52 protein-coding genes, 1 tRNA gene and 1 pseudogene (2 of these 54 only partly in view) are annotated in these 55,011 nt (G+C 65.7%); 36 read left to right on the top strand and 18 right to left on the bottom strand.

Annotation, left to right across the window (positions count from 1 at the left end):
• Positions 1 to 15, bottom strand: partial view of a guanylate kinase gene (gmk, locus tag ABT392_RS05235; RefSeq protein WP_395386415.1) — the 5' portion only. Its footprint begins 606 nt before the window's first position; only the first 15 of its 621 coding nucleotides appear in the window; it begins with the start codon at positions 13 to 15; its stop codon lies beyond the left edge, outside the window.
• A 35-nt stretch (positions 16 to 50) separates the two neighbouring features.
• Positions 51 to 962: a YicC/YloC family endoribonuclease gene (locus ABT392_RS05240; protein WP_334277279.1), complete on the bottom strand. Its 912-nt coding sequence runs from the start codon at positions 960 to 962 to the stop codon at positions 51 to 53.
• Positions 963 to 993: 31 nt separating this feature from the next.
• Between ABT392_RS05240 and ABT392_RS05245 the strand changes: the two genes are divergently transcribed.
• The 5 genes and pseudogenes from ABT392_RS05245 (at position 994) to hemW (ending at position 5,486) form a co-directional block, all read left to right on the top strand.
• A complete protein-coding gene (locus ABT392_RS05245; RefSeq protein WP_282825949.1) occupies positions 994 to 1,962 on the top strand; it encodes a serine/threonine protein kinase in 969 nt (322 codons plus the stop codon).
• Positions 1,959 to 2,888: a PP2C family protein-serine/threonine phosphatase gene (locus ABT392_RS05250; protein WP_334277278.1), complete on the top strand. Its 930-nt coding sequence runs from the start codon at positions 1,959 to 1,961 to the stop codon at positions 2,886 to 2,888. Before ABT392_RS05245 ends, ABT392_RS05250 begins: the two co-directional genes overlap by 4 nt.
• Positions 2,889 to 2,917: 29 nt before the next feature.
• Positions 2,918 to 3,655: a ribonuclease PH gene (rph, locus tag ABT392_RS05255; protein ID WP_334277277.1), complete on the top strand. Its 738-nt coding sequence runs from the start codon at positions 2,918 to 2,920 to the stop codon at positions 3,653 to 3,655.
• Between the two features lie 4 nt (positions 3,656 to 3,659).
• Positions 3,660 to 4,265, top strand: coding sequence for an RdgB/HAM1 family non-canonical purine NTP pyrophosphatase (gene rdgB, locus ABT392_RS05260; RefSeq protein ID WP_334277276.1), 606 nt, complete (start codon positions 3,660 to 3,662; stop codon positions 4,263 to 4,265).
• Between the two features lie 14 nt (positions 4,266 to 4,279).
• Positions 4,280 to 5,486: pseudogene (gene hemW, locus ABT392_RS05265) on the top strand (radical SAM family heme chaperone HemW).
• Here hemW and ABT392_RS05270 read toward each other — a convergent pair.
• Positions 5,449 to 6,378 carry a LysR substrate-binding domain-containing protein gene (locus tag ABT392_RS05270; protein WP_395386413.1) on the bottom strand — a complete coding sequence of 310 codons (930 nt, stop codon included), beginning with the start codon at positions 6,376 to 6,378 and terminating at the stop codon, positions 5,449 to 5,451. The pseudogene hemW and the gene ABT392_RS05270 overlap by 38 nt on opposite strands.
• A gap of 301 nt (positions 6,379 to 6,679) precedes the next feature.
• Here ABT392_RS05270 and ABT392_RS05275 point away from each other — a divergent pair, with 301 nt between their 5' ends.
• A complete protein-coding gene (locus tag ABT392_RS05275) occupies positions 6,680 to 7,072 on the top strand; it encodes a nuclear transport factor 2 family protein (protein WP_395386412.1) in 393 nt (130 codons plus the stop codon).
• A 10-nt stretch (positions 7,073 to 7,082) separates the two neighbouring features.
• Here the strand turns inward: ABT392_RS05275 and ABT392_RS05280 are convergent, their stop codons facing one another.
• From ABT392_RS05280 to ABT392_RS05290, 3 genes are read right to left on the bottom strand one after another with little or no spacing between them, the layout of a single operon-like run.
• Positions 7,083 to 8,183 carry a protein-glutamate methylesterase/protein-glutamine glutaminase gene (locus ABT392_RS05280; RefSeq protein ID WP_395386411.1) on the bottom strand — a complete coding sequence of 367 codons (1,101 nt, stop codon included), beginning with the start codon at positions 8,181 to 8,183 and terminating at the stop codon, positions 7,083 to 7,085.
• 29 nt (positions 8,184 to 8,212) lie between these two features.
• On the bottom strand, positions 8,213 to 8,884 hold the full coding sequence (cheD, locus tag ABT392_RS05285) for a chemoreceptor glutamine deamidase CheD (protein ID WP_395386410.1): 672 nt from the start codon (positions 8,882 to 8,884) through the stop codon (positions 8,213 to 8,215).
• Between the two features lie 46 nt (positions 8,885 to 8,930).
• Positions 8,931 to 9,785 (bottom strand): CheR family methyltransferase, encoded by an 855-nt coding sequence (locus ABT392_RS05290; RefSeq protein ID WP_334277271.1) that lies wholly within the window; start codon positions 9,783 to 9,785, stop codon positions 8,931 to 8,933.
• Between the two features lie 202 nt (positions 9,786 to 9,987).
• Between ABT392_RS05290 and ABT392_RS05295 the strand changes: the two genes are divergently transcribed.
• The 3 genes from ABT392_RS05295 to ABT392_RS05305 are packed head-to-tail and all read left to right on the top strand — an operon-like array spanning position 9,988 to position 11,922.
• Positions 9,988 to 10,713 carry a GGDEF domain-containing protein gene (locus ABT392_RS05295; protein ID WP_334277270.1) on the top strand — a complete coding sequence of 242 codons (726 nt, stop codon included), beginning with the start codon at positions 9,988 to 9,990 and terminating at the stop codon, positions 10,711 to 10,713.
• A gap of 2 nt (positions 10,714 to 10,715) precedes the next feature.
• Positions 10,716 to 11,513, top strand: coding sequence for a MinD/ParA family protein (locus tag ABT392_RS05300; RefSeq protein ID WP_334277269.1), 798 nt, complete (start codon positions 10,716 to 10,718; stop codon positions 11,511 to 11,513).
• Positions 11,514 to 11,523: 10 nt separating this feature from the next.
• Entirely contained in the window at positions 11,524 to 11,922 is a 399-nt protein-coding gene (locus ABT392_RS05305; RefSeq protein ID WP_334277268.1) for a group II truncated hemoglobin, read from the top strand.
• Between the two features lie 44 nt (positions 11,923 to 11,966).
• On the opposite strand, the gene ABT392_RS05310 is transcribed toward ABT392_RS05305, so the two are convergent.
• The 3 genes from ABT392_RS05310 to radC all read right to left on the bottom strand — a co-directional run bounded on the left by ABT392_RS05310 (position 11,967) and on the right by radC (position 14,107).
• Complete coding sequence (locus tag ABT392_RS05310) at positions 11,967 to 12,614, bottom strand: hypothetical protein (protein WP_395386409.1); 648 nt, start codon at positions 12,612 to 12,614, stop codon at positions 11,967 to 11,969.
• Positions 12,615 to 12,800: 186 nt separating this feature from the next.
• Positions 12,801 to 13,436 carry a Smr/MutS family protein gene (locus ABT392_RS05315; RefSeq protein ID WP_334277266.1) on the bottom strand — a complete coding sequence of 212 codons (636 nt, stop codon included), beginning with the start codon at positions 13,434 to 13,436 and terminating at the stop codon, positions 12,801 to 12,803.
• A complete protein-coding gene (gene radC, locus ABT392_RS05320; RefSeq protein ID WP_334277265.1) occupies positions 13,433 to 14,107 on the bottom strand; it encodes a RadC family protein in 675 nt (224 codons plus the stop codon). Before radC ends, ABT392_RS05315 begins: the two co-directional genes overlap by 4 nt.
• 83 nt (positions 14,108 to 14,190) lie before the next feature.
• On the opposite strand from radC, the gene ABT392_RS05325 reads away from it, so the two are divergent.
• The 5 genes from ABT392_RS05325 to ABT392_RS05345 all read left to right on the top strand — a co-directional run bounded on the left by ABT392_RS05325 (position 14,191) and on the right by ABT392_RS05345 (position 17,771).
• On the top strand, positions 14,191 to 14,634 hold the full coding sequence (locus ABT392_RS05325) for an FKBP-type peptidyl-prolyl cis-trans isomerase (protein ID WP_334277264.1): 444 nt from the start codon (positions 14,191 to 14,193) through the stop codon (positions 14,632 to 14,634).
• On the top strand, positions 14,634 to 15,611 hold the full coding sequence (ispH, locus tag ABT392_RS05330) for a 4-hydroxy-3-methylbut-2-enyl diphosphate reductase (protein WP_395386408.1): 978 nt from the start codon (positions 14,634 to 14,636) through the stop codon (positions 15,609 to 15,611). The genes ABT392_RS05325 and ispH overlap by 1 nt, the downstream gene beginning before the upstream one ends.
• Before the next feature lie 91 nt (positions 15,612 to 15,702).
• The gene (gene serS / locus ABT392_RS05335) at positions 15,703 to 16,998 is read left to right on the top strand and encodes a serine--tRNA ligase (protein ID WP_395386407.1); all 1,296 of its coding nucleotides are present in this window, start codon (positions 15,703 to 15,705) and stop codon (positions 16,996 to 16,998) included.
• Positions 16,999 to 17,069: 71 nt separating this feature from the next.
• Positions 17,070 to 17,157, top strand: a tRNA-Ser gene (locus tag ABT392_RS05340).
• Between the two features lie 371 nt (positions 17,158 to 17,528).
• A complete protein-coding gene (locus ABT392_RS05345; RefSeq protein ID WP_334277261.1) occupies positions 17,529 to 17,771 on the top strand; it encodes a hypothetical protein in 243 nt (80 codons plus the stop codon).
• Here ABT392_RS05345 and ABT392_RS05350 read toward each other — a convergent pair whose 3' ends face one another.
• Complete coding sequence (locus tag ABT392_RS05350; protein WP_395386406.1) at positions 17,772 to 18,221, bottom strand: DsrE family protein; 450 nt, start codon at positions 18,219 to 18,221, stop codon at positions 17,772 to 17,774.
• 122 nt (positions 18,222 to 18,343) lie between these two features.
• On the opposite strand from ABT392_RS05350, the gene ABT392_RS05355 reads away from it, so the two are divergent.
• Positions 18,344 to 19,435, top strand: coding sequence for a sensor histidine kinase (locus ABT392_RS05355; RefSeq protein ID WP_334277259.1), 1,092 nt, complete (start codon positions 18,344 to 18,346; stop codon positions 19,433 to 19,435).
• On the top strand, positions 19,432 to 20,247 hold the full coding sequence (locus ABT392_RS05360; RefSeq protein ID WP_395386405.1) for a LytR/AlgR family response regulator transcription factor: 816 nt from the start codon (positions 19,432 to 19,434) through the stop codon (positions 20,245 to 20,247). Before ABT392_RS05355 ends, ABT392_RS05360 begins: the two co-directional genes overlap by 4 nt.
• 9 nt (positions 20,248 to 20,256) lie before the next feature.
• Here the strand turns inward: ABT392_RS05360 and ABT392_RS05365 are convergent, their stop codons facing one another.
• The 5 genes from ABT392_RS05365 to kynB all read right to left on the bottom strand — a co-directional run bounded on the left by ABT392_RS05365 (position 20,257) and on the right by kynB (position 25,318).
• A complete protein-coding gene (locus ABT392_RS05365; protein ID WP_334277257.1) occupies positions 20,257 to 20,478 on the bottom strand; it encodes a hypothetical protein in 222 nt (73 codons plus the stop codon).
• 121 nt (positions 20,479 to 20,599) lie between these two features.
• Positions 20,600 to 22,411 (bottom strand): aminopeptidase P family protein, encoded by a 1,812-nt coding sequence (locus ABT392_RS05370; RefSeq protein ID WP_395386404.1) that lies wholly within the window; start codon positions 22,409 to 22,411, stop codon positions 20,600 to 20,602.
• A gap of 125 nt (positions 22,412 to 22,536) precedes the next feature.
• On the bottom strand, positions 22,537 to 23,388 hold the full coding sequence (kynA, locus tag ABT392_RS05375) for a tryptophan 2,3-dioxygenase (RefSeq protein WP_395386403.1): 852 nt from the start codon (positions 23,386 to 23,388) through the stop codon (positions 22,537 to 22,539).
• Positions 23,385 to 24,686, bottom strand: a complete 1,302-nt coding sequence (kynU, locus tag ABT392_RS05380; RefSeq protein WP_395386857.1) for a kynureninase — start codon at positions 24,684 to 24,686, stop codon at positions 23,385 to 23,387. The genes kynA and kynU overlap by 4 nt, the downstream gene beginning before the upstream one ends.
• An 8-nt stretch (positions 24,687 to 24,694) precedes the next feature.
• The gene (gene kynB, locus ABT392_RS05385; protein ID WP_395386402.1) at positions 24,695 to 25,318 is read right to left on the bottom strand and encodes an arylformamidase; all 624 of its coding nucleotides are present in this window, start codon (positions 25,316 to 25,318) and stop codon (positions 24,695 to 24,697) included.
• A gap of 194 nt (positions 25,319 to 25,512) precedes the next feature.
• On the opposite strand from kynB, the gene ABT392_RS05390 reads away from it, so the two are divergent.
• The 16 genes from ABT392_RS05390 (at position 25,513) to ABT392_RS05465 (ending at position 42,196) form a co-directional block, all read left to right on the top strand.
• On the top strand, positions 25,513 to 27,930 hold the full coding sequence (locus ABT392_RS05390) for a bifunctional salicylyl-CoA 5-hydroxylase/oxidoreductase (RefSeq protein WP_395386401.1): 2,418 nt from the start codon (positions 25,513 to 25,515) through the stop codon (positions 27,928 to 27,930).
• Positions 27,927 to 28,670, top strand: a complete 744-nt coding sequence (locus ABT392_RS05395) for an SDR family NAD(P)-dependent oxidoreductase (RefSeq protein ID WP_395386400.1) — start codon at positions 27,927 to 27,929, stop codon at positions 28,668 to 28,670. The genes ABT392_RS05390 and ABT392_RS05395 overlap by 4 nt, the downstream gene beginning before the upstream one ends.
• Positions 28,670 to 29,200 carry a MarR family winged helix-turn-helix transcriptional regulator gene (locus ABT392_RS05400; protein ID WP_395386399.1) on the top strand — a complete coding sequence of 177 codons (531 nt, stop codon included), beginning with the start codon at positions 28,670 to 28,672 and terminating at the stop codon, positions 29,198 to 29,200. Before ABT392_RS05395 ends, ABT392_RS05400 begins: the two co-directional genes overlap by 1 nt.
• Positions 29,197 to 30,048 carry an enoyl-CoA hydratase family protein gene (locus ABT392_RS05405; RefSeq protein WP_395386398.1) on the top strand — a complete coding sequence of 284 codons (852 nt, stop codon included), beginning with the start codon at positions 29,197 to 29,199 and terminating at the stop codon, positions 30,046 to 30,048. The genes ABT392_RS05400 and ABT392_RS05405 overlap by 4 nt, the downstream gene beginning before the upstream one ends.
• Position 30,049: 1 nt before the next feature.
• Entirely contained in the window at positions 30,050 to 31,195 is a 1,146-nt protein-coding gene (locus ABT392_RS05410; RefSeq protein WP_464970925.1) for an acyl-CoA dehydrogenase family protein, read from the top strand.
• Positions 31,192 to 32,802 carry an AMP-binding protein gene (locus ABT392_RS05415; RefSeq protein ID WP_395386396.1) on the top strand — a complete coding sequence of 537 codons (1,611 nt, stop codon included), beginning with the start codon at positions 31,192 to 31,194 and terminating at the stop codon, positions 32,800 to 32,802. Before ABT392_RS05410 ends, ABT392_RS05415 begins: the two co-directional genes overlap by 4 nt.
• 5 nt (positions 32,803 to 32,807) lie before the next feature.
• Positions 32,808 to 34,019, top strand: a complete 1,212-nt coding sequence (locus ABT392_RS05420) for an ABC transporter substrate-binding protein (protein ID WP_395386395.1) — start codon at positions 32,808 to 32,810, stop codon at positions 34,017 to 34,019.
• Positions 34,020 to 34,943 (top strand): branched-chain amino acid ABC transporter permease, encoded by a 924-nt coding sequence (locus tag ABT392_RS05425; protein WP_334277245.1) that lies wholly within the window; start codon positions 34,020 to 34,022, stop codon positions 34,941 to 34,943.
• Positions 34,940 to 35,899 (top strand): branched-chain amino acid ABC transporter permease, encoded by a 960-nt coding sequence (locus ABT392_RS05430; protein WP_395386394.1) that lies wholly within the window; start codon positions 34,940 to 34,942, stop codon positions 35,897 to 35,899. The genes ABT392_RS05425 and ABT392_RS05430 overlap by 4 nt, the downstream gene beginning before the upstream one ends.
• Positions 35,892 to 36,641, top strand: a complete 750-nt coding sequence (locus ABT392_RS05435; RefSeq protein ID WP_395386393.1) for an ABC transporter ATP-binding protein — start codon at positions 35,892 to 35,894, stop codon at positions 36,639 to 36,641. The genes ABT392_RS05430 and ABT392_RS05435 overlap by 8 nt, the downstream gene beginning before the upstream one ends.
• The gene (locus ABT392_RS05440) at positions 36,638 to 37,348 is read left to right on the top strand and encodes an ABC transporter ATP-binding protein (RefSeq protein ID WP_334277242.1); all 711 of its coding nucleotides are present in this window, start codon (positions 36,638 to 36,640) and stop codon (positions 37,346 to 37,348) included. The genes ABT392_RS05435 and ABT392_RS05440 overlap by 4 nt, the downstream gene beginning before the upstream one ends.
• A 1-nt stretch (position 37,349) precedes the next feature.
• Entirely contained in the window at positions 37,350 to 37,784 is a 435-nt protein-coding gene (locus tag ABT392_RS05445; RefSeq protein ID WP_395386392.1) for an acyl-CoA thioesterase, read from the top strand.
• Positions 37,781 to 38,191 carry a RidA family protein gene (locus tag ABT392_RS05450; RefSeq protein WP_395386391.1) on the top strand — a complete coding sequence of 137 codons (411 nt, stop codon included), beginning with the start codon at positions 37,781 to 37,783 and terminating at the stop codon, positions 38,189 to 38,191. Before ABT392_RS05445 ends, ABT392_RS05450 begins: the two co-directional genes overlap by 4 nt.
• Before the next feature lie 34 nt (positions 38,192 to 38,225).
• Complete coding sequence (locus ABT392_RS05455) at positions 38,226 to 39,404, top strand: acyl-CoA dehydrogenase (protein WP_395386390.1); 1,179 nt, start codon at positions 38,226 to 38,228, stop codon at positions 39,402 to 39,404.
• A gap of 11 nt (positions 39,405 to 39,415) precedes the next feature.
• Positions 39,416 to 40,282, top strand: coding sequence for a Rossmann-like and DUF2520 domain-containing protein (locus tag ABT392_RS05460; RefSeq protein WP_334277238.1), 867 nt, complete (start codon positions 39,416 to 39,418; stop codon positions 40,280 to 40,282).
• 138 nt (positions 40,283 to 40,420) lie between these two features.
• Positions 40,421 to 42,196: a DUF418 domain-containing protein gene (locus tag ABT392_RS05465; protein ID WP_464970926.1), complete on the top strand. Its 1,776-nt coding sequence runs from the start codon at positions 40,421 to 40,423 to the stop codon at positions 42,194 to 42,196.
• Between the two features lie 9 nt (positions 42,197 to 42,205).
• Here the strand turns inward: ABT392_RS05465 and ABT392_RS05470 are convergent, their stop codons facing one another.
• A complete protein-coding gene (locus ABT392_RS05470) occupies positions 42,206 to 44,611 on the bottom strand; it encodes a penicillin acylase family protein (RefSeq protein ID WP_395386388.1) in 2,406 nt (801 codons plus the stop codon).
• On the opposite strand from ABT392_RS05470, the gene ABT392_RS05475 reads away from it, so the two are divergent.
• Positions 44,610 to 45,374 carry a DUF6250 domain-containing protein gene (locus ABT392_RS05475; protein WP_464970927.1) on the top strand — a complete coding sequence of 255 codons (765 nt, stop codon included), beginning with the start codon at positions 44,610 to 44,612 and terminating at the stop codon, positions 45,372 to 45,374. The genes ABT392_RS05470 and ABT392_RS05475 overlap by 2 nt on opposite strands.
• A gap of 98 nt (positions 45,375 to 45,472) precedes the next feature.
• Positions 45,473 to 48,445, top strand: a complete 2,973-nt coding sequence (locus tag ABT392_RS05480; protein ID WP_395386386.1) for a two-component regulator propeller domain-containing protein — start codon at positions 45,473 to 45,475, stop codon at positions 48,443 to 48,445.
• Between the two features lie 6 nt (positions 48,446 to 48,451).
• Here the strand turns inward: ABT392_RS05480 and ABT392_RS05485 are convergent, their stop codons facing one another.
• Together ABT392_RS05485 and ABT392_RS05490 are read right to left on the bottom strand one after the other, a co-directional pair.
• On the bottom strand, positions 48,452 to 49,228 hold the full coding sequence (locus tag ABT392_RS05485; RefSeq protein WP_464970928.1) for a substrate-binding periplasmic protein: 777 nt from the start codon (positions 49,226 to 49,228) through the stop codon (positions 48,452 to 48,454).
• Between the two features lie 23 nt (positions 49,229 to 49,251).
• Complete coding sequence (locus ABT392_RS05490) at positions 49,252 to 51,165, bottom strand: glucokinase (protein ID WP_334277231.1); 1,914 nt, start codon at positions 51,163 to 51,165, stop codon at positions 49,252 to 49,254.
• 328 nt (positions 51,166 to 51,493) lie between these two features.
• On the opposite strand from ABT392_RS05490, the gene glk reads away from it, so the two are divergent.
• The gene (glk, locus tag ABT392_RS05495; RefSeq protein ID WP_464970929.1) at positions 51,494 to 52,471 is read left to right on the top strand and encodes a glucokinase; all 978 of its coding nucleotides are present in this window, start codon (positions 51,494 to 51,496) and stop codon (positions 52,469 to 52,471) included.
• A gap of 276 nt (positions 52,472 to 52,747) precedes the next feature.
• A protein-coding gene (locus ABT392_RS05500; RefSeq protein ID WP_334277228.1) for a TonB-dependent receptor crosses the window boundary here: on the top strand, positions 52,748 to 55,011 show its 5' portion. 610 nt of this gene lie beyond the right edge of the window; the window shows 2,264 of its 2,874 coding nt (coding positions 1-2,264); it begins with the start codon at positions 52,748 to 52,750; its stop codon lies off the right edge, out of view.

Consider the following 55,011-nt stretch of genomic DNA (forward strand, 5'->3'; position numbering starts at 1 on the left):
GCCGGGGTATTCCATGGATCTGTGTGCTCCCTTGCTGCCGTTCTGTCTGTTTATTCGATGTTCTGCACTTGCTCGCGCAACTGCTCGATGGCGACCTTCATCTCCACCGAGATATTGGTCAGCTCGATGGCTGCCGACTTGGAGGCAAAGGTGTTGGCCTCGCGCAGCAGTTCCTGGATCAGGAAGTCCAGGCGCTTGCCCAGCTCGCCGCCCTTCTTGAGCAGGCGGGTGATCTCGTCCAGGTGGGCGCGCAAACGGGCCAGCTCTTCCGCCACGTCGATGCGGATCGCATAGGCGGTGGCTTCGTTCAGTGCCCGCTCGCGGGATGCATCTTCGGAAACCGATTGGGCCGAGCCGGTGCCGGCCAGTGCTTCCGCCCAGCGCTCAAGAAAGCGCTGTTGCTGGCGCTGCACGACTTCGGGAACCAGCGGCTCGGCCTGGGAGGCCAGTTCCCGCAGCCGGGCCACGCGCTCCAGGAGCACGGCCACCAGCTTCTCACCCTCGCGTTCACGCGCTTCCAGCAGACCGGCCACGCAACGGCGGGCGGCTTCCAGCGTCGGTTCGTCCAGCTTTTCGCTCGTGCCGCCGCTCTTGCACCAGTGCAGGGCTTCCTGGACGCTCAGCGAGCGGGCCTCCGGCAACCAGGTCTGCACCGTGGACTGCAGCTGAGCCAGGCGGTTCAATTGCTCGGGCTGCGGCTGGGGCCAGGCCGTGTCGGCCTCGCGTTGCGTATTGATACGAAGCTCGACCTTGCCTCGCTTGATGCTGGCCGAGACGAGCTCGCGCAAGGCCGGTTCCAGGCCTCGCAGCTCCTCGGGCATGCGCATGCTGAGGTCGAGAAAACGCCCATTGACCGAACGCAGTTCGACGGTCACGCTGGCGGATGAATTGGCCCCAGTTTCAGGGTGTGCGGAGGGTTGCGAGCTGGCGCTGGCGTAACCCGTCATGCTGTAGACTGGCATCTAGCATTCGGTAAGCAAAGCAAACGCGATTATGTCAAAGCCGAAACCGGCACCCTTGCCGGCAGGAACGGTGGTCGGGGGCTACCAGATCATCAAGCGATTGGCCGCGGGTGGTTTTGGTGTCGTCTACCTTGCCGAAGATCCCGAGCACCACCTGGTTGCTCTCAAGGAATACCTTCCTTCTTCGCTGGCCGAGCGCTCGCCAGGCGAGCTGACGCCGCGCGTCAAGCCTGAGAAGCAGCCGCTGTACCGCCTGGGCCTCAAGAGCTTCTTCGAAGAAGGCCGTTCGCTGGCGCAGATCTCGCACCCGAGCGTCGTCTCGGTATTGAACTTCCTGCGCGAGAACGAAACCGTCTACATGGTGATGAACTACCTGCAGGGCGACACGCTGCAGGACTTCATCGTCACCGCCCGCGACATGAAGCGCGACAAGGTGTTCCGCGAGTCCACCATCCGCAGCCTGTTCGACGAGATCCTGCGCGGCTTGCGCATCGTCCACCAGCACAAGATGCTTCACCTGGACATCAAGCCGGCCAATATCTTCATCACGAATGACAACAAGGCGGTCTTGCTCGACTTCGGCGCGGCGCGCGAGGTGCTGAGCAAGGAGGGCAACTTCATCCGCCCGATGTACACGCCTGGCTTCGCCGCGCCCGAGATGTACCGCCGCGACGGCGCGCTGGGCCCCTGGACCGACATCTACGCCATCGGCGCCTGCATCTACGCCTGTATGCAGGGCTATCCGCCCAACGACGCGCCGCAGCGCATCGAAAAGGACCGCCTGAGTCTCAGCCTCTCGCGCCTGCGCAATGTCTATTCCGACAACCTGATCGAAGTCACCGAATGGTGCATGTCGCTCGACCCGCTGTCGCGCCCGCAGTCGGTCTTCGCGCTGCAGAAAGAGCTGGGCCGCGAAACCGAGCGCCGCTACACCAAGCTGAGTTTCAGCGAACGCCTCAAGCTGCAACTGGAGAACCTCAAGTCCGGAGCCAAGGCGTGAGGTTCAGCGTCTACCAGGTCAGCAGACGCGGAGGGCGAGAGAAGAACGAAGACCGCATGGGCTACTGCTACACCCGAGATGCCGGGCTGTTTGCATTGGCCGATGGCATGGGCGGGCATCCGGAGGGCGAGGTGGCCTCGCAGCTCACGTTGCAGACCATGGCCTTGCAATTCCAGCGCGATGCCAAGCCCGGTTTGTCGGACCCGGCGGGCTATTTATCGGACTCCGTGCTGAATGCCCATCACCAGCTCCTGCGCTACTCGGCCGACAAGGGCCTGCCAGACACACCGCGTTCCACCGTGGTGGCCGCGGTGATCCAACGCAACAAGTGCTACTGGGCGCATTGCGGCGATTCGCGGCTGTACCTCGTGCGCGGCGGCAAGTTGGTGGCGCGCACGCGAGATCACTCCTACAGCGAGCTGCAAGACGCGCTGGGCCGCGCCACGCCGGCCGGCGAGCGCTTCAACCGCAACGTGCTCTTCACCTGCCTGGGCAGCCCGGGCAAGCCCATGGTCGACCTGCATGGCCCGATGGTGCTTGAGCCGGGCGATCGGCTTCTGCTGTGCTCGGATGGCCTCTGGGGTACGGTGTCCGACGAAATCATCACGGAGCAACTGGCTTCGCGGCAGATCACCGACTCGGTGCCCGACCTCGTGGAGCTGGCGCTGCGAAATGGCGGGCCGCGCTGCGACAATGTCACCGTGCTGGCGGTTGAGTGGGAAGGCACCGATGAAGGCGAAGACAGCCTCCAGGACGGCGAATCGCATTCCACCCAGGCGCTCGGCGACGACGATTTTGCCTCCACCATCCAGTCGGCCAACAACGCCGAGCGGCCCAATGAACTGGACGATGCCGAGATCGACCGCTCCGTGCGCGAGATCCAGGACGCGATCCAGCAACGCGCAGCCAAGCAGAAGAAAAGCTGAAGCCCGCGCTTCTCCCCGAAGGATTTCTCATGACCGAAGTTTCCAAGCCGCTGCGCTCTGAGGGCCGCGCGGCCAATTCGCTGCGCCCCGTGCGCATCACGCGCCACTACACGCGCTATGCCGAGGGTTCGGTGCTGGTCGAGTTCGGCCACACCAAGGTGCTGTGCACCGCCTCGGTGGAAGAAAAGGTGCCACCGCACAAGCGCGGCTCGGGTGAGGGCTGGGTGACGGCCGAATACGGCATGCTGCCCCGCGCCACGCACACCCGCGGCGACCGCGAAGCCGCCCGCGGCAAGCAGAGCGGCCGCACACAGGAGATCCAGCGCCTGATCGGCCGTTCGCTGCGCTGCGTGTTCGACCTCGGCGCCCTGGGTGAGCGCACCATCGCCATCGACTGCGACGTGATCCAGGCTGACGGAGGAACCCGCACGGCGGCCATCACCGGCGCCTTCGTGGCGGCGCAGGATGCCGTGAACTGGCTGATCGGCCAGGGCAAGATCAGCGCTTCGCCGATCCGCGACGGCCTGGCCGCCATCTCGGTGGGCATCGTCAATGGCACGCCGATGCTGGACCTCGAATACACCGAAGACTCGGCCTGCGATACCGACATGAATGTCGTCATGACCGCCAGCGGCGGCTTCGTCGAACTGCAGGGCACCGCCGAAGGCGTGGCCTTCACGCGCGCTGAGATGAATTCGCTGCTGGACCTGGCCGACAAGGGCATCCGCGAACTGCTCGCGGCCCAGCAGGCCGCCTTGAAGGCTTGAAGCCATGAAGCTGGTTCTCGCCTCCAACAATGCCAAGAAGCTGGCCGAGCTGCAGGCCTTGTTTGCGCCTCTGGGCGTCGAGCTTCTGACGCAGGGCTCGCTGGGCATCCCCGAGGCCGAGGAGCCGTTTCATACCTTCGTCGAGAACGCGCTGACCAAGGCTCGACATGCGGCTCGTGAAAGTGGCCTGCCTGCGTTGGCTGACGACTCCGGCCTGGCGGTCGAATCGCTGGGCGGTGCGCCCGGTGTTCTGTCGGCGCGCTATGCCACGCTTTTCGGTCGCATCAAGAGTGATGCCGAGAACAACGCCGTGCTGCTGGAGAAGCTGGCGGGTGTTGAAGATCGCGGCGCGCGCTTCGTCTGTGCCCTGGTGGCCGTTCGCTCGGCCGACGATCCGGAACCCTTGGTCGCCATGGGTCGCTGGCAGGGTCAGATCTTGCCTGCACTGGCAGGCGAGGGCGGGTTTGGCTACGACCCCTTGATGTTCATTCCGTCGCTGGGGCGCAGCGTGGCCGAGCTCACCAGTGCCGAGAAGAACGCCCTGAGCCATCGCGCCTTGGCGGCTGCGGACCTGGCGGCGCAGATGCGCGCTGTCTGGCATCTTGGCTGAATTGAAGTTGCGCCATGGCTGAGATCATCAAGCTGATGCGCCCCGGGCAATTGACGCTGCCCGCCTTGCCGCCGCTCAGCGTTTATGTGCACCTGCCGTGGTGCCTCAAGAAGTGCCCGTATTGCGACTTCAACTCTCATGAGTGGAAGCAGGGCGGCGAGCTGCCGGCCGATGTGGCCCGCGAGTACCTGGCTGCACTGCGCGCCGACCTGGAAGTTTCGCTGCCGCTGATCTGGGGCCGGCCGGTGGTCAGCATCTTCATCGGCGGCGGTACGCCCAGCCTGTTCGCGCCTGCGCAGATCGGTGAGCTGATCTCGGACCTGCGGGCTCGTCTGCCGCTGGAGCCGGGCTGCGAGATCACGCTCGAAGCCAACCCGGGTACCTTCGAGCTCGAGCGCTTCAAGGGCTTTCGTGAGGCTGGCGTCACGCGCCTGTCGATCGGCGTGCAGAGCTTTGACGACGACAAGCTCAAGCGCCTCGGTCGCGTGCACAACGCCGAGCAGGCCAAGGCCGCGATTGCCGAGGCAGCGGGCGCTTTCGAGACCTTCAACATCGACCTGATGTATGCGCTGCCCGGCCAGACGCTGGATGAGCTGAGCATCGAGCTGGATCAAGCGCTGAGCTTCAAGCCGCCGCATCTCTCGGTCTATCACCTGACCATCGAGCCGAACACGCGCTTCGCGGTCGACACGCCCGAGGACCTGCCCGACCCGGACCTGGCCAGCGAGATGCTGGACCTGATCACCGAGCGCACTGGCGCCTTGGGGCTCTCGCGCTACGAGGTTTCGGCCTACGCGCGTGATGGCCATCGCTGCCAGCACAACCTCAACTACTGGCAGTTTGGCGACTATCTCGGCATCGGCGCCGGCGCGCACAGCAAGCTCTCGTTCCCGCACCGCGTCCTGCGCCAGGTGCGCTGGCGTGAGCCGGCAACCTACATGCAGAAGGCAGCGCAAGGCCAGGCGATGTTCGAACGAGAACGAAGTGGTAGCCAGCGAGCTGCCTTTCGAGTTCATGCTCAATGCCTTGCGCCTCGCTGAAGGCGTGCCACTGGTGAGCTATCTCGAGCGCACCGGCCTGCCGATGACGAGCATTGCCGCAGCGCTGGAGCAGGCGCGGGCGAAAGGCCTGCTGGTCAATGACGTGTCGCGACTGGCCGCCACGCCACTGGGTTTCGATTTCCTCAGCGATCTGCAGTCGCTGTTTCTGGCTGGCCGCTGAGCGCGGCACTGGACAGCGCAATCTCCGACTTCAGCCAGTCGCAGAAGGCTCGTAGCGCCGGGTCTTCCTTCAAGCCAGGCGGGTAGACCAGGTGGTAGCCGCGCTGCTCGCCGTCCAGCCAGCAATGATGGGCGAGCCGGACCAGCCGACCATCCAGCAGTGCGTCAGCCGCCAGCAGTTCCCGGCATAGCGCGATGCCCATGCCTTGCTCCGCCGCCTGCAAGAGCAGGCCCGCGTCGTTGAAGCTCGCCATGGGCACGAGATTGCGCTGCGGCTTGCCGGCGGCCTCGAACCAGCTCGTCCACATGCCCGCGTCGCCCAGCAGCGATTCGCAAGCCAGGCTTTCGAGCGGCTTGCCGATCAGCCGGTGGGCCAGTGCCGGCGCGGCGACGGGCAGGAAGGTCGATTCGAACAAGGGCTCGTTGATCAGGCCGGTCCAGGGGCCGCGACCCTGGCGCAAGGCCAGGTGATAGCCGTCGCGCTCCAGGTCGACCACGGCTTGTGAAGCATTCAGTTCCAGCGCCACTTCCGGGTGCCGCGCATGCCAGCGGCCCAGCCGCGGCATCAGCCAGCGCTGGGCGAATGACGGCAGCACGGTGACGCGCAGGCTGCGTTGCGTCTGGCCGTGCAAGGCCTGGGCAGCCTGCAGGGCCTGTTCCAGCTCGCCATAGGCGCGCTCGACACCGGCCCGCAGCGTGTGGCCCGCTGCATTCAGGACGATGCGCCGGCCCTGGCGCTCGAACAGGGCAAAGCCGAGCTGGGTCTCCAGCGCGCGGATCTGCTGACTGACCGCGCTGTGCGTCAGGTTCAGGCGCTCTGCCGCAGCGCGCAGGTTCTCTGTGCCGGCCGCCGCGCGAAAGGCGGCCAGGTATTGCAGGGGAAGCCGACTCATGAATGCCTCGATTGGAAAGTATTTCTAACCAAGTAGGCAAGGATAAATCGTTTGTGGCGCAAGTGTTGGATCAATACGATGACCAGTATTGCGAGGAGAAGACCATGAACCACTGCCCCGGCTGCAAGCCCGAAGCCCCAACGACGGCGCTGACGCCCGCCCTGATCATCGCCCTGGTGGCGCTGGTGTCGGCCCTGGTTCTGGCCAGCTCGGCCCATGCCTTCATCGACAGCAATGCGGACCTGCTGCTGCAGAACCCGGTCATCGGCAATTCACAACAAGCTCAGACGAGCGCCCAGCCATGCCAAACGCCCCCTACGCCCCCGACGCCATCCTCGAACGCAGCCCTGAACAAGTCGTCCAGGCCCAGCTCGACGCTTACCGTGCCCGCGACCTGCAAGCCTGGCTTGCCACCTACGCCGAAGACGCCAGCCAGTACGAGCACCCGGGACGGCTGCTGGCGCGTGGCCATGCAGCCATGGGTGAAAGACTCGCTGTCCGCTTTACCGATCCTTGTCTGCAGGTTCGGCTGATCTCGCGCCGTGTGATCGGCAACTCGGTGATCGACCACGAGGAGATCCGTCGTCATTACGACAACGGCCTGGGCCGGGCCGAGATGCTGGCGATCTATGAGGTGCGCGACGGCCTGATCCAGGGCGCCACCTTTGTGTTCGGCGAGCCGCGCTATGACTGAAGATGCGTGATCAGACGCGATTCAAGGACATGCCCGAGGTGCTGCGCAGCCGCTCGATCAGCTTCGGCGCGATCTGCTGCAGCGGCAGCACTTCGTCGGCCGCGCCGGCCGCGATGGCCTCGCGCGGCATGCCGAACACCACGCAGGTGTTCTCGTCCTGGCAGTAGTTGTAGGAGCCGGCGTCCTTCATCACCTTCATGGCCTTGGCGCCGTCAGCGCCCATGCCGGTGAGCATGATGCCCAGCGCATTCGGGCCCACCACGCGGGCGGCGGAATGGAACAGCACCTCGACCGAAGGCTTGTGCCGGTTCACCGGCTCGCCGTCCTGCACGCGGGCGATGTAGTTGGCACCGGAGCGCTCAACGCTCAGATGGAAACCGCCCGGCGCGATGTAGCCGTGGCCGGGCAGGATGCGTTCGCCGTCGCTCGCTTCCTTCACGCGGATCTTGCACAGTCCGTCCAGGCGCGCCGCATAGCTCTTGGTGAAGCCGGGCGGCATGTGCTGGGTGATGACCACGGCCGGGCAGTCGGCAGGCAGGTTCACCAGCACGTCTTTCGTGGCTTCGGTGCCGCCGGTGGAGGCGCCGATGAAGATGATTTTCTCGGTCGACATGCGGCCGATGCTGGAAACAGTCACCGGCTTGGCCGGCGCTGCCGGCGCACCTGGCGCGGCGGCGGCCGCCGGCGCCGGTGCGACATGGCGGCGGATGTGCGCCTTGGAGGCGATGCGGATCTTGTCGGTGATGTCGTCGGCCAGCAGGCGGATGCCGTCTGCCACGCCGATCTTCGGTTTGGCCACGAAGTCGATGGCGCCCAGCTCCAGCGCCTTGAGCGTCACTTCGGCGCCGCGCTCGGTCAGCGTGGACACCATCACCACGGGCATCGGCCGCAGACGCATCAGGCGCGACAGGAAATCGAGCCCGTCCATCTTGGGCATCTCGACGTCCAGCGTGATCACGTCCGGGTTGAGATTGCGGATCATCTCGCGGGCCAGCAGCGGGTCGGCGGCGGCGCCGATGCAGACCATGTCCGGCTGGCGGTTGATGATCTCGGTCAGGATGCTGCGCACCAGCGCGGAATCGTCGACGACGACGACGGTGGTCTTGGCCATTTCTATTCTCTCTTTGCCGCGGATGCGGCCTAAAACAAGTCGACGGATCCCCCGGTGGCCACGACCGGCTGGGCTTTCTGGGCGGCGGCCCGGTCTTGCTGGACCAGGGCGTCGGTATTGGTGGGTGCCAGGCGCTTCACCATGGCCTTGCCGCTGTGCGGCAGGAAGCAGACCTTGCGCGGGTACACGTCCATCACGTCTTTCGAGACGATGGGGATGCGCTCAAGCTTCAGGAAGTCGATGACGAAGTTGGTGTTGCGCTCGCCGACATTGATGGTGTTCATGCCGGCAATGACGGCGCCGCCACCGAAGATCTTGGCTTCCATGCGGCTCTTGGAGGCGCCGCGCTTCATCATTTCGTTGATCAGCAGTTCCATGGCGAAGGAGCCATAGCGGCCCGAATCGCCCGTGCCCTCGGGCAGCATGAAGTGGTTCATGCCACCGATCTGCGCATGCCGGTCCCAGAGGCAGGCGGCGATGCAGGAGCCCAGCGTCGTCATCACGAGGATGTCCTCGTTGTCGACGAAGTATTCGCCCGGGAGGATCTTCACTGCCGCGTTCTTGAAGTGCGCGTCGTAGAAGAAGAACGAGGCCTCACCCTGCTTGCGCGACTGCGCCTTGAGCTGGGCTACGCGGGCGGCGCCGGCGCTGCTGGTGATCATGCCGGATGCGGCACCGGCGGAGGGCTGTGTGGTGCTCATCGGTGGGTTTCGGCTGGTTCGTGCTTGATTATTGAGCAGGCCGGCGTCAGACGCGCTCGTAAATGGTCTTGCCGCGCAGGCGGAACAGGTCCTTGGACTCGGTGAAGTTCTCCGAATGGCCGACGAACAGCAGGCCGCCCGGCTTCATCACACGGTGAATGCGCTCCAGCACCTTGCGCTGGGTGGGGCCGTCGAAATAGATCATCACGTTGCGGCAGAACACGATGTGAAAGGGGTCACCGAGCTGCCACTGCGTGTCCATCAGGTTCAGGGGGCGAAAGTCGATCCAGCGCGCCAGCTCGGGCTTGATGCGGATCTTGCCTTCGTTGGCGCCGGTGCCCTTGAGGAAGAAATTGCGCAGCCGCACGTGGTTGAGCCCGCGCGAATCGGCGCCATAGACGCCGCGGCGTGCTGTGTTCAGGACGTTGGTGTCGATGTCGCTGCAGATGATCTGCATCGGCGCGCTGGCCCCGAGTGCCTCGTGGCAGGTCATGGCGATGGAGTAGGGCTCTTCCCCCGTGGAGGCGGCGCAACACCAGATGCGGATCGGCCGGGCATTGATGGCCTTCAGGTCGTCGGCCAGCGCGTGGAAATGGTGGTCTTCGCGAAAGAAGGACGTGAGGTTGGTGGTCAGGCAGTTGACGAACTCCTGCCATTCGGCGGCACCTTGCGGGCCGCTGCTTTGCTCCAGCCATTGCAGGTAGCTGGCAAAGCTGTTGTGGCCGGTGTCGCGCAGGCGGCGCGACAGGCGGCTATAGACCATCGCCTGCTTGCCTTCATGCAAGCTGATGCCGGCGTGCTGGTAAATCAATTGGCGGACGCGATCAAAGTCGGCCTTGCTGAAGCTGAACTCGTGGTCGATCGACTCTGTGCTGGACGATCCGTTCGGGGCAGCGGGCATGTAGTGGGCTCTTTGACTTCTTCGGGCGCTGGCTCTGGCTGTCCAGCAGACCCTGCTGGGCGTTTGCCGTCTATTCTGCCCCCAAGCGGGTGGGGCGGGCCTGCAATCGAATGGGTGAAACTGCGGCTTGAATCACAATCCGTTTCCAGACATGCTGCCGGCTGTGGCGCTGCTAGACTGCCGCGACACGATAACAAGCGCCTTGAACAACCCCGCCACGCCACCGCTGATCGACGCCCGCCAACTGGCGCTCGACCCCGCCCTGCAACTGCTGCAGCAGGCCGGTGCCTTGCTGCCTGAGGCCGAGCCCTACAGTTCTGAATGGCTGCAAGGCGTGATCGACGCGCTTTGCGATCTCTCCAGCAAGGACGCCCTGACCGGCCTCGTGAACCGCCGCAGCTTCGAGATGGCGCTGTCGCGCGAAGTGGACCGCGTAGCCCGTTCAGGCGAGCCGGCGCTTTTGCTGGTTCTTGATATCGATCACTTCAAGGCCGTGAACGACACCCATGGCCACGCGGCCGGCGATCTGGTCATCCAGGCCGTGGCCCGCGCCATCGAGAGTGTCGTGCGGCCCATGGACACCGTGGCGCGCGTGGGTGGCGAAGAGTTCGCCATCATCCTGCCCAACTGCCCGAGCAGCTTTGGCCTCACGGTCGCCGAGCGCATGCGCGAGCAGGTGGCCGAGCTCAGGCTCGATGTATCGCCAAGCCAACGCATCGGCGTGACCATCAGCGTCGGTGGTGCCTTTGCGCCGCAATGGGTGCGTTCATCCTCTCTGCTGTGGATGGAGCGGGCCGACCGCCAGCTCTACCGCGCCAAGGCCGAGGGCCGCAACCGTACCTGCCTGGAAGCACAAATGGAATCGCTGGTGAGCGCCGAGGAAAAAGGCATGTTGTTTGCTGCATCGCAGCTTCAGGACGGCGAGTGAGCATGAGCGCAATTCCTGCCGCCCCCCCACGCACCGGCCGCAGCGGCGGCGCACGCACGCTGGCCGTCACCAGCGGCAAGGGTGGCGTTGGCAAGACCTTCGTCACCGCCAACCTGGCCGCAGCCCTGGCAGCTCGCGGCGAGCGTGTGCTGGTGCTGGATGCCGACCTCGGCCTGGCGAACCTGGACGTGGTGCTCAACCTGCACCCCAAGCTCACGCTGCACGACGTATTCACCGACAAGGCAACGTTGGATCAGGCCATCCTGCCGGCGCCGGGCGGCTTCTCGGTGCTGCTGGCCGGCTCCGGCATGGTGGAGTACTCGCGGCTCACGCCGGAAGTGCGGGACCGCCTGCTGTCGATCATCGACCAGGTCAAGCCGCGCTTTGACTGGGTGCTGCTGGATACGGGTGCCGGCATCTCCGACGTGGTGCTGTTTGCCGTGTCGCTGGCCACCGACGTAATGGTCGTGGCCACGCCCGAGCCGACATCGCTGACCGACGCCTACGCCACCATCAAGGTGCTTGCCACGCAGCAGGGCCGCCGCCAGGTGGGCCTGCTGGTCAATCAAGCCTCGCGCCTGGGTGAAGGCCGCGTGATCTGCGGCCAGTTGCAGCAGGTGCTGCAGCGTTTCGTTGGCCAGCAGCCGGGTCAGGCCTTCCGCCTCGACCTGCTGGGCGAGGTGCGCAACGACCCCACGGTTCGCCAGGCTGTCTTGAAGCGCCAGTTGCTGATCGAGCAGTACCCGGGCAGCGAGGCGGCACAAGGCGTCAAGGCGCTGGCCAATCGCCTGCTGACCTGAAACTCACCTCATGAGCGAAGAGAAAGCCGGCTCGCCGGCCACTGCCTTTGACTGGGTGGGCGGTGAAGTGGCCGTTCGCCAGCTGGTCGACCGCTTCTACGACCTGATGGACCTTGAAGCCGCCTACGCAGACCTGCGCGCCGTGCACCCGCCCACGCTGGACGGCTCACGCGACAAGCTGCATTGGTTTCTGTGTGGCTGGCTGGGCGGCCCGGACCACTACATCGAGCGCTTTGGCCACCCGCGGCTGCGAGCCAGGCACATGCCGTACAAAATCGGCATCCGCGAGCGCGACCAGTGGATGAATTGCATGCGCCAGGCCATGCTCGAATGTGAGCTGGACCCGGCGCTGCGCGAAAGGCTGGACGCGGCCTTCATGAACACCGCAGACTGGATGCGCAACGTCTAGGTATCCGGGCAGGCAAGGCCCGGATACCTTGGTCAGTCGGTCAGTCAGTCGATGCGGATATTGAACTCCTGCTCGAAGCGATGCTCGCCCGGGCATTCGTAGGTGTCACGCAAGGTGTTGGCGATGGCAGCCTGCAGGGTCCGTCGGGTCTTCGGGTCCATCACACCGCTGAGCACGGTGAACTCGGTGGCGGCCACCCGGCCGCCGCGGACCGTGGCCTGCACCCTGAAGAGCGCATCGCCCGCCCAGTTCACGGCCGGCAGATCCGGCCTGCCCATCTTCGTGCATACGAGGCCTGGATCGACCTTGCCGTTGACCACCGGAATTCCGGCCGGCGGCGCCACTGTGGGGCCTGCATGAGACGAACCCTCTCCCGTCTGAAGCGTGAGTTTGCCAGCGGTGCCGGGAGGTACTTCGGTGGGCGTGACGACGGTGAAATCCGGCGTCTCGATCACCTGCTGCTGGACCACGACCTGGCGGGTGGGGTCTTGCGGCTCCACGCGTGGCACGGGTGTCGGTGGGGGAGGCGGGTCCTCCTTGATCAGGCGCGCCTCTGTGATCCTGGGCTTGCTGTCGATGATGCCCCGCATCAACCCGCTGCTCAAACCGGCAATCATCAGCGCGTGAACCACGATCACCACGCCGATGCCGGTGAAGCGCGAAGCGCCTTGCGGTGGTTGTGCCATGTTCATTTGAAGCCTCCAGTCGGTGAGTGGACGAGTGCAATGGCAAGCAAACTGCAGGGCCAGACTAAGCCTGGATGCAAGGCGGCGCAAGCCTCCCCGAGGTGGGAGTTGGCGGCGTTAGCAACTGAGGGTTTCCAGCGGGTGCCGCGCGTCCCTCGGCGCGCTCAGAATCGTCGCTGCTGCTGAATCTGCTCAGGCCAGCAGCACCATCAGCGCGCCAGCACCACCATCGCTGGCCCGGGCCTGGACAAAGGCCAGCACCTCCACCTTCTGCACCAGCCAGCGTCGCACCCGCGACTTCAAGACCGGCTCCCGCCCGGGCGAGCCATGGCCTTTGCCGTGCACCACGCGCACGCAGCGCAGGCCGCGCCGCTTCGATTCATGGATGAAATGGCCCAGCGCCTCGCGCGCCTGGTCTCGGCGCAGGCCATGCAGGTCGAGCTGCGCCTGCAGCGCCCAATGGCCGCGGCGCAGCTTGCGCACGACTTCGATACTGATCTCGGGGCGACGGAAGGACAGCGTCTCGTCGGTCTCCAGGAGCGTCTCGACATCGAAGTCGTCTGACAAGGCCTGCAGGAGCACGGCGCGCTCGTCCGCCTCGCGCTGGCGCGGCTCGGGTGAGGGCGGTTCGATCAGATGCTCGTAGCGCTTGGCATCGGGAAGCGGCGTGACCGGGCCGATGGTGAGCTCGAAGATGCGCCTCTCCTGATCGGCCAGGCGGCGCGCGGCGGCGATGCGTTCCAGCCGCTCCTCTTCCAGCCGACGTCGCAGGTTGAGTTCGCGCTGCAATTCCTTCAGGTCGGCCAGGCCCAGCACTTCGCGCTTCACAGCAGCCCCCGCTCGGCAAAGGAGACCACGGCCGCCTGGCCGACCACCATGTGGTCCAGCACCCGCACGTCCAGCAGGCCCAGGGCATTCTTGAGACCTTGGGTGAGCAGCTCATCGGCCCGCGAGGGCTCGGCCACACCCGAGGGGTGGTTGTGGGCCAGGATCACGGCCGCCGCGCCCAGCTCCAGCGCCCGCTTGGCCACTTCCCTTGGGTAGACCGCGGTTTGCGTGAGCGTGCCGCGGAACAGCGTTTCCATGGCGATCAGCCGGTGCTGGGCGTCCAGAAACAGCACGGCAAACGCCTCATGGGCCAGGTCGCCCAGCTGCAGGCGGCAGTACTGCTTGACACGGTCGGGTGCATCGAAAACCGGCCGCAGCTGCAGCTCGCTGCGCAGTGAGCGGCGGGCAATCTCCAGCACGGCCGCGATTTCGGCCCGCTTGGCCGGGCCCAGGCCCTTGACCTTGGCGAGTGCGGGCAGGTCGGCGTTCAAGAGCCCCGGCCAGCCTCCGAATTCATCCAGCAGGCCTTGCGCCATCTGCAGCACCGGGCGACCGGGCAGGCCGGTGCGCAGGAGCAGGGCCAGCAGCTCTGAGTCGGCAAGCGCGCTGGCACCGCGGGCGAGCAGCTTCTCGCGCGGTCGGGCTTCTTTGGGGAGCTGGTCCAGGGGCATTGGAGGGCTATGGGGAAGGGCTAGCAAAGGGCACAGGCCCCGGGGCCTTAAAATCCGCGCAGTCTATCGAACCCCACATCTCCGTGAATCTCATTCAAGCCGGATCCTTCCTCACCTTGCACTACCGCCTGATCGGGCCGGATGGGGGCGATCTGATCAATACCTTCGACGACAAGCCGGCCACGCTCTCCATGGGCACGGGCGAGCTGGCTCCGGCCATCGAGGCCCGCCTTGTCGGCCTGCCCGAAGGCACCCGTACCACGCTGGCGCTGGCGCCGGGCGAGGCTTTTGGCGAGCGCAACGAAGAAATGATGCAGCGCGTGAAGCTGGCGCTTTTGCATGAGCTGGGCGACCCGGACGCCGAGTACACCGTGGGCGATGTGGTGCAGTTCCCCACGCCGGACGGCCAGGGCGGCTATGCCGGCCTGGTGCGCGAAGTCGGCGAAGACTGGCTGCTGATGGACTTCAACCATCCGCTTGCCGGCCAGCCCCTGAGCTTCGAAGTCCACGTGATCGGGGTGCTGTGATGCCAGGCAAGATCGAACCCCAGGAAATCGTGCTGGCCGAGCCGCGCGGCTTCTGCGCGGGCGTGGACCGGGCCATCGAGATCGTGGAGCGTGCGCTGCTGAAGTTCGGTGCCCCGATCTATGTGCGCCACGAGATCGTGCACAACACGTATGTGGTCAACGACCTGAAGGCCCGCGGCGCCATCTTCATCGAAGACCTGGCCGAAGTGCCTTCTGGCGCCACCCTGGTGTTCAGCGCCCACGGCGTGAGCCAGGCCGTGCGCAAGGAAGCTGCCGAGCGCGGCTTCCAGGTCTTTGATGCCACCTGCCCGCTGGTCACCAAGGTGCATGTGGAAGTGGCCAAGCTGCGCAAGGAAGGCTACGAATTCATCATGATCGGCCACAAGGGGCATCCCGAGGTCGAAGGCACCATGGGCCAGTTGAGCGAAGGCATCTACCTGGTCGAAGAGACCGAAGATGTGCCGCATGTGCGGGTCAGCAATCCCGCCAAGCTGGCCGTGGTCACGCAGACCACGCTGAGCGTGGACGACGCGGCCGAGATCCTCGACGCGGTGAAGAAGCACTTCCCGCAGGTGCGCGAGCCCAAGAAGCAGGACATCTGCTACGCCACGCAGAACCGGCAGGACGCGGTGAAGGTACTGGCGCCGCAGGTCGATGTGGTCGTCGTGGTGGGCAGCCCCACCAGCTCCAACAGCAACCGCCTGCGCGAACTGGCCGAGCGCCTGGGCACGCCGGCCTTCATGGTCGATGCGGCCGAAGACCTGATGCCCGAGTGGCTGGAAGGCCGCAGCCGCGTAGGCCTGACCGCCGGCGCCTCGGCGCCCGATGTGCTGGTGCAAGCCGTGATCGAACGACTGCGCGCCCTGGGTGCCACCGCCGTGCGCAAGCTCGATGGCGTGGAAGAGCATGTTCGCTTCCCGCTGCCGCTGGGCCTGGGCGACAAGTCCATGGCCGAGCTCTCATCCTCCCGATCCTGATCCTGGCGACGCTTCGATAGACAGCGGCGCCCCCCTGTGGCGCCGTTTTCATGCTCTCTAGAATCCCGCGAAGAAATACCAAGGAATACCCATGCTAGACATCAGCCTGCTGCGCAAGGACCTCGACGCCGTCGTCGCCCGTCTGCAGACCCGCAAGAACCCGCAAGCCTTCCTCGACGTGGCCCGCTTCTCCGAGCTGGAGACCGATCGCCGCAACGTGCAGATGCGAACCGAAGAACTGCAGGCGCGCCGCAACAGCCTGTCCAAGCAGATCGGCATGGCCAAGGGCAAGGGCGAAGACGCCAGCGCCCTGATGGCCGAGGTCGGTGGCGTCGGCGACGAGCTCAAGGCCAGTGCCGAGCGCCTGGACGTGATCCAGATCGAGCTCAACACCATGCTGATGAGCGTGCCCAACCTGCCGCATGAAAGCGTGCCGGTTGGCAGCGACGAATCGGGCAACGTGGAAGTGCGCCGCTGGGGAACGCCACGTTCATTCGACTTCGAGTTGCGCGACCACGTGGACATTGGCGCGCCGCTGGGCCTGGACTTCGAGACCGGTGCCAAGCTTTCGGGCTCGCGCTTCAGCTTCCTCAAGGGTCCGATGGCCAAGCTGCACCGCGCGCTCGCCCAGTTCATGCTGGACGTGCAGAGCAACGAGCATGGCTACACCGAGTGCTACACGCCTTACATCGTCAACCGCGAGGTGCTCGAAGGCACGGGCCAGCTGCCCAAGTTCAAGGAAGACATGTTCTGGGTGCTGCGCGGCGGCGACGAAGAGCAGGTCGAGCAGTACCTGATCTCGACCTCGGAAATCTCTTTGACCAACACCGTGCGTGAGCAGGTGCTGGATGCGGCCACGCTGCCGATCAAGCTGACGGCCCACAGCCCTTGCTTCCGCTCGGAAGCGGGCAGTGCAGGGCGCGACACCCGCGGCATGATCCGCCAGCATCAGTTCGACAAGGTCGAGATGGTGCAGGTCACGCACCCGGAGAAGAGCTACGAGGCGCTGGAAGAGATGGTCGGCCATGCTGAAGCCATCCTGCAAAAGCTCGGCCTGCCGTATCGCGTGATGGCCCTGTGCACGGGCGACATGGGTTTTGGCGCCGCCAAGACCTATGACCTCGAGGTATGGGTGCCGGCTCAAGGTGTCTATCGCGAGATCAGTTCCTGCTCGAACTGCGAGGGCTTCCAGGCCCGACGCATGCAGACGCGCTTCAAGAACGCGCAGGGCAAGAACGAGCTGGTGCACACCCTGAACGGCTCCGGCCTGGCCGTGGGCCGCGCCCTCGTTGCAGTGCTTGAAAACTACCAGAACGCCGATGGCAGCGTGACCGTGCCCGAGGTGCTGCGCCCCTATCTCGGCGGCGTGGAAATTTTGCGCGCCTGATTGCTGAGGCTCGAAAAAGTCCGCTATACTTGCGGGCTTGACTCGCTGAAGACCACGCGAGTGCCGAACCTGGAGAGGTGGCAGAGTGGTCGAATGTACCTGACTCGAAATCAGGCGTACCGCAAGGTACCGTGGGTTCGAATCCCACCCTCTCCGCCAAGAAGTAAGAAAAGCCGGGCCTCAGCGCCCGGCTTTTTCTTTTGCTCACCAATCCGTGTCGGCAGATTGAGTGCGAGCTGCGCCATCTCACCGCTATCACCTGGACCGTTTTGCTGGCACCTTCGCCCTGTCGACTGACGGCGGCGAGTCACGCGCTGCGAATCGCGGCCTTGTCGCCGTGGTCGCCCCCATTCAAGCCGAACTAGAGGTTCTGGTGCAAGGTGGTCCAGCCGTGGTTGTCTTTGGCGGGCTCGTGTATCCACCGGCCATTGGGGGTAAACCATCCCCCACCAAATGACGATGTCGGCTGTTCGCATCGGCGGGCACAGTGCGCCTCTTGCGGCAGTTGTCATGCCGTGCAGGAGCAGTCAATGCATTTCGCTGAAGTCGACGCAGGGGACTACCGGATCTACGCCGGAGCGATCGAAAAACCCCGTTCCTACGGCTACATCGCCGCCGTGGTGGTGATGCGGGTCCGGGGTGAGAAACCCCGGCGCGAGGCCTACAGGGAGGAGTCGCTGGCCGGCGGCTTTGCCTGGTCCAGCCCTGACGAGGCCTTGCGCTTCGCGGTCAACGCCGGTCGCGACGTGGTGATGTGCGGGTCGGGCGCCTGATCAAGGTCTGATGTAAGCGAAACCCTGGCGCTGCAGCTTGGCCAGGCGGACCACGCCGGAGGGCGTGAACTGCGCCTCGGCGATGAACTGCTCCTTCTTCAGGTTGCGGTTCTTCAGGGTGATTTCGCAGACCTCGAATTTCACGCCACGGCCCACCAGCTCCTGCACGGCGATCTCGTAGGGGTTGCCGTTGCGGTCCTTGGCGTCCTGCATCAGGAAGTCCACGCCCTGGGCATGCGCTACCACGGTGATCCTGGCCGTGGGGTCGGTGTCCAGGTGGTTCTTGATATTGCGCAGGCCACCGAGCGACTGTGTTGCGGTGTCACTGAGGTGGTAGACCACCTGATCGGGGCCGGTCCCCTGGGCATGGGCGGCGCCAAGGGGCAGCAGGGCCGGGACTGCCATGGCGGCCACGCCCATCAAGCCAACAAGGAATTTGCGCTTCGTCATCGTTCGCTCCTGGTGAGATGTGCGCATTGTGCGTCGCCTCTCAAGGGTCGCAAACCGTCGTTCGTCGCCTGAGCGGGTTCCAACCCTTGGAGGGGCCGCGGGCAGTCGTTAGGCTGTCGCCCATGACGATTGGTTCTTCCCTCATTCCGCCTCAGCCCAGCCATGGCGAAGCCTGGCGAGGCTTTGTTGCCTCGCTGTCGGCCCGCCGTGTCGCCCTGGCCCTGGCCCTGGGTGCGTTGGCCGCCGTCCTGCTCGACCCGATCTTCATCACGCCACTGACGGTGCTGCTGGGGCGCACCTTGTTCGTGGCCCTCCTGGGCCTGCTGGCATTCTCGGCCGTGGGCCAATGGCCGCGCAGCCTGCCGCGCTGGCTGGCGCGCTGGTTCCTGCAGGTGGTGGCAGTGGCGCTCACCGTGCCGCTGGCCACCTTGCTGGTCTATCTGGTCTCGGTCGGTGGCGACCTGGCGGCGCTGTGGCGCAGCGAAGGCCGCGTGCTGGGTTTTCTGTGGATTGCCGGCTCGGGCCTGTTTGTGGCGCCCCTGCTGGCCATGGGCGCGCTGTATCGGCAGCGCGATACCGAAGCGCGCAACGAGGCTCTGCGTTTCGAGCTGGAGCGCAGCGAGCTGGAGCGCCGGGCCCTGGACGCAAGGCTGCGGTTGCTGCAGGCCCAGGTCGAGCCGCATTTTCTCTTCAACACCCTGGCCAATATCCGTGCGCTGGTTGAAACCGGCTCGCCGCAGGCCGCTCCGGTGCTGCGCAGCCTGATCAGCTATCTGCGCGCCGCCATGCCGCGGCTGCATGACGAAACCTCCAACCTGAGCGACGAGCTTGGCCTGGTGCGGGCCTACCTGGAGCTCATGCACCTGCGCATGCCAGACCGGCTCAGCTATTCCATCGAAGTGCCTCAGGGCTTGCAGCGCCTGCGCTTCCCGCCGATGGCCTTGCTGACCCTGGTCGAGAACGCGGTGCGCCATGGCATCGACCCCAGCGAGGTGGGCGGACGCATCGAGCTGGGCGGTGAACAGCTCGAGAACGGCCGCGTGAGGATCTGGTGCAGCGACAGCGGCGTGGGACTGACCCAGTCCATCGGCTCCGGCACCGGCCTGCGAAACTTGCGCGAGCGTCTGCAGATGTTCTATGGCGGCGGGTCGCGGCTGGACCTGACCGAGAACCAGCCACATGGCTTGCGCGCCGAAATCGAGTTCAAGCCATGAGTTCAGCCCACCAGCCTACTGCGCTCATCGCCGACGACGAACCGCTGCTGCGTGACAGCCTGGCCCGCTCCCTGGCCCAGACCTGGCCGGAGCTACGCATCGTGGCGCAGGCCCGCAACGGGCGCGAGGCGGTGGAGCTGTTCGAGCAGCACCAGCCCGACATCGTCTTCCTCGACGTGCACATGCCCGGCCTGAACGGCGTGGAAGCTGCACGCCAGATCGGCCGGCGCGCGCAGGTGGTCTTTGTGACTGCGTATGAGCAGTACGCCGTCCAGGCTTTCGAGCAGGGCGCGCTGGATTACCTGGTCAAGCCCTATGAGGATGCCCGGCTCGAGGACACGGTGACCCGCTTGCGTGAGCGCCTGGCAGGCCGGCCGCCTGCAGTGTCAGCCTCGCCGATGAGCAGCAGCCAGCTGGAAGCAGCGATTGAGCAATTGGCCGATGTCTTGCGCCGCCCCTCGGTGGCGTCAGCCTCGGGCGGTGGTGGCTATCTGCAGTGGCTGCGGGCCTCGGTGGGTCAGACGCTGAAGCTGATACCGGTCGACCAGGTTGATTTCCTGCGCTCGGACGAGAAATACACGCTGGTGGTGTGGGCCGAGGGCGAGGCCTTGATACGGATGTCGATCCGCGAGCTGATGGAGCAGCTGGACCCGAAGTACTTTGCCCAGGTCCACCGCTCGGTGGTGGTGAACCTGCGCTCGGTCAGCCACCTGACCCGGGGCCTGAACGAGACGGCCGACATCCATCTGCGCGGCCGCACCGAGGTGCTGCCGGTCAGCCGCAGCTACCTGCACCTGTTCCGGCAGATGTAGAAAAGCTGGTCAGCCGCCGCTGGGTCGGCCGGTGATGACCACTTTTTCCAGCTGCCAGACGGTGACGCCCACCTCGACCACCTTGATCATGACGAGGGTCGCCAGGATGACCACGGCCACCATCAGCGTGGTGTGCAGGGCGCTGTCCGAGAAACGGTGCAGATAGCTCTTTTTCCCGGGAAGGCGTTCGCGCCAGTGGCGGGCAACGGCGACAAGGCTCTTGCTGTTCATTTTGAGCTCCTGGCTGCGGGCCGCCGCAGCGGCGACCTCACAGCACAAGTCTAGGTGCCCATTCGAGCCGCTTCCAGGCCGGTCAGACTCAGTAAATTGCCTCCGGTCGCGCGATTGCGGGTCAGATCGCGTTCGTGCGCTCGTTCAGCCAGGCCAGCGCAGCGCCCTGAACCAGCGGGCTCAAGCGGCGGCGCACCTCGGCGTGGTAGCTGTTGAGCCAGGCCTTTTCGTCCTCGCGCATCAAGGTCAGGTCGATGCAGCGGGTGTCGATCGGGCACAGCGTCAGCGTCTCGAAGGCCAGCATGTCGCCGAACTGACCCTTTTCGGGCGTGTCGAGCGCCACGTTGAGCACCAGGTTCTCGATCCGCACGCCCCATTGGCCCGGGCGGTAGATGCCGGGCTCGATGGAAGTGATCATGCCGACTTCCATCGCCATGGTCGCTTCCGGCATCGCCTTGGAGATGCTTTGCGGGCCTTCGTGCACATTCATGAAATAGCCGACACCGTGGCCGGTGCCGTGGCCGTAATCGATGCCTTGCTCCCACAGCGGGGCGCGGGCAATGGCGTCCAGCATCGGGCTCAGGGTGCCGCGCGGGAAACAGGTGCGCGACAAGGCCAGCGTGGCCTTGAGCACCAGCGTGTAGTCGCGCTTCTGCGCGGCGCTGACGGTGCCGATGGGCCAGACGCGGGTGATGTCGGTTGTGCCGCCGAGGTACTGGCCGCCGGAGTCGATCAGCAAGAGGCCATTGCCCTTGATCTCGCTGTGCGATTCATCGGTGGCGCGGTAGTGAGGCAGGGCGCCATTGGCATTGAAGCCGGCGATGGTGTTGAAGCTCAGGCCCTTGAAGCCCGGGCGGCGGGCGCGGGCGGCGCTCAGGTGCTCGTCCACCGTCAGCTCGGTGATGCGCTCACCAGCCGCGAAGGCGGCTTCAAACCAGGCGTAGAACTCGCACATGGCCGCGCCGTCCTGCTCCATCGCTTCGCGTACGTAAGCGGCTTCGTCAGCGGTCTTGCGGCTCTTGGCCAGGGTGCTCGGGTTGATGGCTTCGATCACGCGCACGCCGGAGGCCACGGCTTCACGCAGGCCCAGTGTCACGCGCTTGGGGTCGACCAGCAGCACAGCCGAGGCGGGCAGGGCGCCGAGCGCCGCCGGTGTCTGCTCGTAGGCGGCGATGGTCACGCCGTCTGCAGCCAGGCGGGCTTGCAGGGCCGCGTCGATCTTGCCTGGCGCCAGGAACAGCGTGGCCTTCTCGCCGTCCAGCAGCAGGTGGGCCATGAAAACCGGGTTGTAGGTGACATCGGCGCCGCGCAGATTGAGCAGCCAGGCCACGTCGTCTACCGTGGAAATGAAATGGTGGGTGGCGCCGCGAGCGGCCGCGGCGGCACGCACATGGGCGAGCTTGTCCTTGCGACTCACGCTGGCCTGCGGCGGCAGGTGCTCGAACACGGCCGCTGTGGGCAGTCCGGCGCGGTCTTCCCAGGCACTGGCGATCACGTCGACCGTGGTGTTCAGGTTCAGACCGGCGGCTTGCAGTGCGCTGCGGATCTGGTGAGCCAGGGCCAGGCCCAGCACCTGACCATCCACCGCAACTGTGTCGCCGGCCTTGAGGTTCTCGACCATCCAGTCGATGTAGTTGGAAGCCGCGGCCGACATGACCTTGACCAGCGTGATGCCGGTGCCGGCCAGCTCGGTTTCGGCCTGGCTCCAGTAGCGGCTGTCGGCAAACAGCGCAGCGCCGTCAAGCGTCACGACCAGGGTGGCCACCGAGCCCGTGAAGCCCGAGGCCCATTGACGGCCTTGCCAGCGGTCGGGCAGGTATTCGGAGAGGTGCGGGTCGGCCGAGGGAATCAGCGCGGCTTGGCAGCCGTTGGCGCGCAGGGCGTCGCGGATTTTCTCCAGGCGCAGCGTGATCGTGTGGGTGCGGGTGTCCATGTCGGCGCTCTCTCCAGGGCTTTTGGCTTCGGGGCGAAAGGCGACGATTTTTGCGAGATCGCCGCCTTTGATGAAAGGCGACGATTTTTGCGAAATCGCAGCTTTCACAGAAAGCTGCGATTTTCCTATAGCTCGGTGCGCAGTGCCCAAAGTTCAGGAAACAAGACCACATCCAGCATCTTGCGCAGGTAGCTGACGCCGCCCGTGCCTCCGGTGCCGCGCTTGAAACCGATGACCCGCTCGACGGTGGTGACATGGCGGAAACGCCAGAGGCGAAACGCGTCTTCCAGGTCTACGAGCTCCTCGCCCATCTGGTACAGGTCCCAGTGGTTCTTGGGATCGCGGTAAACCGAAAGCCAGCCAGCCTTCACGTCTTCGCTCATGGCATAGGCCTGCGTCCAGTCGCGCTGGGTGTGGCTCTCAGGCATGGCGATGCCGCGGCGTGCCATCAGGCGCAGCACCTCGTCGTACAGCGAGGGCGACTGGTAGGCCGCCTGCACCTGGTTGAGCAGGTCGGGCCGGTGCGCGTGGGGCTTGAGCATGGCCGGGTTCTTGTTCCCCAGCAAGAATTCGATCTCGCGGTACTGCCAGCTCTGGAAGCCGCTGCTGTTGGAGAGATAGGGCCGTATTGCCGTGTACTCGGGCGGCGTCATCGTGGAGAGAACGTCCCAGGCATGCACCAACTGCTCCATGATGCGCGACACCCGTGCCAGCATCTTGAAGGCTTCGGGCAACTGGTCGGAAGCCACGCAGGCCACGGCGCCATGCAGCTCGTGCAGCATCAGCTTCATCCACAGCTCCGAGGTCTGGTGCTGGATGATGAAGAGCATCTCGTTGTGCTCGGGGGAGAGCGGCTTCTGCGCGGAGAGGATCTGGCCCAGCTGCAGATAGTCGCCGTAGCTCATGTCCTTGGAGAAGTCGAGCTGCGCCCCTTCTTCCTTGACAATGCTTTCAGTGGGGTGGTGTGGGCAGCTCATGTCACGGCGCCTTGCTGGTGGAACTCAGGGCGGCGCCATTCTTCGCTGGCGAGCACCGCATGCAGATGCTCGACAGCGTCGAACACCTCGGCATAGCCGATGTAGAGCGGCGTGAAGCCGAAACGCAGGATGTGCGGTACCTGCTCCAGGCGCCTCGGGTCGCCCGCGCGGAAGTCGCCGATCACGCCGCGGGCGATCAGGGCTTGCATCACGGCATAGCCGGCTTCCTGCAGCGGCGCCGCGAGGCTGAGGCAGACCTGGCTGCCGCGCTGGGACGCTTCGCGCGGGGAAGACAGACGAATGCCCAAGGACGCGCAGCGCGCCTCAGCGAGCTCGATGAAGAGCTCGCACAGCGCCACCGACTTCTTGCGCAAGGCGGCCATGCCGCCCAGGGCTTCGGCCGCCAGCACGGTGTCGACACCGCATTCCAGCGCCGCGGTCGAGAGGATGGCCGGTGTGCCCGCGATGTAGCGCCGGATGCCCGGTGCAGGCTGGTAGTTCGGCGTGAACTGGAAAGGCGCCGCATGGCCCAGCCAGCCCGACAGCGGTTGCCAGAAGCGCTCCGCATGCTTCGGATTCACCCACACGAACGCCGGCGCGCCAGGGCCGCCGTTCAGATACTTGTAGCCGCAGCCCACGGCAAAGTCGGCCCGTGCGCCGCTCAGGTCCACCTCATGCGCGCCGGCGGAATGGGCCAGATCCCAGATCACCAACGCACCCGCGGCATGGGCTGCGGCGGTCACTGCGGCCATGTCGTGCATGAAGCCGCTGCGGTAGTTGACCTGGGTGAGCATGAGCACGGCCAGGTCGCCATTCAGCGCGGCCGGCAGTTCGTCGACCGAGTCGATCAGTTTCAGCTCGGCGCCATGCTGACGGGCCAGGCTTTCAGCGATGTAGAGGTCGGTCGGGAAGTTGCTGCGCTCGGAGACGATCAGTCGACGTCTTGGCGCATCGGCACGGGCCATCTGCAGCGCGGCCGACAAGACCTTGTAGAGGTTCAAGGACGTGGAATCAGCCACCACGCATTCGCCAGGCTTGGCGCCGATCAGGCGGCCAATCTTGTCGCCGATGCGGCCGGGCAGGTCGATCCAGCCGGCCGTATTCCAGCTCTTGATCAGGTCCTGGCCCCATTCCCTCTGCATCACCTCCTGCACGCGGCTGGCTGTAGCGCGCGGGAGCACGCCAAGGGAATTGCCGTCGAGGTAGATCACGCCTGGTGGCAGGTCGAACTGGTGGCGCAGCTCGCGCAGGGTGTCTTCGTCGTCGAGGACCTGGCAGTCCTGTCTTGTTCTTGTCATCTTCGTCATCACAGTTCTCTCAAGACCGCGCGCACCGGCGAAGCGCAGGCACCGGCCAGTTTCAGGGGCAGGGCGATCAACTCGTAGTCGCCTTCGGGTACTTCATCCAGCACCAGGTTCTCCAGCACACGCAGCTTCAGCCGCAGGAGCTGCTGATGACTGGGAAGCAGCTTGCTGCTGGCGGGGTCGACCGAGGGCGTGTCCAGGCCGATCAACTGCACGCCTTGTGCGGCCAGCCATGCCACCGTCTCCGGCGCATAGGCCGTGAAGTCGGGGTTCCAGGCGGTGTCGGCCTGTTTGCAGCAACGCACCAGCACGCGCGGCGGCAAGTTGGCGGCCGCGTGATGCAGGTGCTCGATGCGGATCAGCGGGCCGCAGTCGATCGCATGGATCACGCGGCAGGGGCCGAGGTAGGCATTCAGGTCGACCTCGGCCGCACTCGGCTCGTCATTGCCGTAGTGCAAGGGCGCATCGGCATGGGCACCGACATGCGACGACATCGTGATCGCGCTGAGGTTGACCGGGCAGTCGGGCGACAGCCGCGCGGTCCAGCGCAGTGAATAGGGCTCGTCACCGGGAAATATCGGCGCTTCGGACGAAACGGTGGGCGAGATGTCCCAGAGGCGTGGCATGGCAGGCAGGCAGGCAGGGGAGATTAAATTCGGGCCGGACCTTAGCAAGGATGCTTGAGCCGTGGTGTCGGTTAATTCCAACGAGCTGTCAAGCCTGCGAGATCAGTCGGGCCTGGGTTTTCGTCTATTTGACACTTCAATTATCCAGACCTAAAGTGCGGCGAACCCTGCTCCGTTCTTCCATCGACAACACCATGCGCATCTGCTGCATAGGCGGCGGTCCAGCCGGCCTGTATTTCGCCCTCTTGATGAAGAAGCAGAACCCTGCCCACGAGGTGGTGGTGCTGGAGCGCAACCGCGCCGGCGACACCTTTGGCTGGGGCGTGGTCTTCTCCGACCAGACGCTGGCGGCGCTGCGCGCGGCCGACCCGCAGAGTGCGGCCGAGATCCTGGACGCCTTCAACCATTGGGACGATATCGCCGTGCATATCGGCGGCGAAACCGTGGTGTCCGGCGGCCATGGCTTCTGCGGCATCGGTCGCAAGCAGCTGCTGTCCATCCTGCAACGCCGCTGCATGGAGCTCGGCGTCGAGCTTCGCTATGAGCAGGACGTGCAGGACGACGCCGGGATCGAGGCCGACCTGATCATTGCGGCCGATGGCCTGAACAGCCGCCTGCGCCAGAAGTACGCGGCGACCTACCAGCCCGACATCGACCTGCGCAATTGCCGCTTCGTCTGGCTCGGCACCAAGAAGCTGTTCGATGCCTTCACCTTCGATTTTCAGCAGACCGAATGGGGCTGGTTCCAGGCCCACGCCTACAAGTTCGATGGCGAGACCTCGACCTTCATCGTCGAGACGCCCGAAGCCGTCTGGCAGGCGGCAGGGCTGGAGCAGATGTCCAAGGAAGAGGGCATCGCCTTCTGCGAGAAGCTCTTTGCCAAGGTGCTGGATGGGCACGCCTTGATGTCGAATGCAGCGCATCTGCGGGGCTCGGCGCAATGGATCCGCTTCCCCCGCGTCGTCTGCAAGACCTGGGTGCACTACCGTGAGCCCCTGGGCCTGCGCTCTGCGGAGTCCGTCCCCCAAGGGGAGCGCGGAGGCTCGGGGCGGCCCAGCGCCTCCGCCAACGGTGTTGCGCCCGTCGTCCTGATGGGCGACGCCGCCCACACCGCCCACTTCTCCATCGGCTCCGGAACCAAGCTGGCGCTGGAAGATGCGATCGACCTGGCGCGTGACATCGCGGCGCACGAGGGTGACCTGAAGGCGGCACTCGACGCGTATCAGGCGACACGCAGCATCGAGGTCCTGCGCATCCAGAATGCGGCGCGCAACTCGACCGAATGGTTCGAGAACGTCGATCGGCATGCGCGCCTCGACCCTCAGCAGTTCGCCTATTCGCTGCTCACCCGCTCGCAGCGCATCTCGCACGAGAACCTGCGCCTGCGCGACGCTCGCTATGTCGGCGACTTCGAGCGCTGGCTCGCCAGACGTTCGGGACTGGACGCGACGGTGCCGCCGATGTTCACGCCCTTCAAGCTGCGCGAGCTGACGCTGAAGAACCGCGTCGTCGTCTCGCCGATGGCGCAGTACTCCTGTGTGGACGGCTTGCCGGCGGACTATCACCTCGTGCACCTGGGCGCCCGCGCCCTGGGCGGCGCCGGCCTCGTGTTCGCCGAGATGACCTGCACCTCGCCAGATGCGCGCATCACGCCCGGTTGCCCGGGCTTGTGGAATGACGAGCAGATGCAGGGCTGGCAGCGCATTGTCGAGAACGTCCATCAGCACAGCAGCGCCAAGATCGCGATGCAGCTCGGCCATGCCGGCCCCAAGGGGTCGACGAGAGTGCCTTGGCATGGCGGTGAGGACCTGCCGCTGGAGTCTGGCAACTGGCCATTGCTGGCTGCGTCAGCGCAGCAATACCTGAGCGGCATCAGCCAGACCGCCAAGCCCATGGACCGCGCCGACATGGACCGCGTTCGCGATGACTTTGTCGCCGCCACGCAGCGAGCCGCCGCCGCCGGTTTCGATTGGATGGAGCTGCACTGTGCTCACGGCTATCTGCTCTCCAGCTTCATCTCACCTTTGACCAACCAGCGCCAGGATGACTACGGCGGCAGCCTCGAGAACCGTCTTCGCTACCCGCTGGAAGTGTTCCGCGCCATGCGGGCGGTTTGGCCTGCCGAGCGGCCGATGTCGGTGCGGATCTCGGCGCATGACTGGGTGCCTGGCGGAACCACGCCGGAAGATTCGGTCGAGATCTCGGCGGCCTTCAAGGCGGCGGGTGCCGACCTGATCGACGTGTCCTCAGGTCAGGTCAGCAAGGCGCAGAAGCCGGTCTACGGCCGCATGTTCCAGACGCCTTTCTCCGAGAACATCCGCAACCGCGTCGGCATCGCGACCATCGCCGTCGGCGCGATCTCCGAGGCCGATCACGTGAACAGCATCATCGCCTCCGGCCGCGCCGACCTGTGTGCCGTGGCGCGCCCGCATCTGGCCAACCCGGCCTGGACGCTGACCGAGGCCGCACGCATCGGCTACACCGGCCCGGCGGGCCTGGAGTGGCCTCAACAATACCTGTCGGGAAAGCAGCAGATGGAGCGAGAGGGCGAGCGCCAGCGTGGTGCCGGGCTTGCGGCGGCTGAGCAGGCGAACAAGGCGCTGGGCGTATGACAAGGCGGCATGCAGTTGTGACCGGCGGTGGCAGCGGGATTGGCGCCGCAGTTGCGCGAGCGCTGGTGAACGAAGGCCATCGCGTCACGCTGATGGGTCGCCATCTGCAGCGCTTGCAGGCCCACGCGGATGCACTCGGCGATGTGGCCGTGCAGGTCTGCGATGTCGGCGACGAGGCCAGCGTGCAGGCCGCCTTTGCCGCCACCTCGCCGGTCGATCTCCTGATCAACAACGCCGGCCAGGTCGAGACCGCGCCGCTGGCCAAGACCTCGCTGGAGGTCTGGCAGCGGCTGCTGAACGTGAACCTCACCGGCAGCTTCCTCTGCAGCCGCGCGGTGATTCCGGCGATGCGCGAGCGCGGCTATGGCCGCATTGTCAATGTGGCCAGCACGGCGGGGCTCAAGGGCTATGCCTATGTGGCGGCGTACTGCGCGGCCAAGCATGGCGTGGTGGGCATGACGCGAGCGCTGGCGCTGGAGCTGGCCAGGAGCGGCATCACGGTCAATGCGGTCTGCCCCGGCTATACCGAAACCGAGATCGTCGCGGCCGCCATCGAGAACATCCAGGCCAAGACCGGGCGCTCGGCCGACGAGGCGCGCGCCGAGCTGGCCAAGGCCAATCCACAAGGCCGGCTGATCACACCGGAGGAAGTGGCCGCCAGCGTACTGTGGCTGACACGGCCCGAGGCCGGCGGCATCAATGGACAAGCAATCGCCGTCTGCGGCGGGGAGACAGCCTGATGGCATTGCAGGACGAGGCAGGACCCGACCCCGATCTGGAATCGCGGGTCAGCGACAACGACCACCAGGCGCTCAAGCTCTGGCTGCGCTTGCTGGCCTGTACCACGCGGGTCGAAGACCAGATTCGCGCGCGGCTGCGCGCCGAGTTCGGCACCACCTTGCCGCGCTTCGATCTCCTGGCGCAGCTGGAGCGGCATCCGCAAGGGCTGACGATGCGCGAACTCTCGCGGCGCCTGATGGTGACCGGCGGCAACGTCACCGGCATCACCGATCAGCTGGAAGCCGAAGGCCTGGTGCTGCGCGAAACCCATCCCAGCGACCGCCGCTCCTTCACCGTGCGGCTCACGCCGGCCGGTCGCCGCCAGTTCAAGCGCTGGGCGGCCACGCATGAGCAGTGGGTGGTCGATCTGCTGGGGGGCTGGAACGCCGAGGAGAAGCAGCAGGTCTACGGGCTGCTGTCCGGCCTCAAGACCCATTTGCTCGCTCTGGACAGCCAACAGAAATCATCGGAGAAGGATGCATCGTCATGACGGCATCGAAGAACACGCATCTGCAGGGCGGCAATCTGCAAAGCCTGGTGGGCTGGCAGCCCGAGCATTTCGGCTGGCGTGTCGAGGGCTCGGTGGGTCTGATCACCTTGAACCGGCCCGAGCGCAAGAACCCCTTGACCTTCGAGTCCTATGCCGAGCTGCGCGACCTGTTCCGCCGCCTGGAATACGTGGACGAAGTGCGAGCCATCGTGGTGCAGGGCGCCGGTGGCAACTTCTGCTCGGGTGGCGATGTGCACGAGATCATCGGCCCGCTCACGCAAATGAGCATGCCGGACCTGCTGGCCTTCACCCGCATGACAGGCGACCTGGTCAAGGCCATGCGAGCCTGCCCGCAGCCCGTCATCTCGGCCATCGACGGTGTCTGCGCCGGTGCGGGCGCCATCATCGCAATGGCATCGGACCTGCGTGTCGGCACGGCTCGCAGCAAGACGGCTTTCCTGTTCACCCGCGTGGGCCTGGCCGGCTGCGACATGGGCGCCTGCGCCATCCTGCCGCGCATCGTGGGCCAGGGGCGCGCTTCGGATCTTCTTTACAGCGGGCGCTCGCTTGGCGGTGAGGAAGGCTTGAACTGGGGCTTCTTCAATCGCCTGCATGAGCCCGATGCCTTGCTGAACGAGGCAATGAGCTGGGCCGCGCAAATCGCCACCGGCCCGAGCTTTGGCCATGCGATGACCAAGAAGATGCTGCACCAGGAATGGTCCATGGGCGTGGACGAGGCCATCGAGTCCGAAGCGCAGGCACAGGCGATCTGCATGATGACGCAGGACTTCCACCGGGCCTACAAGGCCTTCGTCGCCAAAGAGCGGCCCGAGTTCAAGGGAGATTGAGATGGAGCATCTCGATTGGCCTTTTTTTGAGGACAAGCACCGACGGCTCGCATCTGATCTGGATGCCTGGTGTGCCGCGCATCTGGCCCATGTAGATCACAGCGATGTCGATGTCGCCTGCAAGGGCCTGGTCAAGGCGCTGGGTGAGGCCGGTTGGCTGAAGCATGCGATTGCCGGCATGTCGCTCGGCGGCACGGCCGATGTGATCGACACCCGCGCCATCTGCCTGTTGCGTGAAACGCTGGCGCGGCACGATGGCCTGGCGGACTTCGCCTTCGCGATGCAGGGCCTGGGCTCGGGCGCCATCTCGCTCGCCGGCACGGAAGAACAGCGCCAGCGCTATCTGCCGCGCGTGGCTCGCGGTGAAGCCTTGGCAGCGTTCGCCTTGTCTGAGCCGGATGCGGGTTCCGACGTGGCCGCCATGCGCTGCGAAGCCATTGATAATGGCGACAGCTATTTGCTGAACGGCGACAAGACCTGGATTTCCAATGGTGGCATCGCCGACTTCTACGTCGTGTTCGCGCGCACCGGCGAACAGCCGGGCGCGCGCGGCATCTCGGCCTTCATCGTCGATGCCGACTCACCCGGCCTGGAGATTGCAGAGCGCATCGACGTGATGGCGCCGCATCCGCTGGCCACCCTGCATTTCCGCGGCTGCCGGGTGGCGAGGTCGCAGCGCATCGGCGCCGCCGGCGAGGGTTTCAAGATCGCGATGCGCACGCTCGATGTGTTTCGTACCTCGGTGGCTGCCGCGGCCCTGGGTTTTGGCCGCCGCGCGCTGCAGGAAGGGCTGGCGCAAGCCAAGAGCCGGGCGATGTTTGGCGGCCACCTGGCTGATCTGCCGCTGGCCCAGGCCAAGCTGGCCGACATGGCTTGCAAGATCGACAGCGCCGCCTTGCTGGTCTATCGCGCCGCCTGGCTGCGCGACCAGGGCAAGGCCATCACCAAGGAGGCCGCGATGGCCAAGCTGGTGGCGACCGAGAACGCCCAGCAGGTCATCGACTCGGCCCTGCAGCTGTTTGGCGGCCGGGGCGTGCGCGTCGGCGAGGTGCTGGAGTCTCTGTATCGCGAGATCCGGCCTTTGCGCATCTACGAGGGCGCCAGCGAGGTGCAGCAATTGATCATCGGGAGGGAATTGCTGAAATGACCAGCGCTCACGTCGATACCTTCGCTCGCGACCATCTGCCCCCGGCCGAGCAATGGCCGGAGCTGATCTTCGACCTGCCGGAGCTGCAGTTCCCTGCACAGCTCAATTGCGCCACCGAGCTGCTGGATCGCTGGGTGGAGCAAGGCCAGGGCGACCGGCCCTGCGTGCGCGGCGCCAAGCTGCAGTGGACCTACGCTCAGCTGCAGGCCGAGGCCAACCGCATTGCCCATGTGCTCGTGGACGAGATAGGCGTGGTTCCTGGCAATCGCGTGCTGCTGCGCGGCAGCAATACGCCGCAGATGGCGGCTTGCTGGTTCGCGGTGATCAAGGTGGGTGCGATTGCCGTGGCGACAATGCCGCTCTTGCGTGCCAAGGAACTCGGTCAGGTCATCAGCAAGGCCGAGGTCAGCCATGCGCTGTGCGATGCGAACCTGGCCGAGGAAATGCAGCTGGCGCAGGCGCAATGTGCTGGCCTGAAGCAGATGCTGTTTTTCCGCAGCGAAGCGGCCGATGGGCTGGAAGCCAGGGCCGCAGCCAAGCCTTGGCAATTCACCAACGTGAATACCGCGTCGGACGATGTGGCGCTGATCGCCTTCACCTCGGGCACGACCGGAGCCCCAAAGGGCACCATGCACTTCCATCGCGACGTGATGGCCATCTGCCGTTGCTGGCCGGTGCATTGCCTGAAGCCGGTGGCAGAGGACATCTTTATCGGCAGCCCGCCGCTGGCCTTCACCTTTGGCCTGGGCGGCCTGCTCTTGTTTCCGATGAGCGTGGGCGCATCGACCGTGCTGCTCGAGAAAGCTTCGCCGGATGCCTTGCTCGCCGCGATTGCCCAGTACAAGGCGACGGTTTGCTTCACCGCCCCTACGTCCTATCGCGCGATGGCGCCGCAGCTTGGCAAAGCCGCTCTGACAAGCCTGCGCAAGTGCGTCAGTGCCGGCGAGGCCCTGCCCTCCGCCACGCGCAAGCTGTGGAAGGACGCGACGGGCATCGAACTGATCGACGGCATCGGTGCCACCGAGCTCCTGCACATCTTCATCTCGCACGACGAGGCCGGCGCCCGGCCCGGCGCCACGGGCAAGCCGGTGCCCGGCTACCGGGCCTGCGTGCTGGATGAAGAGGGCCAGGTCTTGCCTGCCGGCAAGGTCGGGCGGCTCGCGGTCAAGGGCCCGACCGGCTGCCGCTACCTGGCGGACGAGCGGCAGCGCGGCTATGTGCTGAACGGCTGGAACCTGACCGGCGACGCCTATCTGCAAGACGAAGACGGCTATTTCGTCTATCAGGCCCGCACCGACGACATGATCATCTCGGGCGGCTACAACATCGCCGGCCCCGAGGTGGAGAGCGCACTGCTCGCCCATCCGGCGGTGGCCGAATGCGGCGTCGTCGGGGTGCCTGACGAAGAGCGCGGCCAGATCGTCAAGGCCTTTGTCGTGCTGCGCGAAGGCTTTGTCGGCGATGCCGAACTGGTCAAGACCTTGCAGGATTTCGTCAAGGCGAGCATCGCGCCGTACAAATACCCCCGTGCGCTAGAGTTCCGCGCGACCCTGCCGCGTACTGAAACCGGCAAACTGCAGCGTTTCCGACTCAAGCAATCCAGCTGATCGACATGGAGAGGACCACGATGAAGAACAAGGCGATGAATGCGACCCTGCTCGGCGCTGCGCTGGCGCTGCTGGCTGCGGGCCCGGCCCTGGCGGCTGACAAGGTCAAGGTCGGTCTCCTGACCACGCTCTCGGGCGCGGGCGCCGGCCTCGGCGTGGACATCCGCGACGGCTTCCTGCTGGGCGTCAAGCACAGCGGCGGCAAACTCGGCGGTGTGCCCATCGAGCTGGTGACTGCCGACGATCAGCAGAACCCCGAGGTTGCCAAGCAGACCGCCGAGCGCCTGCTCAAGCGCGACAAGGTCGACCTGATGACCGGCATCGTGTTCTCCAACGTGATGCTGGCCGTGGGCCCCTCGGTGTTCGATGCCAAGGTGCCCTATGTGTCGGCCAATGCCGGCCCCTCGCAATACGCGGGCGAGCAGTGCAATCCGTATTTCTTCAACGTGGCCTGGCAGAACGACAACCTGCATGAGGCCGTGGGCAAGACGATGCTGGAGAAGGGCTACAAGAAGGTTGTGGTGCTGGCGCCCAACTACCCGGCAGGCAAGGACGCGATCACTGGCTTCAAGCGCTTCTACAAGGGCCCGGGCGCTGTTGTTGCCGACGAGATCTATACCAAGCTCGGCCAACTGGACTATGCGGCCGAGCTGGCGCAAGCCCGCGCCGCCAAGCCTGATGCGATGTACATCTTCCTGCCCGGCGGCATGGGCAGCGCCTTCATCAAGCAGTTCGTCGGCGCCGGCCTCTCCAAGGACATCACCCTGTTCGGCCCCGGCTTCTCGGCCGATGAAGACGTGATCCGCGCCGTTGGCGAACCGATGCTGGGCATGTTCAACAGCTCGCACTGGGCCCACGACATGGAGAACGCAGCCAACAAGAAGTTCGTCGCGGACTTCCAGGCCGAGTACGGCCGCATGCCTTCGCTCTATGCCAGCCAGGGCTATGACGCGGCCCGCCTGATGGACGGCGCGGTGAAGGACGTGAAGGGCAAGGTCGAGGACCGGCCCGCGCTTCTGAAAGCCCTGAAGGCTGCGCACTTCGCCTCGGTGCGGGGCGACTTCCGATTCAACAACAACCAGTACCCGATCCAGGACTATTACCTGCGCGTGATCACCAAGACCAATGCCGGCAAGGTGACGAACCGTACGCTCTACAAGATCTTCTCGCAGCACGCAGATGCATATGCCTCGAGCTGCAAGATGAAGGCGCTTTGATTGGACTGGATCCTCGTCACCGAGCAGTTGCTCAACGGCCTGCAGTTCGGGCTGATGCTGTTCCTGCTGGCGGCCGGCCTGACGCTGGTCTTCGGCATCATGGACATGATCAACCTGGCGCACGGCTCGCTCTACATGGTCGGCGCCTACCTGGCGGCGGCCGTGGTGGGCGCGAGTGGCAGCTTCGTGCTGGCCGTGGTGGTTGCCATGGCCGGCACCGCGTTGCTGGGCATGGCGCTGGAGTGGAGCCTCTTGCGTCGGCTCTATGAGCGGGACCATCTCTCGCAGGTGCTGGCGACCTTCGCGCTGATCCTGATCATGAACGAAGGTGTGCGCATGATCTGGGGCGAACAGCCCCTGATGCTCAACACGCCCGCGGCCTTGTCCGGCCCGGTGGAGTTGTTGCCGGGGCTGATGTATCCGAGCTACCGGCTCCTGATCATCGGTGTGGGGCTGGCTGTGGCCTTGCTGCTGTGGCTCGGTGTGACGCGCACCCGCGTGGGCATGTGGGTGAGGGCGGGTGCGTCGAACCGACCGATGGCCATGGCTTTGGGTGTGGACACGCGCAAGCTGTTCACGCTGGTGTTCGGCATTGGCGCGGCGCTCTGCGCGCTGGCCGGCTCGCTCCTGGGCCCGCTCTTGGCGGTACAGGTGGGCATGGGGGAGAGCATCCTGATCCTGGCCTTCGTGGTGATCGTGATCGGCGGCATCGGCTCGATCCGCGGGGCTCTGGTGGGCTCGCTGCTGGTGGGGCTGGTGGACACGGCCAGCCGCACGCTCTTGCCGGCCGCCTTGCGCCTGCTGGCCAGCCCCGAGGTGGCTTCCAACGTCGGCCCGGCACTGGCTTCGATCCTGATCTATGTCCTGATGGCAGGGGTATTGTTCTGGAAGCCGCAAGGCCTCTTTCCGGCACGCAGCGGATGACCGTTCCTACCTCCTTGCATCACCGAGGCCTCGGCCCTTGGAGCTGGCTCGTGCTGGCCGTGTTCGCGGCGTTGCCGCCGGTGCTGGCCGCCTTCGGCCTCGAGTTCTACACGGTGGTGGCGACCCGCGTGCTGATCTTCGCGATCGCCGCTTCCAGCCTCAATCTGATCCTGGGCTTTGGCGGCCTGGTCAGTTTCGGCCACGCCGCCTTTGTGGGCCTGGGCGCCTACACGGTGGGCATCCTGGCCGATGCGGGTGTCAGCTCGGCTTGGGTCGCCTGGCCAGTGGCTTGCGTCGTGTCGGGCCTGGCGGCAGCGCTGATCGGCTGGGTCAGCCTGCGCACGCGCGGCGTCTACTTCATCATGATCACGCTGGCCTTTGCCCAGATGTTCTATTTCCTGATGGTGTCGCTGAAGGCCTATGGCGGTGACGACGGTTTGCCGCTGCCGCAGCGCTCGCAGATGGGCATGGGCTTGGACCTGAAAGACGACGCGCAGCTCTATTGGGTCGCCTTGGCACTCTCCGCGCTGGTGCTGGCCGGCCTTCAGCGGCTGCTGAACAGCCCCTTCGGTTGGCTGCTGCAAGGCAGCCGCGAGAACGAGACGCGAATGAACGCGCTCGGAGCGCCAGTGCGCCGCGTGCAATGGCAGGCCTTCGTCCTGGCCGGCGCGCTGGCCGGCCTGGCGGGCGCGCTGCTTGCCAACCTGAGCGGCCTGGTCACGCCGCAGATGCTGCACTGGTCGCAATCGGGCCAGTTGATGGTGATGGTCATCATCGGCGGGGCTGGCGCCTTGTGGGGCGGCGCCTTGGGTGCGGCCCTGCTCTTGCTGCTGGAAGAGCTGCTATCGACTTACACCATCCACTGGCAGATGGCGCTGGGGCTGCTGCTCCTGTTCGTCGTGCTGTTCGCGCCTCGCGGTGTGGCCGGGCTGTGGAAGAGGCGAAGCCATGACTGAGGCCTTGCTGAAGGTCGAAGGCCTGGTCAAGCGCTTTGGTGCGCTGGTGGCAACGGACTCGGCCAGCTTCGACGTGCACGACGGCGAGGTCCATGCGCTGATCGGGCCGAATGGCGCCGGCAAGACGACGCTGATCCACCAGCTCAGCGGCGCCTTGAAGCCCGATGCCGGCTGCGTTCTGTTCGCCGGGCAAGACCTGACCCGCGCTGACATGGCAGCCCATGTGAACGCCGGTCTGGCGCGTTCGTACCAGATCACCAGCATCTTCAAGAAGCTGTCGGTGCTCGACAACCTTCGGCTCGCCTTGCAGGCGCGCCGCGCGCCGAGCTGGTTCGGCTCGGTGCAGCGCGATGCGGCCTTGCGTGACGAAGCCGAACATCTGCTGTCCCAAGTTGGCTTGATTGCGCAGGCAAGAGCCACCGCGGGTGCGCTGGCTCATGGCGAGCAGCGCCAGCTGGAACTGGCCTTGGCTCTGGCCACCAGGCCGCGTCTGTTGCTGCTCGATGAACCGATGGCCGGCATGGGCCCCGACGAAGGCCGCCAGATGGTGGAGCTGCTCCTGACGCTGAAAGGAAAGACCACGCTCCTGCTGGTCGAGCACGACATGGATGCCGTGTTCCGCCTGGCCGATCGCATCTCCACCCTGGTGGCCGGCCGCGTGATCGCGACCGGCACGCCGGACGAAATCCGCGAGCATCCCGAAGTGCGCAAGGCCTATCTGGGTGACGAGGTGAGCTCATGACGGCACTGCTGGAAGTCACCGGCCTGCAAGCGGCCTATGGCGACAGCCAGGTGCTGTTCGGCGTCGATCTGAAGGTGGAAGCCGGCCAGGTCGCCACGCTGCTGGGTCGCAACGGCATGGGCAAGAGCACGCTGCTGCGCTGCCTGGTTGGCTGGCTTGCGCCGCGCGGCGGCAGCATCCGCTTCGCGGGCCATGACATCGCTGGCTGGAGCGCCGACCGCATTGCCCGCCTGGGGCTGGCCGTGGTACCGGAAGGGCGGCAGATTTTTCCGAACCTGAGCGTGCGTGAGCAATTGCTGGCCTTTGCCGCCAACCGCTGCGAGGCCAGGGAGCCGTGGACGCTGGACCGGATCCACGCGCTGTTCCCGCGCCTGCAGGAGCGCGGCGCCAACATGGGCAACGAGCTCTCCGGCGGCGAGCAGCAGATGCTGGCCATCGCCCGCGCGCTGATGACCAACCCCAGGCTGCTGATACTCGACGAAGCCACCGAAGGCCTGGCGCCGCTGGTGCGCGAAGAGATCTGGCGCTGCCTGCATCGCTTGCGTGATACCGGCCAGACCATCCTGGTGGTCGACAAATACGTGAGGCAGCTCTGCGAGCTGGCGGACCGCCACACCATCCTCGAGCGCGGCCGGGTGGCCTGGGCGGGCGAGACCGAGGAACTGGCCGCCGATCATGGCCTATGGCAGCGCTACCTGGGTGTATGAAATGAATGCCATCTACGAGCGACGCGAGCGGGTGCGTTTCGGCCATTGCGATCCGGCCGGCATCGTTTTCTATCCGCGCTATTTCGAGATGCTCAATGCGCTGGTCGAAGACTGGATCAGCGAGGGCCTGGGCATTTCCTACGCCGAGCTGCTGGGCCCGCGCCGCGTGGGCTTGCCTACGGCAAGTCTGAACACCGATTTCAAGCGAATCAGCCGCATGGGCGATGAGCTTGTGCAGCGAGTCGCCATTACGAGGCTTGGGCGCACCTCGCTGACGCTGCATGTCGAGTTTGCAGGCAGCGACGGTCTGCGCGTCGCCTTCGACCAGGTGCTGGTCTGCACCTCGCTGCAGACGCACCGTCCCCAGGAATTTCCCGCCGACCTGCGCGCCGCGCTGACGACAGCCCAAGAGGCGCAAGGAGTGAACCCATCATGAGCACCATCAGCAGACAGATTCTTCAACCCGCCGATTGGGCCGAGCCGCGCGGCTATGCCAACGGCGTGGCTGCCACTGGGCGCCAGATCTTCGTGGCCGGCCAGATCGGCTGGAACGGCCAATGCCAGTTCGAGAGCGACGATTTCGTGGCGCAAGTTCGCCAAGCCTTGTGGAACATCAAGGCGCTGCTGGCCGAGGCCGGCGCCAATCCGGAACACATCGTGCGCATGACCTGGTACCTGCTCGACAAGCGCGAGTACCTGGCGCGTGGCCGCGAGATCGGCACCGTGTACCGCGAGGTGCTGGGCCGCGAATACGGCATTGCGATGACGGCTGTGCAGGTGGCGGGCCTGATCGAAGACCGGGCCAAGGTCGAGATCGAGGTCACCGCTGTCTTGCCGCAATAATCAAGCCGATACACCCTATCCACTCGAGACCGACATGGCCAACAAAGCATCCTTTCACTGGGACGACCCGCTGCTCCTGAATGAGCAACTGAGCGACGACGAGCGCATGGTGCGCGACGCCGCTGCCGCCTATTGCCAGGAACGCCTGGCGCCGCGCGTGCTGGAGGCCTTCCGCCATGAGCGCACCGACCTGGAAATCTTCCGCGAGATGGGCGCGCTGGGCCTGCTCGGCCCCACCATCCCGGCCGAGTACGGCGGCCCCGGTCTCAACTATGTGAGCTACGGCCTGGTGGCCCGCGAAGTCGAGCGCGTGGATTCGGGCTACCGCTCGATGATGAGTGTGCAGAGCTCGCTGGTCATGGTGCCGATCTTCGAGTTCGGCAACGAGGCCACCAGGCAGAAATACCTGCCCAAGCTGGCCACCGGCGAATGGATCGGCTGCTTCGGTCTGACCGAACCCAACCATGGTTCCGACCCCGGCTCCATGGTCACGCGCGCCAGGAAGGTGGCGGGCGGCTACAGCCTCTCCGGCGCCAAGATGTGGATCACCAACAGCCCGGTGGCCGATGTGTTCGTGGTCTGGGCCAAGGACGACGAAGGCGCCATCCGCGGCTTCGTGCTGGAGAAGGGCTGGAAGGGCCTGACCGCGCCGGCCATTCACGGCAAGGTCGGCCTGCGCGCCTCGATCACGGGCGAGATCGTCATGGACGAGGTCTTTTGCCCGGAAGAGAACGCCTTCCCGGAGGTGCGCGGGCTGAAGGGCCCGTTCACCTGCCTGAACAGCGCGCGCTATGGCATCGCCTGGGGCGCGCTCGGGGCGGCGGAAGACTGCTGGCACACCGCTCGCCAGTACGTGCTGGATCGCAAGCAGTTCGGCAAGCCCCTGGCTGCCAACCAGCTGGTGCAGAAGAAGTTGGCCGACATGCAGACCGAGATCACACTGGGCCTGCAGGGCTGCCTGCGCCTCGGGCGCATGAAGGACGAGGGCACGGCTGCGGTCGAGATCACCTCCATCATGAAGCGCAACAGCTGCGGCAAGAGCCTGGAGATTGCCCGCACCGCGCGCGACATGCTGGGCGGCAACGGCATCTCCGATGAATTCGGCATTGCCCGCCACCTGGTGAACCTGGAAGTGGTCAATACCTACGAGGGCACGCATGACATCCATGCGCTGATCCTCGGCCGCGCACAGACCGGCATCGCGGCCTTCTGAGCTTCGCGCTGATGGACACCGGCCGCATCGCCATCATCGGCTGCGGTCGCCTGGGCTCAACGCTGGCGCGGGCCTTCGATGCATCCGGGCTTGCCGTTGCGGCGGTGGCCAATCGCCGGGCCGAGGTCGCGCAAGCCCTGGCTGCGCGCTTGAAGGCTTGCGAGGCCTTGGGTGCAGAGCAGGCCGTGCGAGCAGCCGACCTGGTTTTTCTCTGCGTGCCCGACGACGCGATTGCGCCGCAATGCGCGGCCTTGCCCTGGCGCCAAGGCCAGTCCGTGGTTCATTGCAGCGGCGCGACGGAATTGACTGCGCTGGCTTCGGCCCGCGCCGCCGGCGCCGCTGTCGGTGGCTTCCACCCCTTGCAGATCTTCTCCGACCCCGAGCTGGCCTTGCAGCGCCTGGCCGGTTGCAGTGTCGGCATCGAGGCCGAGGCTCCAGCCTTGCTGGCCCGGCTTCAAGAATTTGCGCGACGCCTGGGCCTCAAGCCGCTCGAGCTCAAGGCCGGCCAGCGTGCCGCCTACCACGGCGCTGCCAGCTACTCGGCCAGCTTTCTCCTTTCGATGCTGGACGAGGCGCGCCAGATCTGGGGCGAGGCCCTGGGCTTCACGCCTGAACAGACGCTGCAGGCGCTCCTGCCTCTGGCTCGCGCGACGCTGGAGGCCGCCGAGCGCCGTGGCCTGGCTGGCGCCCAGGCCGGCCCGATCTCGCGCGGTGATGTGGGCGTGGTCGCCGCCCACTTGGAGGCGCTGGACGCGCTGGGCGGCGCCCATGGCCAGATGTATCGTGAGTTTTCGCTGCGCCAATTGGCGCTGGCACGCGAGGCTGGTCGCTTGGGCGAGGCCGCCTTGCAGCAGATGGATCAGCTGCTGCGCAGCTGATCCGCTGGTTTTGTCGCTTTATCGCATGAGGGATGTCGCTGGCCGCCCCAGCCTGCGAGGATGCGCCTTTCGCCAAAACCTGACGGTGGCCAACCCGGCCACCTGCACCGTGCAGTAGCCAACACAGGAGCTTTTGCCATGGATGATGCGCGCACAAATCAAGCGCCAGCAAGCCCCCCCAGTCCGGCGCCGTTCGCGCCGCTGGCCGAGAACCAGCGTATCGAGGCCCTGGATGTGGTCCGTGGCTTTGCACTGATAGGCATCTTTCTGATGAATATCGAATGGTTCAACCGGCCGTTCGCAGCCTTCAATGACGGCATTCCGCGGGATGCCACCGGCCTTGACTGGCTGGCCAACTGGTTCGTCAACTACTTTGTGGCTGGCAAGTTCTGGACCATCTTCTCCCTGCTGTTCGGCATGGGCTTCGCGGTGATGCTGGTGCGCGCCGAGAAGGCCGGCCGCGAGTTCAAGAAGGTCTATCTGCGGCGCATCCTGGCGCTCGGCGTGTTCGGTGCCTTGCACTACATCTTCCTCTGGGAAGGCGACATCCTCTTCAGCTATGCCGTCGGCGCCCTGGGCCTGATGATCGTGCTCTACGGCCGTACGTGGCCCATCCTGATCGGCGCGCTGCTGGCCTGCGCACTGGGCTTTCTTGCCAACGCGATGTTCGCCGTGATGACCGGCCTGCTGCTGATCGGCCTGTTGGCGATTTATCTGCGCTCGCCCAAGAAGGTCTTCGGGATTCCGCTGTTCAGCTTCCTGCTCCTCTTGATCGGCTCACTGATTTCGATCGGCGCCGTCGTGTTCTGGTTGCTGCCCGACGGGCCGACTGAGCCCCGCCTGCCGATGTCGGTCTTTGGCCCGTTGCTGTTCTTCACGGGCTGGATGTCCTGGAAGTATTACGAGCCGGCCGAAAAGCGCAGCCTGCGCATGGCGGTGGCCATCTACGTGTTTGCCGGTCTCGCCATGACCCTGGGTCCGCTGGTCCAGCATTTCTCGCCCGACCCGACCGTGGCGCCTCCGGGCAGCGAGCTCAAGCCCGCCGTGACGGCCGCGGAACCCGCCTCGGCCGTGGCGCTGTCCACCCCGGCAGCATCGCCGGTCCAGGCCGCGGCCTCGATGGCCAAGGCTGCTTCAGCCCCTGCCAAACCCAAGACCAAGGCGGAAAAGGCGGCCGAGGCCAAGGCCGAGAAAGAGAAACGACTGAAGGAAGGCGCCGAGAAGCGCGTCAGCGAAACCAAGCTGTTCAGCAGCGGCAGCTATGCCGACATCGTCGAGCGCCGCGCCGGCCTGTTTCCTGAGAAGGCAGCCGGTGATGCAGGCTTCGCCATCCTGCTGGTGGGCATGTTCCTGCTGGGCAGCTGGTTCGTGCGCTCCGGCGTGATGGAGAACACCGAACGCCACTTGCCGCTGTTCCGCAAGATGGCCCTGTGGGGCCTGCCCGTGGGCATCGGCCTGGGCCTGTCGACCTGTTTCATCGCGATGTCGCACACGCCGGGCAACCAGTACGACGGCTGGGGCATTGCGCATGGATTGCGCATGCTGGGCAATCTGCCTGCCTGCCTGGGCTATGTGGGCATGGTGGTGCTGATGCTGCACAGCAAGACCTTTGGCGGCACCGTGAAGTGGCTGGCTGCGCCGGGTCGCATGGCGCTGACCAACTACCTGCTCCAGTCCCTGATCTGTACCCTGTACTTCTATGGCTATGGCCTGGGGCACTGGGGCATGTCGCGCAGCGTGCAGGTGCTGTTTGTCGTGGCCGTCTATGCCGGCCAGATCGTGTTCAGCCACTGGTGGCTGAGCAAGTTCCGTTACGGCCCTATGGAATGGCTGTGGCGCGGCTTCACCTACCGCCAGGTGCCGCCGCTGCGCATCGGCAGTGGCTCGACACCGTCAGCCGCCAGCGCGGCCTGAGCGCCATCGCTACTTGAGGGGCACGAGGTCGATGCGGCGTTCGGTTGCTGCATCGACCTTTGCCTTGGTGTAAAGCAGCGGGAAGTACTCGCCCTTGAGCCACAACGGGGCCAGGTCGCGGTAGTGCGGGCTGGCCGGGTCGCCCGACTGTCCCGGCGTGTTCATCGCCCGCGAGTTGTCCCAGTCGCCCACGTCGATGACGACGCGGAACGAGGCGCCACCGATCTGACGGAAATTGGCCGGGTCATAGCTCGAGACATTGACCGTGTGGCCGCCGCCGTGCTTCGGGAAGGGGCCGACGTTCAGCCGCTGCTTGTTGGCGCCATCGGTGGCATTGGCCAGTGGATGGGCGAACAGGATCTGGTGCAACTTGTCCCAGCGCCAGCTTGCGCTGTCTGTGCCGCCCAGGCGCTGCATTTCAGCCCAGGCCGCAGCGAGGCTCTTGTCGATGATCTCGTCGCGCCGGGCCTTGCCTGTGGCACCCAAGGCCGGTTCGGGTTGCTCCATGGTTTCGAACAGCAGCTCGGCATCAGCCGTGCGCAGCAATTGAGCGGCTGAAGCGGGCAGCAGCGCGTCTTTCAGGGCTGGACCGAGGTGGCGCGTGAACCAGAGCTCATACAGCGCCGCCGCCGCAGAACTGCCGTTCTCCACCGCGTCCCAATCGAGCAGCAGGCGCGCTGCTTCCTTGGCCTGCGCGTTCTGCAGGCTGGCGTTTTTCACCACGGCCTGCAAGCGGCGGGCCGCAATGGACAAGAGATCGGTCTGCAGCCGCAGCGTCTCTTCGACGCCCATCTTGGGCTGCGACTTCAGAACCTCGGCCAGGCGTTGCGAGCGCGGCGTTGCTGCCCATTCGAAGCCGAGCTTGCGCTCCTTGTACGGGTAGCCTGCGGGCAGGTTCTGCTCATTGGCCGAAGCCAGCCAGCCGGCCTCGGGGTTGTAGCGCGAAGGCATCTCCCGGCCAGCCCAGAAACCCTTCCATTCATAGCGGCCGTCGCCAGGCACGGGCATTAGCCCGTCCCAGTTCGGGCGGATCGGCGCCAGCCCGCCGGCCACCCAGCCGATGTTGCCGCCGGCGTCGGCATAGATCTGGTTCTCGCTCGGTGCGCCCCACTTGGCCATGGCGCGTTTGAAATCCTCGAAATTGCCGGCCTTCATGTAGTCGATGCTGCCAAAGTAGGGCGCCATGCCGGGCTCCGACCAGGCCGAGCGCAAGGCATAGGCGCGGTGCTTGGCCTTGTCTGCATAGAGCAGCGGCCCGTGGCGGGTGAACAGCAATTCGACGTTCACCGGCGCGCCACCGCGCACCTGGATCGTCTCGGTGATGCGCTTCAAGGGCTCCCAGGCGCCGCGGTAGCGGTATTCGTTCGGCTTGGCAGGGTTGGTCTCGTAGACGTAGAGGTCTTCCTGGTCGGTGCCGAAGATGGTCAGGCCAAAGGCGATGCTGCCGTTGTGGCCGATGGAGATGCCCGGCAGCGCAGGTTCGCCGCCACCGATCACGTTCAGCCCCGGCGCGTTCAGATGGACGATGTAGCGCAGCGAAGGCGCGGCATGGGCCCGGTGCGGGTCGCTGGCCAGGATCGGGCGGCCCGTGCTCGATCGGCTGGGTGCAATCGCCCAGGCATTGCTGCCTTCGGCCGGGCGGGCGCGTTCATCGCCGGCCAGCTGGGTGTCGTCCACTTCAAGCGCACTGCGCCGGTCATCGCGCCCGCTGATCAGCACGCCCTGCGTGGCGAGGTTGTAGGTGCGCATCAGCTCGACCGGCAGGCAGGGGTCGAGACCTTCGGGCAGCTTCGTTTCCCAGGGGGGCGACAAATGGGCGCGCACCGGGTCGTGCTTCAGGTCGCTGTAGCAGGCCATGGTGGCACGCGAGAACTCGGAGCTCAGGTTGCGCGTCAGGCCATGGCTGCGGATGCGCACCACGTCCTCCGGCTGCCATTTCTCCGGTGCATAGCCGAAGTGGCGGAATTCGAAAGGCAGCAGTGACGGGTCCTTGCCTGCCAGCTCGATATACGCATTGATGCCGGCCGCAAAGCGCGTGGCAATGCGCTGCGCATCCGAGCCATAGCTGCGCCATTCGCGGGCCATGTCGCCGCGATAGAGGAAGAGCCTTGCGGCCCGGTCCTGCTCGATGAAGTTGGGGCCGAAGATCGACGCGAGCTTGCCCAGGCCGCGGCGCCGCCAGAGGTCGATCTGGAAAAGCCGGTCCCGCGCGGCGTTGAAGCCCTGGACGAAGAAGAGGTCGTCCGCGCTGGCCGCATAGAGGTGCGGCACGCCCCAGCGGTCGATCTGGATCTGCGCCGGCGCGGCAAGACCTGGCACCTTGATGGGCTCGGCCTGCGCCAGCGACGCCATGCTGGTGGCGAGTGAAAGGGCCAGCAGATGCTGGAGCGGACGGGGCAGGGTCGGCTGGCTCATGATTGCTCAGCATTCTGATTCAAAGCGGCCCTGGCGCTCGTGTAGGCTGGGTCGAATCTGGATGCTGTCGATGAAACGCCTCATTTCCCTTGCCTTGTTGCTGCTGCTTGCTGCTGCCGCCGGTGCTGCCGATACCGCAGCACTTTCCCGTGGCCGTCTGATCTTTGCGGACGATTTCAACGCCCCACTCGACCCGGCGGTCTGGGTCACCGAGATCGCGCCCGGGCCCAATTCCAGTGTGACTGTGAAGGACGGCCGCCTGATGCTCGATACCCGCGGCGGCGTGACGGTCTGGCTCAACCGGCGGCTGCAAGGCAATCTGCTGATCGAGTTCCGGCGCGAGGTGCTGGTGGCGGGCGGCGTCAACGACCGGCTCAGCGATCTGAATCTGTTCTGGATGGCCAGCGACCCGCACAGGCCGCACCTCTTTACCCGCAACGGCGTTTTCGAGGCCTATGACGACCTGAGCCTCTACTACGTGGGCATGGGCGGCAACCACAACACCAGCACGCGCTTTCGCAGATACGGCGGCGGCGAGCGCAAGCTGCTGCAGGAGTACAGCGATGCGCCGCATCTGCTGCAGCCCAATCGCGAATATCTGCTCCAGGTGCTGGTGAAGGACGGCCGCACGACATTCAGCGTCGATGGTGTCGAGTTCTTTGCGTTTGACGATCCCGCGCCTTTGCGCTCAGGCTATTTTGGCCTGCGCAGCACCTGGTCGCGCCAGTCGGTGAGGGCCCTGCGGATCTGGCAGCTCGACTGATGGGGGCGTGATCCAGTCCACGTCTGGCTGAGTCGGCCTGCCCACCTCGGGTACCGGCCTCGTGTACCCTTGCAGCGATTCAACTGTCGAGGCAACTCTTGTTTTCATTCGCAGCGAAGCAGATTCGCGCGCTCCTGGCTGGCCTGCTCAGCCTGTTCTCCCTGGGATTCGCGCTGGCCGCCCCGGCTGAGCCTGCGCCTGCCACGAGCCTGGCCCGGCGCCTGGCCGACCCCACGCAATCGCTGACCCAGTACAAGCTGGACCTCTGGCAGACCGAGCAGGGCCTGCCCTTGAACACGGTGCAGGCGCTCCTGCAGACCCGGGATGGCTATCTTTGGGTCGGCACGGCCGGTGGCCTGGCGCGCTTTGACGGCGCGCGCTTCACCGGATTCACGAGCGAGCAGGCACCGCATCTGGCCTCGGAGCCGGTGTTTGGCCTGCTGGAAGACAGCCACCAGCAGCTCTGGATCGGCCACAGCCAGGGCGTTTCCCTCTATCGCAGCGGCAAGTTCGAAAGCGCGGTGCCAGCCGCGCTGACCGAGGGGCGACGGGTCTGGGGCTTTGCCGAGGGCCGGGACGGTGCCATCTGGATGGCAAGCGAGAACGGCCTCCTGCGTTGGCATGAAGGTCAGTCCAAGCGCTATCAACAGGCGGACGGCCTGCCCACCAACAAGCTGCGGGCGCTGGCCTTCGACCAGGCAGGCGTGCTGTGGATCGCCACCAGCGGCGGCGGCCTGGTTTCGTTCGCCGCGGGCAAGTTCCAGGTGATGACGCCGGAGAACGGCCTGTTCCCGCACCTGCAGGTGCGCGCGGTGGTCCCCGACCCGCAAGGCGGCATATGGGTCGCCACGGCGGGGGCAGGTCTTGTCCACCTGAAGCACGGCAAGGTCAGCCGGACCTACACCATGGCCGATGGCCTGCCCACGGACCATCTCACGGCGCTGGCGCGAGACGCCCAGGGCTCGCTGTGGATCGGCACCTGGGGTGCCGGCATCACGCGCATGAGTGCCGATGGCCGTTTCAGCTCGGTGGGTGCTGCCGAGGGCCTGGCGGGCAGTCAGGTCTGGTCGTTGGCGCTGGACCGCGAAGGCAGCGTCTGGGTGGGCACCTGGGTGGGCGGCCTGAACCGCTTGCGCAACCGGGCTTTCGTCGTGTTCGGCGCCTCCGAAGGCTTGTCACACGACAACGTCCGCGCGGTGCTGCACGGTCGCGATGGCGTCAGCTGGGTCTCGACCGCGGGCGGCGGGCTCAATCGCATAGAAGGCGATCAGATCACCGCGCTTGCCAAGAAGGACGGCCTGCCCACCGACGAGATTTCCGCCTTGGCCGAGGACAAGGACGGGTCGCTGTGGATTGGCACCTACACCGCCGGCGTCGTTCGTCTCAAGGACGGTCGCTTCGAGAATTTCGGCCTCGGGCAGGGCCTGCCCAATGCCGAGATCCGCTCGCTCCTGCAGGACCGTCAGGGCCGGCTGTGGGTGGGCACGCGCGCCGGCATGGCGCGCTTCAACGGCGAGCGCTTCGAGCCTGTCACAGACAAGGGCGTGCCGCAAGAAGGCGTGCTGACGATGCTGGAGGACCGCAGCGGCACGCTGTGGTTCGGCACATCAGGCCAGGGCTTGCTGCGCCTGCGCGATGGCCGGTTCACCCTGCTGACGAAGGCCGACGGCCTGTTGTCGAACTGGGTCATGGCCCTGCATGAAGACGCCTCGGGCAGCCTCTGGATAGCCACCAACGGCGAAGGCATGAACCGGCTGCGCGAGGGCAGGCTGGCCAGCATTCGCACCAGCGATGGCTTGTGGGATGGGTTGGCGCAGACAATTCTGGAAGATCGACAGGGCAATCTGTGGATGAGCTGCAACCGCGGCTTCTACCGCGTCGCCCGGGCCGAAATGGATGCGGTGGCCGACGGCTTGCAGTCCAAGGTGGTGTCGGTGGGTTATGGCCCGGGCGACGCACTGCGCGGTACCACCTTTGCGGGTGGTCTGCAGGGAGCAGGAGCGGTTTCTGCCGATGGGCGTCTCTGGTTGCCTTCAGCGAACGGTCTGGTCATCGTCGACCCGCAGCGCCTGCCCGCGGCTGGCAAGCCACCGGGCGTGCGCGTGGAGAGTGTGCTGGTGAACGGCGCCAAGCAGGCCACGGATGCCGAGGTGCTGGTACCGCCGGGCGCGGTGCCGCTGGCGATACGCTTCACGGCCACGACCTTGCTCTACGCCGACCGGGCGCGCTTTCGCTACCTGATGGAAGGCCTCAGCCAGAACTGGGTGGAGGTAGGCAGCCTGCGCGAAGCGGCCTTTCCGGCACTGCCTCATGGCGACTACCGGTTCCGTGTGGCCGCGACGATCGATGGCGTTCACTGGAGCGAGGCCGAGCCGCCGCTGGATGTCAGGGTGCAGCCCCGCATGCACCAGACGCTGTGGTTCATCGTCGCTGTGCTGCTGGCTTGTGGCATGAGCATCTGGGCCTTGTTCCGCTTGCGTACTCGCAGCCTGCGGGCACGTCAGGAAGCGATGGAGCAGCTCGTGGCATTGCGCACCGAAGAATTGCGCCAGGCCAATGAGCATCTCTCGCGGCTGTCCTATGTCGATGCCTTGACCGGCCTGGCCAACCGCCGCCGTTTCGACGAAGCGCTGCATGAGGAATGGCGCCGCAGCCGCCGCACGCATGCGCCGCTGGCACTGCTGATCGCCGACATCGACAGCTTCAAGGCCTACAACGATGTGCTGGGTCATCCGGAGGGCGACCGTTGCCTGAAGGCGGTGGCCGGTGTATTTGCGGATGCCCTGGGCCGAGCCGGCGACCTGGCCGCGCGCTATGGTGGCGAGGAATTCGTCATCCTGATTCCGGGCGCCGACCATGCGGCGGCTGCGGCCGTGGCCGAGTCCATGCGCGCTGCCTGCGAGTCGCTGGCCATCCCGCATCCGGCCTCGCCGGTCGGTCCGGTGGTGACCCTGAGCCTGGGCGTGGCCAGTTGCCTGCCCTCGGACGGAGTGACCGTCGAGTCGCTGCTGGCGGCGGCCGATGCGGCGCTCTACCGCGCCAAGCAGGATGGCCGCAACCGCGTGCGCTGACACGCATCAGGGCAGAGCGTCTCCCAGCTGGCTCCTGTAGAGGCGCTTGAAAGCGGCGCTTTCGCGCTCCTGCGCCAGCAGGGCCCAGAGCTGCTCGGCCTGCGCAGGATGGCTCTTGGAATAGCGCTTCGAATACACAAGGAAGTAGGACTTGCGCAGCAGGGCAGGGCCGGCGTTCTCCAGCTTGCCTGCCCATTGCGGGTCGCGGCTGAGGTCATGCGCATGGGCCTGCGAAACCAGCACGCCGGAGAGGCGGCCAAGCGCCAGCTTCCTCATCATCGCTTCGGCAGTGGGTGAACCCTCGTCGACCACGGCACCATGCTGCCTCGCGAACTCGGCGATCGAATAGCCGCGCTGTGCGCCCAGGGGCGGGGCTGCCTTGCCAAGGCCCAGGAAGCGCTGGCCGTCCCAGCTCAGCTCGCTGCCCGGCATGCGCAGCAGCCAGTAGCCGAGGGCGAACATGCGGCGCGTCTCATCGACCTGGCCGTCTGCGCGCAGGGGGAAGACGAGCCCGGCGGCCCGCTCGGGCGTGTGGCTGGCCGCGAGCACGCCGTCATGCTCGCCGAGCGCTGCTTCGCGCAGGCAGCGAGCCCAGGGCAAGGGCACAAGGCGCAGCTCCAGCTCGGGTGCGCGTTTGGCCACGGCTTTCACAAGTTCAACAGCCACCGGATGCGCGGCGGCATCGTTGAGCTCCTGGTTGAAGCAGATGCTGATGGCGGCCTGGGCCGCACCGGGCCCTGCAAGAAGCATTGCAGTGAGGAGGTAAACAAGGCGCAGCGGCATGCCGCGATCCTAGCCTTGGCGCCTCAGCGGCTGTGTGAAGTGAGCTTGGACAGCGGCGAGGCCATGCTGACGCCGGGTGCCGCGCGTCGCGCGACCGGCACGGCGGCCGGACTCGGCTCGGCCTCGTCCAGCGCGGCATCGGCATTGCCTCCGAGCGCGGGCACGCCCTCGGGGTTGCGCCGCATGGCCACGCCGACGGCGAGGATGTCGATCACCAGCAGGTGCAGGATGCGGCTGATCATCGGCAGGTGGGTGGAGACGTCTTCCACATGGTCGACGATGAGCGTGGCATCGGCCTTGCGCGCCAGCGGCGACTGGCTGGCCGTGATGGCGACCACGGCTGCTCCGCGCTCGCGGGCCTTGTCAGCCACTTCGAGCAGCTCTGGCAGCTTGCCGCTGCTGCTGATGATGACGGCCACATCCTTCGGGCCTAGCACACCCGCAGCCAGCGCCTGCAGGCGCGGGTCGGTGTAGGCGCTGCTGGAAACGCCGAAGCGCAGGAACTTGAACTGTGCGTCCTGCGCCACCACGCCGTAGTGGCCGACGGCAAAGAACTCGATGCGGTTGGCGTTGAGCAGCAGTTCGATCGCGCGGTCGATCATTTCGCGGTTCAGCTCGCTGCGGATCTGCAGGATGGCCGAGGCCGTATTGCCCAGCACCTTGGCACCCAGCTCCACCACCGAGTCGTCATGCATCACCTGCGTATGCGTGACCGGCACCGTGCCGGTAAGGCCCGAGGCCAGGCGCAGCTTGAAGTCCGACAGGCCCTCGCAGCCGAGCGAGCGGCAGAAACGGATGACGGTTGGCTGGCTGACCGAGGCAGCGCGTGCAATCTCGACGATAGGATCGTTCAGGACGTCGCGCGGATGGGCCAGCACATGCTCGGCCACGCGCAATTCGGCCGGCGAAAGCTCGCTGCGGGCGCGCCGGATCTGGCCCAGGATGGCCGAGCCGGGCGTGTTCTCCAGTGTGCGCAATTGCGCTTCCAGGATTGCCGAGGCGCCCATGAAGGTGGCCTGCTCGGCCGTGATCACGAAGGTCGGGATGCCGGACACATAGTCGCGAAAGCGCCCCTTGTCTTCAAAGCGCTCGCGGAAGCGAGACTTGTCGAAGTAGGCACCCAGGCGCGGCACGATGCCGCCGCCGATATAGATGCCGCCCAAGGCGCCCAGCGTGACCGCCAGGTTGGCTGCGGCCGTGCCGAGCAGGGCGCAGAAGATGTCGAGCGATTCGACGCAGACGGCATCGCTTTCATCCAGCGCACGCTGCGTGATGTCGGGTGCGGCAAGCGGCGCGGCGGCGAGGCCGGCGCGTTGGGCCAGCGCGCGGTAGATCAGTTCCAGGCCGGGGCCGGAAACCAGGCGCTCGAAGGACACGTGCTCGAACTGGTCCCAGGCGAAACGCAGGATGTCGATCTCGCGCTCGTCGCGCGGCGAGAAGCTGGTGTGGCCACCTTCGGCACCCAGCGAGATCCAGCCGTCGCCGGAAGGGATCAGGCCTGAAGTGCCCAGGCCCGAGCCCGAGCCCAGCACGCCCACCACGCTCTGGCGGCGCGCTTCGCCGCCACCGATCTGGCGCAGGTCGTTGCCACGCAGGCGCGGCACGGCCATGGCCAGCGCGGTGAAGTCGTTCACCACCACCAGGGTGTCAAAGCCCAGGCGCTGGCGCATCTCTTCAATCGAGAACTGCCAGTGGTAGTTGGTCATGCGCACCGAGTCGCCTTCGACCGGGTTGGCAATGGCGATGGCTGCGTGGCTCACCTCGGTGCCAGCGGGCAGCGTACCAAGGTAGGCGCTGACCGCGGCATGGAAGTCCGCATGCTCGGCACAGCGCAAGGACGCGATCTGGCTGAACTCGCCCTGGGCGGTTTCCAGCGCGAAGCGGGCATAGGTGCCACCGATGTCGGCAATCAGTCTGGGGCTGTCGAAAGAGGACATGGGGCGGGGCGGACCTGTGGAGCTGGCGGCGCGCGATTATGAGCCGCAAACGTGCACCGCCAGAGGGCATGGGCTGGGTTCGGATCGATCCAGATCTGCGGACACATGCGGCCCGCTGCGAGCTTGTAGCCGCAACGATAGCGCGAGATATGTAGCTCGGCTACATGAATCTCCCGTCGTGCACCGGGCGTCGCCCAAGAATAAGGCGTAGTCCGCTTGTGTCGGCTATGTAGTTTTGCTACCTTACGAGCTTCCAAGCCATTCGCGCCCCTCTTTCTATGTGTTCTTATGCCGAGCGCTCAGCGCGTCCTCCTGTCGAGGTTTGCCTGTGAGGCGGGACGATTTGTGCCTGGTGGCCGACGTCGGCGGCAGCAATGCCCGCTTTGGCCTGGTGGAGCAGGCGGGTGGCCCGATTCTTCATGTCCGCAGCCTGCCGGTGGCGGCTCATGCGGGTCTGGCTGAGGCGGTCGAGGCCTACCTTGAGGGTTTGCCGGGTGGTGCTGACGCGCGGCCACTGCATCCCAGGCATGCAGCCGTTGCCGTGGCCACGGCTGTGGCTGGCGACCAGGTCGAGTTCACCAACAGCCCCTGGGGCTTCTCCATCGAGGCGGTGCGCGATCGACTGGGCCTGGAGCGCCTGCTGGTGCTCAATGATTTCGAGGCCTTGGCGCTGTCGCTGCCGCGCCTGCGTGCCGATCAGCTGCGCGCGCCGGGTGGCCTGCCCACGCCCAGGGGCACGCTGGCCGTGATCGGCCCGGGCACTGGCATGGGCGTGGCCGGGGTGATCCAGACGGCTCATGGCTGGGTTGCATTGCCGGGTGAGGGTGGGCACTCCACGCTGGCGCCGGCCGATGATTTCGAGAGCGAAGTGCTGTCCGTGGTGCGGCGCGACTACGCCCATGTGTCGGCGGAGCGCCTCTTGTCCGGCATCGGGCTTCCCGTCCTGCATGCGGCGCTGTCCAGGATGGCGGGGCGCCCCCTGCAGGTACCGCTGGCGGCGGAGCAGATCGTCGAGAGCGGCGTGGCTGGCAATGACGCGATCTGCTCGCAAACGCTCGATGTGTTCTGCGCGCTGCTGGGTGGCTTTGCCGGCAGCGTGGCCTTGACCCTGGGTGCTCGTGGCGGCGTCTACATCGGCGGCGGCATCGTGCCGCGACTGGGCGAGCGCTTCTTCCAGTCGCGCTTCCGTGAGCGCTTCGAGGCCAAGGGTCGTTTCCGCTCCTATCTGGAGGCGGTGCCGACCGTGCTGATCACCGACACCCTGGCCGCGCTGAGTGGCGCTGCCTTGGCCTTGGAGCAGGCCTGAAAACAAAAAATGTAGTTGAGCTACATATCGAGTTCGGTGTTTACCCGAGTTGCGCGCTTGAGTCGAATGAAATCAAAGGGTAAACCCTTGAATTCGATGTCTTTTTTTCGCTAAACACCGATTGATTCGACGGCGCTAGGGTTTTCTTTGTATTGGCAGTGAATCTAGTTTTAGTACAGAATTCTTTCAGGCATCAGGTTCTCAGTTCCCCGACAAGAACTCCTCCAGATCGTTGCGGGGCTTGTGTTGTTCAAAAAAAGCTTCAGGAGACAAGTAATGAAGACATCCCGTCAGAAGCGTGAGCAGTTCCGTCTCAGCCCGGTGGTTGCCGGCTGTGCGGTGCTCATGGTGGCCAGTGGCGTTTACGCGCAAACCGCGCCTGCAACGCCGGCTCCGCAAACCCTGGAGACGGTGACCGTCACCGGTATCCGCAAGGGCATCGAGGACGCGATCTCGGCCAAGAAGGGCTCGGACTCCATCATCGAAGCGATCTCCGCTGAAGACATCGGCAAGCTCCCCGATGCCAGCGTTGCTGAATCGGTCTCGCGTCTGCCGGGTGTCGCTTCGCAGCGCAACCGCTCGACCGGCAAGGCCTCCAACGTCAGCGTGCGCGGCATGTCGCCCGACTTCAATGGCGCGCTGCTGAATGGCCGTGAACAAGCCTCCAGCGGTGACAGCCGTGGCGTCGAGTTCGACCTGTATCCGTCCGAGCTGCTGGCCTCGGTGTTGATCTACAAGAGCCCGGATGGCTCGCTGGTCGGGCAGGGCCTGGCTTCGACCATCGACCTGCAAACCGCCCGTCCCCTGAACTTCAGCGGCCGCCAGGCCGCCGTCAACTACCGCAAGCAGCGCACCGGCGTGGCTTCGGGCGCTGGCGAAGGCACGGGTACGCGCAAGTCGGTCAGCTACATCGACCAGTTTGCCGACCGCACCATCGGTGTGGCTGTGGGCCTGGTGAAGTTCGACGAAAAGGGCGCCGACCAGCAGAAGTTCAATTCCTGGGGTGGCTGGACGCTGCCGTTCGCCCCGAGTGGTGGTGCCAATTCGCCCCTGCTGGCCTGCGATGGCCCGACGCCTCCCGCGGGTTGCGCCAGCGGCGTGGGCAAGGTCAACGTGATGGGCGGCTTCACCGCCGATACCGAATCGAGCACGGCCACTCGCGAAGGCCGCATGGCGACCCTGCAGTGGAAGCCCAACAAGGACTTCGAGTCGACGTTCGACTACTTCTATTCCAAGGGCCAGTTCGGCCTGAAGAAGACTGGTCTGGAAGGCGCCATCGGCGACGACGACAACAGCAACTACGATCCGCGCGGCCAGATCACGAACTACACGATCGCCAATGGCGTCGTGGCTTCGGGCACGCTGTCCAACTACAAGGGCGTCGTTCGCAACCACATCGAAGGTGGCGCCGACAATATGAAGTCCTGGGGCTGGAACAACAAGCTCAAGCTGCAGGACTGGACGCTGGCGGCTGACCTCTCGCAGTCCCGCGTCGTGCGCGATTCCTCGCGTTACGAAACCACAGCCGGTCAGCCGGGCAATGGCAACAAGAATGCAGCCGGCCTGGGTTCGATCAGTTGGACGGGCTTCAACGGCTCCAACTTCACCGACGTGAAGTACTCCACCAGCCTGAGCTATGCCGATCGCGCGGTTGCCAAGCTGACCGACGTGGACGGCTGGTCGGGCGGTGAAACCTCGCCGCAGGCCGGTTATGTGGCGCTGCCGCATGTGCAGGACAAGATCGACGCGATGCGCCTGTCGGGCAAGACGGAACTGAACTGGGGTCCTATCGTCAGCGGCGAATTCGGTATCAACCATACCAAGCGCGAGAAGATCCGCACGACCCAGGAAGGTCGCCTCTTCATCAAGGGCACCGACCCCTATGGCGCCGTCGCAGTGCCGGGTTCGGATGTTGCCATCGCCGGTACCACCGGTCTGCAGGTCGCCTCCTGGGATCCGCGCGGCTCGCTGGGCACGATTTATGACCTGGCGAAGAAGGTCGACACCGACATCCTGAACAAGGACTGGAGCGTCAACGAAAAGGTCACGACCGCTTACTTCAAGGGCGATTTGGACAGCCAGCTGTTCGGCCTGAACTACCGCGGCAATGTCGGCCTGCAGATGGTCAAGACGAACCAGGAGTCGACTGGCTTCAATGTGGATCGCGCCAACTGCACGGGCAACACGGTTGCTACCTGCCCGGGCGCCACCGTGGCCCAGGGCAAGAGCTATACCGACTTCCTGCCCAGCCTGAACATGAACTTCGACCTGGGCGGTGACCAGGTGATGCGCTTCGCTGCCGCCAAGGTGCTGTCGCGCGCCAATATGGGTGACATGCGGGCCAGCCTGGGTTACTCGGTCAACAACAGCGGCGTGCAGATCCTGACCGGCGACGGCGGCAACCCGCAGCTGAACCCGTTCCGCGCCAAGGCCGTGGACCTCTCGTACGAGAAGTATTTCGGCAGCAAGGGCTACTTCAGCGCCGCCGGTTTCTACAAGAAGCTGGACAGCTACATCCTGCGTTTCCCGACCGCGTTCGA

Origin of the sequence: Paucibacter sp. JuS9 (assembly GCF_044043925.2) — a bacterium.
GTDB lineage: Bacteria > Pseudomonadota > Gammaproteobacteria > Burkholderiales > Burkholderiaceae_C > JAUASW01.

What these genes read in the sequence shown, in the direction of transcription:
- ABT392_RS05465 (WP_464970926.1), top strand. Translation starts at nt 40,421, where the DNA reads ATGGATGATGCGCGCACAAATCAAGCGCCAGCAAGCCCCCCCAGTCCG.
- rdgB (WP_334277276.1), top strand. Translation starts at nt 3,660, where the DNA reads ATGAAGCTGGTTCTCGCCTCCAACAATGCCAAGAAGCTGGCCGAGCTG.
- ABT392_RS05355 (WP_334277259.1), top strand. Translation starts at nt 18,344, where the DNA reads ATGACGATTGGTTCTTCCCTCATTCCGCCTCAGCCCAGCCATGGCGAA.
- ABT392_RS05400 (WP_395386399.1), top strand. Translation starts at nt 28,670, where the DNA reads ATGGCATTGCAGGACGAGGCAGGACCCGACCCCGATCTGGAATCGCGG.
- ABT392_RS05390 (WP_395386401.1), top strand. Translation starts at nt 25,513, where the DNA reads ATGCGCATCTGCTGCATAGGCGGCGGTCCAGCCGGCCTGTATTTCGCC.
- cheD (WP_395386410.1), bottom strand. Translation starts at nt 8,884, where the DNA reads ATGAGCACCACACAGCCCTCCGCCGGTGCCGCATCCGGCATGATCACC.
- ABT392_RS05475 (WP_464970927.1), top strand. Translation starts at nt 44,610, where the DNA reads ATGATTGCTCAGCATTCTGATTCAAAGCGGCCCTGGCGCTCGTGTAGG.
- ABT392_RS05360 (WP_395386405.1), top strand. Translation starts at nt 19,432, where the DNA reads ATGAGTTCAGCCCACCAGCCTACTGCGCTCATCGCCGACGACGAACCG.
- ABT392_RS05430 (WP_395386394.1), top strand. Translation starts at nt 34,940, where the DNA reads ATGACCGTTCCTACCTCCTTGCATCACCGAGGCCTCGGCCCTTGGAGC.
- ABT392_RS05310 (WP_395386409.1), bottom strand. Translation starts at nt 12,614, where the DNA reads ATGAACATGGCACAACCACCGCAAGGCGCTTCGCGCTTCACCGGCATC.
- ABT392_RS05435 (WP_395386393.1), top strand. Translation starts at nt 35,892, where the DNA reads ATGACTGAGGCCTTGCTGAAGGTCGAAGGCCTGGTCAAGCGCTTTGGT.
- ABT392_RS05395 (WP_395386400.1), top strand. Translation starts at nt 27,927, where the DNA reads ATGACAAGGCGGCATGCAGTTGTGACCGGCGGTGGCAGCGGGATTGGC.
- ABT392_RS05300 (WP_334277269.1), top strand. Translation starts at nt 10,716, where the DNA reads ATGAGCGCAATTCCTGCCGCCCCCCCACGCACCGGCCGCAGCGGCGGC.
- ABT392_RS05290 (WP_334277271.1), bottom strand. Translation starts at nt 9,785, where the DNA reads ATGCCCGCTGCCCCGAACGGATCGTCCAGCACAGAGTCGATCGACCAC.
- ispH (WP_395386408.1), top strand. Translation starts at nt 14,634, where the DNA reads ATGCCAGGCAAGATCGAACCCCAGGAAATCGTGCTGGCCGAGCCGCGC.
- ABT392_RS05490 (WP_334277231.1), bottom strand. Translation starts at nt 51,165, where the DNA reads ATGTCCTCTTTCGACAGCCCCAGACTGATTGCCGACATCGGTGGCACC.
- ABT392_RS05305 (WP_334277268.1), top strand. Translation starts at nt 11,524, where the DNA reads ATGAGCGAAGAGAAAGCCGGCTCGCCGGCCACTGCCTTTGACTGGGTG.
- ABT392_RS05450 (WP_395386391.1), top strand. Translation starts at nt 37,781, where the DNA reads ATGAGCACCATCAGCAGACAGATTCTTCAACCCGCCGATTGGGCCGAG.
- ABT392_RS05440 (WP_334277242.1), top strand. Translation starts at nt 36,638, where the DNA reads ATGACGGCACTGCTGGAAGTCACCGGCCTGCAAGCGGCCTATGGCGAC.
- ABT392_RS05365 (WP_334277257.1), bottom strand. Translation starts at nt 20,478, where the DNA reads ATGAACAGCAAGAGCCTTGTCGCCGTTGCCCGCCACTGGCGCGAACGC.
- ABT392_RS05280 (WP_395386411.1), bottom strand. Translation starts at nt 8,183, where the DNA reads ATGGCCAAGACCACCGTCGTCGTCGTCGACGATTCCGCGCTGGTGCGC.
- ABT392_RS05420 (WP_395386395.1), top strand. Translation starts at nt 32,808, where the DNA reads ATGGAGAGGACCACGATGAAGAACAAGGCGATGAATGCGACCCTGCTC.
- ABT392_RS05410 (WP_464970925.1), top strand. Translation starts at nt 30,050, where the DNA reads ATGGAGCATCTCGATTGGCCTTTTTTTGAGGACAAGCACCGACGGCTC.
- ABT392_RS05455 (WP_395386390.1), top strand. Translation starts at nt 38,226, where the DNA reads ATGGCCAACAAAGCATCCTTTCACTGGGACGACCCGCTGCTCCTGAAT.
- kynU (WP_395386857.1), bottom strand. Translation starts at nt 24,686, where the DNA reads ATGACAAGAACAAGACAGGACTGCCAGGTCCTCGACGACGAAGACACC.
- serS (WP_395386407.1), top strand. Translation starts at nt 15,703, where the DNA reads ATGCTAGACATCAGCCTGCTGCGCAAGGACCTCGACGCCGTCGTCGCC.
- ABT392_RS05275 (WP_395386412.1), top strand. Translation starts at nt 6,680, where the DNA reads ATGCCAAACGCCCCCTACGCCCCCGACGCCATCCTCGAACGCAGCCCT.
- ABT392_RS05345 (WP_334277261.1), top strand. Translation starts at nt 17,529, where the DNA reads ATGCATTTCGCTGAAGTCGACGCAGGGGACTACCGGATCTACGCCGGA.
- kynA (WP_395386403.1), bottom strand. Translation starts at nt 23,388, where the DNA reads ATGAGCTGCCCACACCACCCCACTGAAAGCATTGTCAAGGAAGAAGGG.
- ABT392_RS05415 (WP_395386396.1), top strand. Translation starts at nt 31,192, where the DNA reads ATGACCAGCGCTCACGTCGATACCTTCGCTCGCGACCATCTGCCCCCG.
- ABT392_RS05350 (WP_395386406.1), bottom strand. Translation starts at nt 18,221, where the DNA reads ATGACGAAGCGCAAATTCCTTGTTGGCTTGATGGGCGTGGCCGCCATG.
- ABT392_RS05470 (WP_395386388.1), bottom strand. Translation starts at nt 44,611, where the DNA reads ATGAGCCAGCCGACCCTGCCCCGTCCGCTCCAGCATCTGCTGGCCCTT.
- ABT392_RS05245 (WP_282825949.1), top strand. Translation starts at nt 994, where the DNA reads ATGTCAAAGCCGAAACCGGCACCCTTGCCGGCAGGAACGGTGGTCGGG.
- radC (WP_334277265.1), bottom strand. Translation starts at nt 14,107, where the DNA reads ATGCCCCTGGACCAGCTCCCCAAAGAAGCCCGACCGCGCGAGAAGCTG.
- ABT392_RS05240 (WP_334277279.1), bottom strand. Translation starts at nt 962, where the DNA reads ATGCCAGTCTACAGCATGACGGGTTACGCCAGCGCCAGCTCGCAACCC.
- ABT392_RS05405 (WP_395386398.1), top strand. Translation starts at nt 29,197, where the DNA reads ATGACGGCATCGAAGAACACGCATCTGCAGGGCGGCAATCTGCAAAGC.
- ABT392_RS05270 (WP_395386413.1), bottom strand. Translation starts at nt 6,378, where the DNA reads ATGAGTCGGCTTCCCCTGCAATACCTGGCCGCCTTTCGCGCGGCGGCC.
- ABT392_RS05370 (WP_395386404.1), bottom strand. Translation starts at nt 22,411, where the DNA reads ATGGACACCCGCACCCACACGATCACGCTGCGCCTGGAGAAAATCCGC.
- ABT392_RS05460 (WP_334277238.1), top strand. Translation starts at nt 39,416, where the DNA reads ATGGACACCGGCCGCATCGCCATCATCGGCTGCGGTCGCCTGGGCTCA.
- kynB (WP_395386402.1), bottom strand. Translation starts at nt 25,318, where the DNA reads ATGCCACGCCTCTGGGACATCTCGCCCACCGTTTCGTCCGAAGCGCCG.
- rph (WP_334277277.1), top strand. Translation starts at nt 2,918, where the DNA reads ATGACCGAAGTTTCCAAGCCGCTGCGCTCTGAGGGCCGCGCGGCCAAT.
- ABT392_RS05485 (WP_464970928.1), bottom strand. Translation starts at nt 49,228, where the DNA reads ATGCCGCTGCGCCTTGTTTACCTCCTCACTGCAATGCTTCTTGCAGGG.
- ABT392_RS05445 (WP_395386392.1), top strand. Translation starts at nt 37,350, where the DNA reads ATGAATGCCATCTACGAGCGACGCGAGCGGGTGCGTTTCGGCCATTGC.